Raw genomic sequence first — 45,450 nt, forward strand, 5'->3', positions numbered from 1 at the left:
CCAATTTCTATCCTCAATCGCAAGTAATCCAGAATGAGTTTTGCATCAGAGCAACCGTAGCTGAGCCACTGTAGAAAGCTCAAAGGAAAGCTCAGAAAGTGGGAACTATCATAAGATTAAGATTCGGTTAATAAGCTGCTTAGGAGCTGGTCAGCAACGTGGTTACTAAAGTCAATCTTTAAAGATTAAGAGAAGCTTCTAGGTTTTAAAGACTGCCGGGGCGCGTTAGTAGCATTAGAGACAGTGACCACAGCACTCCTACTGAACAAAAATCTTACTGAATCGGTTCAGCTAAATCAACATAAAAGCCAGCACATAAAAGTCGGCAGAAGAGAGAAAACCGGCGTCAGTGGCTGAACATAGAACCTTATGAACGACATCACCAAACAGAGCACATCCGGCCTAATGACTGAGTCCCAGATAGCCAGGGATAGAGAACTCATCGGCGGCTATGCCTACCAAACAATTCGTAAGCAGTCGAAGCAGGTATTTAAGCTGCGATCGCCTGTCCTATCCGATACCGATCCTGAAAATTTGCACCAGATGCGGATTGCGACTCGGCTGCTGCGATCAGCACTGCTGCTGTTTTCTGACACGGTAGAAATAGAGGGTACTACCCCCATTGCCCTGTCGCGCTCAGTCGCTAAGCTGACTAAGGCACTGGGCAAAGTGCGCGATATTGATGTGATGCAGCAGTGGTTTGGGCAATTGCTAGAGGCGGCTAGCGATCGCAAAGCCAAGAAAAAGGTCAATAAACGAGAAAAAGCTGACGCGATCGCAGCGCCGAGCCACGCCTTTAGCAAGAAGGAAAAAAAGGTGATTCAGTCTTTGCTAAAGGTACTAAAAAAGCGACGAAAAAAGCAGTTTGCCCGCATGGACACCGCCCTTAATAGCGCTACTTACAAGCGGCTAGTAAAGCAGTGCAAAGGCTGGACCAAGCAGCCTAAGTTCAGCCCGGTAGCACAGCGGCCAGCGGCCAGTAGCGCCATTAGAAAGATGATCAAACCGCTCGCCCATCTCTTACAGCACCCCGGTTGGGAGGTGGCGACCAAAGCAACTGACAAGAACGCTAAAAAAGCGGGCAGTTCGCAGCGATACATTCTCAAACCAATCTCGCTGGGTCAGCTAAATCAGCAGCTAGATCAGCATGGCGAGCAGCTTCACGACCTGCGTAAGCAGATCAAAGGCGTTCGCTATCAAGCCGAGTTCTTCCGAGGCTTATACGGCATTCACTATGCAGCTCAGATTAGAGAGCTGCGATCGCTACAAAGCGTTTTAGGTCAGATCCAAGACCAGCTAGTGGTCAGCGAATTTCTAGCCGATGAACTAGGCCCAAAGTGGACTGACAAGCTGCCAACCCTTTACGAAGCATTCCAATCATCGAGATTGGACTTGTGGAAACAGTGGCAGCCGCTGCAAGCAAAGTATCTGGGACTGTGCGATCACCTCAACGTGCCAGCAGAGACTCAGGCAGGAACGGATATGGACGTGACTGTCGCTTGGAAGAGACTTAGCTTGAACTTAGCAGCGCCTTCTCGTGGCAGCGAGCGAGTTTCTACATCTCTACGCCTGTCTAGCTAGCTTCTGCTTCTGGCTGTTTAAGGGTCAGCGCAAACCCTGCCACCATCACTGTCAGCGCGCCTGCGACCCAAAAGGGAAACGAATAGCCAAAAGCAGTGACTAGCAGCCCAGAAATGGCAGGCCCGATAGCGTTAGAGATACTCAAGTACGACGCATTAAGACCGAGCACTTCGCCTTGCTCTGACTGATCGCTGCGCGTCGATAGAATCGAGTCTATTAGCGGCATCGGGAATGCATTTACCAAACCAAAGCAACCCAGTAGCACAGAGAAAGCCACGATATTAGGCAAAGCAGGCATCAGTAAAAATAAAACACCTCGGGCAATCAGCGCACCCACAAGCACGTTGACAATGCTAAAGCGTTTGCGTAAAGGTTCTAGGGCGAACACCTGAGAGGCAAAGGCCAGAATGCCGAAGGCGACAAATGCGATCGCCAAATTCCTAGCATCTTGTCCAAGCACATTGATAAAAAATGGCTGGAACGCAAAGGTAAAGATCGTAAAGGTCGCCCCGTTGAGAAAAGTCATCAGCAAGATGCGACCCACAACCGGGCGAGCTAGCGCCGTGAAAAGGCTAGCGAAGTTGAACTTCTTGGCGACTCTATTTTTTGATACTGACTTTGTAGCTGCTGAGCTATCTAACTGACTGACTTTTTGATGATTAGCCTGAGTTTCGTCTAGGAAAAAGAAACATAGGATGGCGGCGACTAAGGCGATCGCTGCCGATACCAGAAAACTCATGCCTAAAGACGACACCGCCAACTGGCCAACTCGAACAGGCGGTACTAGCTGCGCCACGTAACTCAACGGCGGACCCGCAACAAAGCCTAGACGAAACAATCCGCTGTAGATACCAAATGCCTGAGTTCGCTGCTCGGGGGTGGTGATATCGCTAACGACAGCTTGAGCCACAGAGTTATTGCCGCCTGTGAGTCCGTCGAAAATGCGAGCGGCAAACAGTAGCCAAGGAACACCTGCGATCGCCGCCAGCAAGTTAGAAATCACGGTGCCCAATAAGCTGATCACTAGCAGCGGCCTACGTCCCAACCGATCAGAGAGCTGTCCTAGAATCGGCGTTCCGACAAACTGCGATAGTGAATATGCCGTCGTTAGCAGACTTGCCTCAAAATCGCTCAGCCCGAACTGCATAGCGTAGGGATACAACGTCGGAATGATGACAGTGAAGCTAACAGAATTAATGAACGCGATCGAAGCAACTATCCAAAACTGCAGCGGCAGCTTGGGCTTATCACCTGGTGAATCACCACGTGAAGACTGAAAGGGCATGTGTACTTTCTCGCATTTGTGATAGGCGGTCTGCTAGCGAGCAACCTGTGAATGCGGCTACGCGCCGCCTATCTACCTTACGCCTAGTTCTTATGTCTTGCTAATGGATTTCTGACTTCACAACATAAAGAACGTCAGGAGTAGGTAGGCATGAAGCTTTAGCCGCTCAGCCGCAGAATTTTACACAATCGTCGTCGCAGTGCAGCAGAACATCATCTGAAACCAAAAGGCGACAACCGTGAATTGTACCTGTGTCGGTTCAGGTTTTGGGCTTTGACGAATTGAGGCGGTGAAGGCTATGTACGTACAATGATGACAGGCAATACAGTTATCTGTGTTCGAATATTAGATGTACTATCAGTCTTAGCATCCTATGTCTTCTCCTTCGATTACGACGATTGTGACAATGGTTGAGTCGTTGCCGAGTGCCCTACAAGAGAAAGTCGTTGAGTATGTTCGTGAATTCATTGCCGACTTAGAGGACGAGAAGAGATGGGAATCCTCTTTTGAGCTTACACATGACCATTTGATCGCATCGGCGCAGGCTGCAAAGCAGGCAATCGCCGAAGGAAAATCAACGCCGATGAACTACGAGCAGCTATGAAGTCTGCCACACTTCCATCGTTTTGAGATGCCTATCAAAATCTGAAAGATCCGGTCAGAAAGTCAGCAGGAAAAGCGTATCGCCTCTGGAAAGAAAATCCTTTTCATCCATCGCTGCGTTTTAAGTGCATCGATAGTAAGACGGGGCTTTGGTCTGTGCGTATTACACGAAGCTATCGAGCGTTAGGCAGTGAGGTTTCGGGTGAGGCGATCACAGGCTTGGTTAATGACGTCTTGGATGAAATAGTGACCCATGTCGTCCATCCAGCTCTGTCACCTGCGATCGCCCTCAAAAGCTCCCCAATCAAACCCGCCGTATCCGACTCATCCGTCTAGACCACCCAGTTCAGCGGGTTCAAATGCTCACCCAGTGGATACTGAAACTGCTGCCGATAGGCCAACCGCACCAGCAAAAATAGCTGATGAAGATACGCGATCGAGTAGAAGTAGCTCCCGAGGACTGAGCGGAGCCGAAGTCCGGTGACTCATCCAAACGCAGTCCAGGCGAGTCCAACGGATTAGCCGTGATATCAGAATTCTTTGTATAACCCTTTGCGTAGAGAGCATGAAGCAGAAGATTACAACCGTCAGCGGCTCAGAATCCGTATTGCCTGTCTGCTAGTACATCAGCAGACGAGCCTTGGTGGTACATAGCTAAAACATGTGGGGCTAAAACATATGGGCGATACAGGACTCGAACCTGTGACATCCTCCTTGTAAGGGAGGCGCTCTACCAACTGAGCTAATCGCCCGAAGCTAATGCGGTATGACCACGCATCAGGATTTAGATAATAACAGCTCGTGGATCATAATTGCCAAGAAAATTTCTGACAGCTTTCGCTCCCTATTCCCCACCCCCTACTTCACCTTCACTTGACAGCGATCAATTCATTTGTATTACTAGATGGTGCATCCACCCATCTATTTGGTTGTCCACCATGCCAGCAGGCCGCACTCACGATCGGATTACGCTTTGGTGCTTACCCTTTGTGACTATCAGTGCCTTTGGATTCACCTACAGTCTGCCACTCACGGTTATCGTTTCACTTGCTTTTTTAGTGGGTGGCTTTATGCTTGGTCCTGATTTAGACATCCGTTCTATTCAATACGTTCGATGGGGACCACTGCGCTGGATATGGCTGCCCTATCAGATCGCGATCAAGCATCGCTCACGGCTTTCCCACGGGCCAATCATCGGCACTGCCCTGCGAGTCGTTTACCTAGCAGCGTGGCTGTCACTGTTTACGGTTGTCGGCATGAGCCTACTGAATGTGCTCTGGGACGCTCAGCTCACCTGGCAAACCATAAGAGAACCCTTTCGTCTGCTGTTCAGAAAATATTTGTCTGAATGGTTAGCCGTTGTTGTTGGATTAGAGATTGGGTCGATTAGTCACTCTATTAGTGATGCCTTTGGCAGTACGCTCAGCAGACAAAGACGAAAGAAGAGAAAAGCCGCAAAGAAAGACAAGTAAAAGAAGAACAAGCAGAGAAACGAGACAAAAGGCTGGATCTCTATCTCAAAAAAGGTCTTCTACAACAGGGTTGGGAGAGAAATCTCCTGAATGACAGCGCTAAGAGAACAACTAAAAATGACTAAAGAGTAATAATTCTCTTCGAGTGCCTCAGACAAAAGGTTCTGGGATTTTCGTCATTGTTTAGTGACTTGACACCTACAGCAACAAGAATTAACTTTGTGGATATCGCGGTGAAACTGTTTCTGCAATAACCAACGGTAGCGTCAACAACTTAATGTTGGCCAACGCTGATAGGATTTTGCAAGTTAGAACTGCGTTAATCAGAGTTTTGTGAAAACAGGAGAAATTACAGCAATGAGATTTAAGTATCTGATAGCTTTAGTGGCTGCTTCTATGCTCGGTCTAACCACATTGAGTGGCTGTAATACCGATGTTCCCGAAGCTGTTAATGATGCTGGTGAAGCAACAGACGAAGCCGTTGATGATGCTGTAGATGCAACAGACGAAGCCATCGATGATGCTGGTGAGGCTGTTAATGATGCGGCTGAGACAACGGACGAGGCTGTTGATGACGCGGCTGAGGACGTAGAAGAGACTGTCGAATAGCTAGTGAAAGGCAACCACGATAGCCTTTCACAGTCTATGCGAAGCGGTTCAGTCTATGCGAAGCAGTTTAAGCGGTAAAGATACAAGTTATTAATTTAGCTCTCTGCTCGCGCTCGTACTACGCTCAGCACTTTCTCAGTTTTTAGATCGATAGATAGAACATACTGCTCTTATGAGATTAATCTCTACTGAGCCAGTTCGTTGCAATTCAAAACAATTTACTATTTACCTTATTAGGAGTTCAAAATGAAAGTTCAATACCTAGCGGCTGTTGCTGCTGCTTCTGTTCTCGGTCTTGGTACGCTTGCTAGCTGTACACCTGATACAACGGTTGAAACTGATCCAGTCGAAGATGTGGAAGTTGATCCTTGCGCGGCTGACCCCTGTGCGGCTGACCCTTGCGCGGCTGACCCTTGCGCGGCTGAGTAACTCTCTATCTTTTTGAAGCATGAGCTTTTTGAAGCATGAGGCTGTTTGTTTGACCGGCTGCTTGTTCAACTATTCCGTTGATCAAATCGCTTATTAGTTCAGCGGCCTCTCCGAATCTAGGTTTACAAAAATATCTTTGTATCGACAGAGTCCCTAGCCCTTGGCTGGGGATTTTGTGTATCTGCCAACGGCTTAAGTGGCAGGTAAGCACACATAGACGTTAATCTGCTTTTGAGAGCGTACATCCACAAGCTTGTGATAGTTTGTGACAGCTAATGTCTGTTCGTTCGTACCCTATCTAACTTGCTGCTTTACTACGTATAGAGCTGATGAACATTGCATTTGTAGGACTCGGCACGATGGGCGCGCCGATGGTGTTGAATCTGCTGAAGGCAGGTTATTCGGTGACGGTACATAATCGCACCCGTGCTAAGGAGCAGCCTTTGGTAGAAGCCGGTGCGATCGCGGCCCCTACCCCTCAGGCCGCTGCTGCTAGTGCCGATATTGTCATCACCTGCGTCAGTGACACGCCTGATGTAGAAGCCGTTATCCTCGAAGAATCCGGCATCATCGAAGGCGCACAGGCCGGTGCTTTGGTCATTGATATGTCCACAATCAGCCCTAGCACCACCCGTGAGATTGCGGCGCGGCTTGCCCAGAAAAATATCCGTATGCTAGATGCGCCTGTTTCTGGTGGCTCAGAAGGCGCTCAGAAAGGAACGCTCTCAATTATGATCGGCGGCGAAGCGGCAGACGTCGAAAGGGCCAGACCCGTTCTATCAACGATGGGCAGCACAATTACGCACGTCGGTGCGATTGGCGCAGGTCAAACGACTAAAGCTATCAATCAGATCATCGTGGCTGGCACCTATTGGTCTGTAGCCGAAGGCATGGCGCTGGGCCTAAAAGCTGGTTTGAATATGGAGAAAGTCGTTCAGGCAGTAGGCAGCGGCGCGGCAGGCTCTTGGGGGCTGACGAACCGTTCTAGCAATATGATCGACAATGAGTACCCCCTGGGCTTTCGGGTGCGGCTGCATCAGAAGGATTTGGAAATTGCCCTAGCAGCGGCGCGCGAGTTGGGTCTGCCGCTACCGATGGCGGCCTATGTAGAACAGATAGAGACAGGGCTAATGGCACAAGGCTATGGCGACGAGGATATTTCGGCGATCGCACGAACCGTTAGAGACATGGGTGCCATCGAATAATGCCTATCGACTCGGCTTTTTGCCTACGGTGGTGATGTATAGAACTGCTTCTTCTGCTGGAATGCTCAGCAGTTCATTGACCTGATCGTCAAAGAATCCGGCAATACCGCTGACGCCAATACCTCTACGAGTAGCCGCTAGATTCAGCCTTTGGCCAAGGTGTCCAGCGTCCATATGCAGATAGCGATAGACCCTATCCCCATACTTGGCGATCGCTTGCTCTAGATCTGCCGTATGAAAAATTACCGCCCCGGCATCTCTGCCAAGATCTTGCCCCAGGCAAAGGAAGTGAAGGTCTTTGTGAAACTGATTAAAGCGGATTTGGCGCAGCTCTTCAGCTTGAGGGGCGTAGTAGTAGCAGCCAGATTCTAATCCATCTACATTGGAGATCGCCACGAAGGTTTCGATCAAGCTTAAGTCAAAGTAATCGGGATGGGCGTCAAATTCTTGTGGCTGGTAGTGCTCTGGGTGATAGGTAAAGTCGAGCAGGGCAAAGAGGTCAGCCTTTTGCAAAGGAGCCCGAGCATAGCGGCGAGTAGAGCGCCGGGTGAGTAAAGTTTGCTCTAGATCGCCTAGACGATCGCCCCAGATAATCGGCAGTGTCTTCGTCGAAGCCGCAATGCCAAATGGAAAGTTGTACTTATCGGCAGACGGACTTTTGCCAGATGGTTGGGCATCAGTAGACTCATCGTTGTCTGGTTGTTCCGGCGCTTTGGCATCAGATTTGTCTAAATTTTCTGCATCGGCAAGCGCAGTATCTATGGCAGCGGCGGCGGAAGCAGATCCGACTGGTAGAACGGGCGTATCTAGATCTTTTTGCTGCTGCTGTCCAAAGCCAGAATCAACAGAAATCAGGGTGTTCTGATGTAGATAGCCTAGCAGTTGGCCATCGGGGAGCGCGGCAATATCCGTGTGGATAGGACTGGGAAGGGCACTGCGAGCGGGCGGTAGGTTTTGTTCTATCTCGAAAAGATCGGCTAGGGCTAGCAGGGCGATCGCGCTTTCTTCTTCACTGTTCAAATACAGCAATTGATTTAGCCGCTCGTCGGCGAAGCCACCAATCAAATGCGGTCGATAGTCGCAGAGGGCACCCGCAACTTCCAAATTTCCTAGCAGATGGCCTGCGTCGAGAAACACCCGACGATAGGCCCGGTCACGGTAGCGCCAGGCCGACCGCTGAAAAATAGTCGTGACTACTAGCGCTAGCTGCGTCGTCTCTAGCGAGGGGTGCCAGAAGCAGGCAGCCTGCAAATCCTGCCAGGGATGATCGTCCCAAAATCGCCACAAAGAGTGCGTGCGAACCTGATAATTGTACAGTCCGGCAGGCAGCAGCGAGGTTCCTCTAGAGACCAGATACAGCTCGGCGGGATAGAGCCCTCCGGCAGAAGGCGCAGAGCGCAGATACATCGCCTCGCCGGAAAAGGTCATTACTTTTGCCGTAAGGCCATAGCTATCGATTAGCAGCCGAGAGAGCCTTCGCCACCAGCGCCAGACCTCAGAGGTAGGCTGAGCCCCGGTCACAGACCCTGTCCCCGGCGTCTGCTCTGCGGGGGGATGCTCTTCTAAATAAGGCTTTAGATCAACGCTGTGGCCGATCTTATAATCTTTGTAGGGAATAGGCTGTTGCGACCAGTCTAAGCCCCCACTTTGGCTTTGGGCCGCGAGCGTTTCGGGGTGATATTTTGTCCGTTGATGGTAGTGCTGGGCGATGGAGACATCTGCCATGGAAAAGCGTTTGGATAACGGCTATTTGCGACAATTGTAGCGGGTTTGGGGTGTGCTCCCTTACAGAAATCAGACACCGCACCAGCAGGTCGCGGAATTAGATACAGCGCTCAAAGAATCTGCTACCCTGACGATTCAGGTAAGATGCTAGTGAACACCGCGACTAGCAAGCTCGACAGGTAAATCAGAAGCCAGCCAGCTATTGGCTTAGTCCATCAGAGGTCACCCATGCAGGGGAATCAAAAAATAGGACAGTTGATGATATTGAGTAGTCGTTGGCTAGTCGGTTGGCTATTGCTGGCTGGCATCGCGCCGGGTTTCTGGGCGATCGCATCCCAGCCCCTCTACGCTCAAACCGCCCCGACAGCGCCTGATACGCCCGCCGTTGAACCGCCAATTGAACCGCCAACTGAGCCGCTAACCGGGCAGCCCGTCAGTCCGCTCACCCTTGAGCAGCAGCGCGACGCAGAAGACACCCTCAACCGCGCCTATACGCTACTTTCGATTACCATCGGCGCATTGGTGATTGTGCTAGGAGGCGGTGTGCTGACGCTGTGGCTGCTGCGGCGATCGGTTGTTAACGAAGTGGCCACCGTTGTTCGCACTCAGCTCAACGAGATGACCGAGCTAGAAAATAAGGTACACAATGCCACCCGTAGCCTCAACCGCGTTCTATCGGAGGCAGACGATCTCTCAGGCGAGCTACAGGGTCGCTCCAGCAACTTTCAGCGGGAAATTGCTGAACAAAGAGACATTTTGTATGCCCTAGTCGAAGAGCTAGATACTTTCAAGGCGCAAACTGCTAAAAACTGGGAAAAGCAGCTAGAAGATATCAATAGCAAGCTAGAATCGACAGCAACAGATTTTGACGAGGCGGCGATCGCCCTGCAAAATCAGGCCAAACAGCGATTGGCAGACCTACGAACCGAAGCCGAAGTCGAAGGCCAGCGCATTCTGCAACGCTTTACCACCTCCGAAGCCGAATTTTCTCGCCATGTCGGCGTGATCAAAGAAGAAACCCAGCGCCGCAAAACCGCTTTCTTTGATGAACTCGACCGCAAGGAATCTGTTCTATCTGACCAGATGGGTAGCGTGCAGGCCCAAACCCTAGCAGAGCAAGATCGCATACTAGCGGCGCTAAGCCAGGCCAGCAGCGATTTTGGGCCCAAGCTCTCGGAAGTAGAAGCGGCGGCCAAAGCTAAAATAGAAGAGCAGCGAGATCTTTCTATAGAACAGCTCAAGACCTCTGAAACTAGCGTAGCCGAAAGCTTAGAAGAGATTCAGGCCAGCGCACTTGGGCACAAAGATCTGGCCCTGCAAAATATTCAACGCTCTACCGAAGAGTTGCAGCAGCAGTTTAACAATATCCGCAGTGAAGTAGAAGCGCGTAAATCTGACATGATGCAAAGCTTCCGGCAGTCTGCCGATGGTTTTCTCACTCAGTTCGCTACGCTCAAAGCCGATGTAGAGGGGCGCAAGGGCACTTTGCTTGGCGATATGGACCGGATTGCCAACGATTTTCAAGCTCAGATATCAGAGCTGCAATCAGGCGTCAGTGAAGAGCGCAAGCACACAATCATGCAACTGCAGTCTACTGCCGACGGCTTTCGGGCTCAGCTCGCTAACATGAGCGGCGATCTAGATACTCGTAAATCGCAGCTATATACCGAACTCTCTGAAACTGCTCGTACCTTTGCCAATCAGCTCACTGACCTACAAGCCGATCTGGGCGAAGAGCGCAGTCAAACACTTGAGATCGTCCAGCAGCTGCAGACAGAATTTACTCAGGAAATGGACGCGCTGCAGTCAGGTATCAGCAGTGAGAAAGAACAGTTAATGCGATCGCTCTTAGAAATAGAGAACAGTTTTAATGGCGAACTTTCCGGCGTTCGCAATGCCGTCTTTGGCAGGCGCGATGTTATCCTCAGCAAGCTCAACAGCTTCGATGCTAGACTCGGTGAACAAATCGGTGAACTAGCTGAAGCCGCTGCCGATCGGCAGCAGTCTGCCCAAGGGAGACTAGGTCAGATAGAAGAGAAATTTAGTGAAAATCTAGAAGCCCTACAGAGCGGCATGAATGCCAAGCAGTCACAGGCTGTTGAAGAGATTGTTAAGGTAAAAGAAGATATTCAAGCCAAGCTAAGCAAGCTACAGGCAGAAGCTGAAAGCGAGAAGCAGCAGATTATGAAGGAGCTAGGCAGAGTAGCCCCTGACTATATCGCTGACTCGTTTATGAGCAGTTCGCAAAAGCAGCTCGGCGAGCTGACAGAGCAAATGAACCGGCTGCAAGGCAATCGCCCTGAGCTGTTTCTAACTGCAGACGAGTTTATTGAAGCAGGCGATAAACAGTTAGCAAATGAACAGTATGAAGCAGCCCTAGCTGCCTATGAGCGCGCATTAGACGTGCAGCCATCTAACGCGGATCTATGGTTTAGCCGAAGTAAAGCGCTGCTGGAGTTAGATAGAAAAGAAGACGCTTTGGCAGCGCTCAACGAAGTCACTAAACTGGCACCTAATAACAACGACGCCTGGTACCAGAAAGGACGATTACTGCGAGAATTACGACAGTATCAAGCCGCCCTAGAAGCGTTTGAACAGGTGATAGAGCGAGATCCTATCGACGCCAAAGCCTGGTTGAACAAAGGTATGGTATTGAGCCGGCTACGGAAAAGAGAAGAGGCGATCGCAGCTTTTGATCGCGCCCTAGATATCAACCCCGACTATCACGAAGCCTGGGTCAATCGAGGCGTTGCCTTCGGCATATTACAGGCTCATGACAAAGCCTTTGAATCTTTTGATCAGGCGGTGACGCTGCAGGCGAATGATGCCGTCGCCTGGCTCAACCGAGGACTGGCGCTAACTGAGCTAGAACGATACGAAGAAGCCGTGGCCTCTTTTGAAAAAGCAACGAGGTTCAATCCTAAATTAGCCAAAGCTTGGGACAATCGCGGCTATGTGCTGATGCGGCTAGGGAGAGATCTCGATGCGCTGAAGAGTTTTGATAAGGCGATCGCAACCAATCCAAACTACGCTAAGGCGTATTACAACCGAGCACTCTGCTATGCGCTACAAAGAGAAAACGATCTCGCTTTAGAAAATCTCCAGCAGGCAGTCCGCCTAGAGCCTAGCTACAAGCAAGAAGCCCTCGCCGATGAGATCTTTGAAGAGATTTGGAATGACGATTGGTTCAAAGAGCTAGTCAGTTGACATTCACGCATAGAGTGCTCTTGTTGAAAGATACGTCATAAATGCGCGGATGCATACTCAAAAAGAAGGCTACAACCTCGATACCGAAGGCTGCAGCCTTTGACCTAATCAAGCTGAGTGCTCAGCGACCTACTCGATAGCGACTTACTGTTGCTACAGCCCTTTTACAGGCAGCATACATTCAGCCATTCGCTATCGACAACAAAGCTGGTTTCTACTCAGGGGCTCCAGCAGGAGGAATTGCCTCAACAGGCGGCGCTACTTCGCCAGGCATCTCCTCGACCGGAGGAACTCCCTCAACAGGCGGCGCTACTTCGCCAGGCATCTCTTCAGCAGGTGGCGCGCCCGTCAAAGAAGGAGGCAAAAGCACAGCATCAATAGCGTGAATAACGCCGTTGCTAGTGACCATATCTGGGCTGACAACGTTAGCGCCATTGACTGTGACACCCATATCGTCAGCAACCAGATCTAAGTCACTTTCCTCAATACTAGTGACTGTTCCGGTCTGAATTTGATCAGAAGTAATTGCGCCGGGAACGACGTGGTAAGCCAGTACCTGAGTCAAAGCACCTTTGTTTTCAGGCAAGAGCAGCTCATCTAGAGCGCCGGGTGGTAAAGCATCAAACGCTTCGTCCGTAGGAGCAAAAACAGTGAAAGGACCTTCGCTACTAAGAGCTTCTTCAAGCCCAGCGGCCTGAACAGCAGCGATCAGCGTGCTAAAGGAGCCACTGTCAACAGCAACATCCACAATTGTTCCGTCTGTTGCTTCAGTGCCAGATACCGGGGCATCAGGCATCTCGGTAGGCGCTTCTGAAACTTCGTCTGATGGTGTATCACAGGCTACAGCGACAGGTAGAATCATCAAGGCCGCTGCAAGGATTGCCAATCGGTTGAAAGGCACGGTCAATTTAGAAAAACGCATAGTTCTCCTCAAAATGGGGGCAAAAATGTAGATTGGACCAAATGTTTTAGTTTTTTCAGGTCAGCGCGTAGTCCTTTTCAGGCAAACAACGCAGGGCTCGTTTCTATAAGCGTTGTTTTCGGACCGTAGGTAACTGTTGTGCTCATTGTAGAGTCAAAACTCGGAATTTACCTAGACTCTTAATTACAGAATTGTAATTTTGCTAAAAAAGTTTCGCATAAGAGAAAAAGTACGTAACTTCATTCATTTCAATTCTCTAGCTCAAAATAAACTTAAGATAGAAAAGAGATACCTAGAGATTACGACTATCTAGAAAACTGGAGGATAACATTCACTATTCTCATTATTTTTATTCGAACATTCTCACTTAACTACTTTTCTCTAAATAGCTTTTCCAAGGTAATGGGTTACAACGCTCTCTTCTTTTAATTCTTGATTATTGAGATAGACGCGATAGGCTTTTGCCACTGGCCGCGAGCTTACAACCGTTGACAGCTCACGTTCGATATAGTGCAAGGCCACACCATCATCGGCTGCTATGCCACTAGCTAGGTGGCCTTCTCTAATACGCCGCTGGTAGATAGGTCGCCTTTCACTTTCGCCATCGTAATGAGGACAATGACTGCCTGCTAAAAAGCCCAAAGCGCTGAGCTTGGCATACTGACCTGGGACTACAGAATCCGAAAGACCCTCTTCAAACCAGCATAATGAGCCTGCACTAAGGCCACATAGAATAGTCCCGTTTTCCCAAACCTGCCTCAGAACAGCCTCTAGCTGCCAGGCGCGCCAAATCGCTAGCAGGTTAAACGTGCTACCGCCCCCTACATAGATAATGTCTTGCGCTTTGATGAAAGCGGCTGGCCCTTCTGCTGGCGGACGAAAAAGACTTAAATGAGAGGGCTTGCAGTCTAGCCGAGTAAACGCATCGTAGAATCGAGTAATGTAGCGATCGCTATCGCCGCTAGCTGTGGGCAAAAAGCAAACTTTTGGCGCTAGATGAGGAGATTGTTCTAGGATGTAGCGATCTAACAAAAGATTATCTGGCTCCATAGAAAAGCCACCACCACCTAGCGCAATAATCTGTCTTTGAGGTTTAGCCATATTCTGCTGCTCATTCGACTAGGTAATGAATCCTACGAAACAGCCTCTACCCAGTTTTCCAAATTAAGGTTGGGATAAATGCGAAAGTCACTAAGATTGTTCGTTACCAGCGTTAGGTTTAAACTTTTTGCATGGCTAGCAATCAGTTTATCTAAAGCGTCTCGCTGCTTCTTTGGCGCTGCTGCCCTTACTAGAGCATACGCCCGAGCCGCTCCCTGTTCAAAGGGAACTGGTAAAATACGTTTAACTAACGCATCTAGAGACTGACGATTTCGCTGCCGAGTAACTTCACTGCTACTTCTATAAACGCCATACTCCAACTCAGCCAGCGTGATTGCGGAGATAACCACATCCCCCTGACGACAGTTAGCAAACCGCTCAGCAACGGCAGGTGGCTGTCGCTTCATAATATAGAGACAGATGTTCGTGTCGAGCATATATTTCATAGCGTTACTCGCTTCTGAGTACCTTGCTCTGGGCGTCCCTCAGCCATAAAATCATCAGAAAAAGCTGAGAATAGCTCCATCGCATCGGTAAGGTGAGTGCCTACGGGCGTGATAATTAAGCGATCGCCCTGACGTTCAATTTCGTACTCAGCATCCAACTGCTCAAACTGAAGCTCTTTAGGAATCCGAACAGCCTGTGAATTACCGCTTTGAAAAACTCGGGTACGCATAGATTCATTTTATAGTCGTTGAGTATATACAGTATATACTTTCTATGCATTCTCTCGGCTTGTGGTTCCAGCTCTAGTCATTAATCAATGATTATCTTTCATCTCTCAGCTATATTCCCGGTTATCTGTAGAGAGTCACTCATCTTTTGCTTGACACCCATCAACCTACAGGCTAAATTCACAGAAGTCATAGTAAGAAACTAGACTAAAAAAAGCTAGACATTCAAACAAAATGTACGCCCAGCAGACCACACTCTACGTTTCCAGCTACAGCCTAATTGGGCTGCTGCTGCTGCGCGGGCGCGCATAATACTACTTTTTCTTACTAGAAATATTTTGACAGCTATGGATACAAAGACCTTTCATAGTGCGCTGTGATTGTTTCTGCGTCTCTCCTGTATTCTTTCTAAGCCAAAATCAACCGTTTGCTGTACACGGAATGCTCACTGAGGCGTTTCAGGTGTTCACACAGTTCAAGCGGCTATAGTTCAAGCGGCTATAGTTCAAGCGGCTGTCGATGAGACATATTACTCGCAGTCAAAGAATCCTTTCACCTCTCCATTCACCTCATAGTTATTCATGAAAACCTTTACGCTCTCACGCCTTTGCCTGCGACTATCTCAGGGCTGTCAGATTCAACCCTGGCACCCTGACAGCCCTGATCTTATCAATATGCCAAATAGCAAGATGAACATCCAACAATACAAACCACCCCAAGTCATACAGAAACAACAATGTTGAACAATCCCGCCGCTAAATACGCTGCATTTACACCGATTGATTTGCGCGATCGCACCTGGCCAAACCAAACTATCACCACAGCCCCCATCTGGCTCAGCACCGACCTACGCGACGGTAATCAGGCATTGATAGAGCCGATGGACATTGCCCGTAAGCTCCGCCTTTTCCGCACCTTAGTTGATATCGGCTTCAAGGAAATCGAGATCGGCTTTCCTGCTGCCTCTCAAACCGAACTCGATTTCACTCGCCATCTAATCGACCACAACCTGATTCCACCAGATGTCACTATTCAGGTGCTAACGCCTGCTCGCGAACCGCTGATCTGTCAAACCTTTGAGGCTGTACGCGGTGCTCAAAATGTCATTGTTCATGTCTATAACGCTACCGCCCCGGCATTCCGCCAGGTCGTTTTCAACCTAGATAAACCAAGTACTATCCGATTGGCGACTGAAGCCGCTGAACTAATCAAAAGACTAGCGCTTCAACAAACAACAACAAGCTGGCGCTTTCAATATTCTCCTGAAGTTTTCACTTCTACAGAACTGCCCTTCGCTAAAGAAATTTGCAACGCTGTTCTAGATATATGGCAACCGACGGCAGCAGCCAAGGCCATCATCAACCTACCTGCTAGCGTAGAGGTCTCTACGCCTAATGTCTTTGCCGATCAGGTGGAATGGATGCACCGCCACCTGCACCATCGCGAGGCGGTTGTTCTATGCGTTCACACCCATAATGACCGGGGCTGTAGCGTGGCTGCGGCTGAGCTAGGTCAAATGGCAGGCGCACAGCGAGTGGAGGGTTGTTTGTTTGGCAACGGCGAGCGAACCGGCAATGTAGATCTCGTGACGCTAGCGATGAATCTCTATACTCAAGGCATCTCTCCGGGTTTAGATTTCTCTCGTATCGACGACATTGTTCGAGTCGCAGAAGACTGCACTCAGCTACCGGTTCATCCTCGGCATCCCTACGCAGGTGAGCTTGTTTTCACTGCGTTTTCTGGCTCTCATCAGGATGCTATCAAAAAAGGCTTCGCGGCGAGAGATTCTGAAGATATCTGGTCTGTGCCCTATCTGCCAATGGACCCGGCTGATGTGGGCCGCTCTTATGCCTCTGTCGTCCGGGTCAATAGTCAATCGGGCAAAGGCGGCATTGCTTTTTTGCTAGAGCGAGACTACGGCCTTTCTTTGCCTAGAAAGCTGCAAATAGAGTTTAGCCCAGTCGTGCAGCAGGCAATGGACGCCAGCGGTAAGGAAATGACGGCGCGGGCAATTTGGCAAGTTTTTTGTCAGGAATATCTTCAAGCTGCTGGGCCTCTGCAATATCTCTCGCATCGATCGTCTCAGCCGTCAGACCAGCGGGTGAGCATTGTTGCTAATCTCGCTTATCACGGGACTGAGCAGGTCAGTACGGGGCAAGGAGATGGCCCAATTGATGCGTTTGTAAGCGGGCTGAATCAGGTAGAAGCTCTGAGTGACTTGGGGGAGATTGAGGTCTGGCACTATGAGGAGCGATCGCTGAGTAGCGGCAGTCAAGGCGAGGCGATCGCGCTGATTGAAATCGTCACTAAACAAGGCAGCAGCTATGGTATCGGCATTCACAAAAGCATTGTTATCGCTTCGTTCCAGGCAATTATCAGTGCTCTAAATCGCCTGTCCCATCAGAGCGAGCGGTCAAACTCGCGCTGTGTGAGTGCCATAGCTAATCCTTAGTTAAGTTCGACCCACTCACTTAAAAACCACGCTGTCAAAGGGCTACGCTGCTATTGTTCTCGGTATTTTTCTAACAGAACGCCCAGCGCTTCGTAGCCCTCCATACTCATCACTGGCGTTAGCTGGCGGCGATATTTTTCTAGGGTTTGTTGAAAGGATTCTTCTCCTAGTTGACCTTGGAGAACTGAGGCTAGCCCAGCCGCCTGTCGCCACTCTTCTGAGCCAATGCTGTTGAGCAGGTGCATGGCTAGAACGCTGTAGAAGACAGCTTCGTCTGCATGTTTGAGCGCGTGATGAGCCTCAGCAGTGTAAAGCGTGTAGAGCCCCTGAAGATAGATATTGCCAGAGCCTTTGACAGCTTCTGCGCCCTTGGTCAAGATATCGAGGCCGGCTTGCGGGCGATCGCACATCACATAGCCAATACCCAAGCTGTTGTAAGCCAGCGCCTGACTTTGAAAATCGCCCTGTTTAATCGCCAGCTCTAGACCCTGATTGAGGTAGGCGATCGCACTATCATAGACCGCTGTATCTCCGACATCATTCGCCCGCGCTTGCAGCACCTGGGCATAGCCCAGATTCACCAGCGCATTCGCAGATCCTATTTTGTCGCCCCTTTGTCGCGCTAGAATCAACGCTCGCTGAGCGATCGAGACGCCTTGCTCATAGTCTTTTTCTAGCACTGCGTTTCGCGCTAGGTGACACAGATCGGCTGTCTCGCAGACCAAATCTCCCGCTGAGCGGGCAATTTCTAACGCCTGCTCATAGAAAGACTTGGCCTCAGCAGCGCGGCCTAGCATCTGTCTTGAATAGCCCAGCAGCGTCAGAATTCTCGCTTTTTCCTGGGTGCCTTCCACCTGGGTCAGCGGCTCACTGAAATAGTCAAGCGTATCTTGTAAGTAGTCTCCTGAAAAAGAGGCAAACACACCGCCATAAAGTGGAAAATCGTCACGCTGTGAGAATGTCCTAAGAATCTGTAGCATCAGCTGAAAGCAGCCATCGCCCAGCGCCCGATAAGATGAATTGCCGCCGCTAGCAAAGCCTTGAGATAGCCGTCCCCAAATCGCTGCAAAAATAAGAGACGTGCTGTAGGAAAGCTGCTTTCCAGCTTTGGCACTGTAGGGCTGTTTATCAAACCAGACAATCAAACTGCGCTGCAAAAAATGCAGGGTCACGGCTAAATCTACCCAGCTAGCAACATCTACTGCCGTGCGAGTAATGGCATCAACAGGGTCGTTTTGCGCCAGTGTAGTAAACAAAAGCTTTGGCACCCCGGTCGATGCCTTTTGCCACGTTGCCCAGGGGCCACCTTGAGCGCGTTCACCAAAGCCTATAGGCTGACCCGCAGACGTGTAGAGCCAGCTCACCAGCTCTGGCTCTAGGCGTTCGTAGTTCGCCAGACCAGATAGAATGCCCTGTTGCCAAGGGGCCATTTCATCGTCTGAGAAGCTTGTGGCCAATTGCTTAAGCTGCTTTCGATTTAGGTTGTTTGGCTGGTTGGGATCGATCAAGCTCATGAAGATTTCGGGGCGATCGCCGCCGTCTGCCTGACGCAGATGATCAGCAGCGAGCGGAATTGCGATCGCTGCCTGACGATCTTCTTGGCCTTTTTGCCATTCACCTGCAATCGTCTTCAGCGCTCGTAATATGCGCGGCGCTTTAAGCGAACCTTCTAGCTGCGCTTCGATCTCAGTGATGCGAGTGCCTAGCGATCGCTCAAAGATTTCGCCTGTGCCCGTTTCAACCGACGCTTCTAGCTGCGATCGCACCTGCTCTTTTGATCGCACATTTCCCTTTAGCGTCTGCTCCACAATCCCATCAATCAGCGCTAGATACTGCTCTACCAAAGATCCGCTCACTTCAATCTTCCTACCAAAACCGCTTCACCTCAGCTACCTATAGCTTTCGAAGAGTTGCTTGGGACATCCATGTCGGCTAAAACCGTTACAGGGCAGCAGGCAACTCTTCCCACAAAGTAACTTGACTCAATTGTAGACGTCACTTCTAGCGCTACACAGCACTAAATCCAATTAGCCGCACCGTTAGCCCTCCAAGCAGCTACCCAAAATTAGTCGCGCAATCAGTTCTTTTGTACTACTATATATTTGAATTTACTTTTGCTTCGTCTCTAAGACGATCTTCATTGGACCTAGACCCTTCAAGGCTGGCCTAGCTCTCTGCTCAACTTTCTACAGCTCGGAGATTTCCTAACTATGTCTGTTCCAGGTATCAAAGAATTTCGTACTCAGCAGTTTACCAAGGCGCTGCCGCTGCTAATTGAGTCAGCTCAAGCAGGCCATGCCACAGCTCAGTGTATGCTCGGCAATATGTATCAGCTAGGTATTGGCAATGTAGAAGTCAACGAATCTGCCGCTATCTATTGGTACTATCAAGCGGCCCAGCAGGGATACAGTACGGCTACTGGCAATCTGGCTGGCATGGTCTGGGCAATTTCTCCTGAGGCAGCAACGGCGCTACATCAGCTCTCTCAACAGCAGCAGAGCAGAGTAGCGGTTCAGGCGAGCTAGTCGTACCTGAGCTGGCCTTCTTTCAAGGCTGTCTTACTTCAGTGGCAATACTGCATTGTTATCTATAAATCTTTCTTTGCCATCTTCTCCAGTAGCGTTGAACTGTCGGAAATATTCTTGCACTTTGTCCGGCAGTTTGTCGTAGTTAAACCAGGCATCTCCTGCTGCTACCGTCGCCCAGAAATCTCTGATATGAGGGGCATAGTCTTGTGCTTGCTGTGGTGATAGAGAAAGGGGCGGGTCAGTCATTAAGCGTAGGATGAATGGAAAAGAGCGATCGCCCATCCAGTCTTTGGACGTTTGCTGTAACGTGGGCCAGTTGGTCACAGATTCAATCCGTCTGGTTTCTACCGTTAGATGACGCTGACCCTGTTCATTAGTCGAGACAGCCATCAGCCGATATGGGTGGGGATAGCTGACTAGCGAACCTGTGGTGATCGCGTAGAAGTCGCCAGAGCTAGCAATATCTTGCACATGCAGGTGTCCAGTAAAGGCTAATGGCACCTTCGCTGATTGCAGCCTAGAAACTAGCTCTGGCGCATTTTTGATCATGTAGCGCTGACCTAGTTTTGACTTGGCCTGATTGGGCAAATGCTCCAGCACGTTGTGATGAACCATCACCATCACAAACTTGCCGGCTAGCTTGTCTAACTGAGCATCCAGCCATGAGAACTGTTCTTCGTCAATAAATCCCGTGCCAATCTGTTCTCCAGCATTATCAAAAGCGTTAGAATTTAGCCCAATCAAATGAACATCAGGCAAAATTTCCTGGTGATAGTGAAGCTGCTGAGCGTCTGTATAGCCAAACGGTTGATAGATCTTAGGAAAATCAGCCAGCGCAATTCTATCTTTTGTCTGATCATCACCCGGTAAGCTGCCTTCTCTTCTAATGACATCGTGATTACCCGGTACGACATACACCGGAAAAGGCAACTGTGCTAGTCGATTGGCCAACCACTCGTGATTCTCTCTTTCGCCATGCTGTACCAAGTCGCCGGGCAGCAGTAGAAAATCTGGCCGATCGGACACTAGCTGATCTAGAATCTGCTCGAAAGCTGAAATACTGACTTCGACCAAATGGAACCGATGTGGAGCATCCCAAATAGTATGTGGCAAAGCGATATGCAAATCGCTGACAACGGCGAACTTGAAGTTGAGTCTCATAACGGCTTCTTGGGCAGCATTCTATTAGAATGGTAAAGGTATCTGGAGGGGAAAGTCCATGACACCGGCTAGCGACGATAGTCTGGCGCGTATTGAAAGCAAACTTGATATTCTAACGGACGGATTCGGCTTGCTAAGAGCGGATGTCGATGAGCTTAAAACCGATGTGAGCGGACTGAAGACTGATGTGGGTAACCTTAAAACTAACTTTGATAGGTTAGAGACAAACCTCAACTTGTTCGACAGCAAGTTTAGCAACTATCAGCAGGCGACACAGTGGGTTGTTCAATTAGCTTTCACACTAATCGCCAGTGCTACGGTGACTGTGATTATTTCTACCGTACGGTAAGCGCAATCTTTAAGTAAGTGCTATTGGAACTGGCTTAGGTATACGCTTAGTTTGTTGAGCGTGGTAACCCTTTGGAAAAACGACCATAGCAGTCAATCAGCAGCTATATTTCCACAGCTATATTTTCTCCAAAAACATTGCTATCTCTAGTAAATATTGACGGATAGAGCTGTGGGTGTAGTCAGCGTCGAGATCAGGCGGTTGGCCAGGCTGTTGGAAGTAAGGGCGATCGCCCGTGAGCTTAGATTGTGCGATCGCCACCTGTCTAGCAAATTCGTAAAAAATGACTGGTTCATTTAGCAAACTTTCGACGATCTGAGCTAAGGCAACTAAAGGCGTCTCTAACTGGCGGCTAAGTCGAATATCAGCAATGCTCCAGGCAGATAGCTCATTCGCCAGAGTTCCAGAGGGGTCTAGGCTATGAGCAGCAATAAATTGCTTTATTTCATTGGCGGCTTTAAGCGGTCTGGGAATGGCTGATTCGCCCTTCATAAAGCTGCCTCCTTCTCTACCGATTGCTTCAGCTAGAGAGAACCTTCGCTCGTTACGAATCTCTCTTTGTAGATCGTTAGTTAGCAGGTCGTTAGCTGACAGATCGCCAGCTAGTAAATCATCAGCCTGGAGGCTATCAGATTCAAGACTGGCGACGGATACAGGATGGCTTAAAAGCGGAGTGGCTTTCTCTTCTTCAGATGGCCGCGCCAAAACTTGTTTACGTTTAGAGAACTTACGAAAACAGTACTTATCTAGCCACCCTAGAAGAAAAGAAAGCATCGCTAAGATCTAAGAAGCAAGCTGTAGCTCTTCGGTATGCTGAGTAGTAGCGCGATCGTTCAGTCTATAGAAGCTCTGGAGAACAGAAGCATAAGCATCGCCCGCGAGCGTATTCATGTTGTGGTCTGCGCCACGAGCTGTAAAGATCTGCTTAGGACTAGGTGTGGCTGTATAGAGCTGATAGCTAAACACAGCAGGAACGTCAAAGTCCTGGTCACCGTGAACGTAAAGGACAGGCATGGGTAAGTCTTTAACTTTGCTAAGCGAGTCGAATGGCTCGGTCAAGAGAACTTTGATTGGGAAGAACCGATAAATCGCTTTGGCTTCAACAGCGTCTTTCATAGTCGTGAAGCTGCTTTCAACGACAAGGCGATCAATTTCAGGATGATGACTAGCTACGTCAATGGCGACAGCGCCCCCGATGGAATGACCGGACACAACAATGTTTTCAGGCGATATCCCACGCTTAGCAATTAGATAGTTTAAGGCAGCGTCGGCGTCTGCAAAGATATTGGCTTCGTTAGGAGCTGGACCGCTGCTGAGACCATAGCCGCGATAGTCAAAAGCAAGAACAGAGCAGCCTTGGTCATAGTGGAATCGGATGCGATCTGTGTTGTAGCTGATGTTGCCGTAGTTGCCATGACAAAACAGCATAACGCGGCGGCTGTGGGGGTTAGGAAGCCACCAAGCGTGAAGGTATTCGCCCGGCTCCTTACCTACTTTGCCTGTACTATCTTTACTTCCACCAACAGGAATCCAGATGTCTTCGTAGGCTAGTCCAATATCTGCGGGAGTTTTGATGATCTGCGCTAAGGGACGATATATTAGCTTGGTTTGAACGGTGTAGAGAAAGAAACAAACGCCTACATAAGCAACCACAGCGGCACTACCAACCCACAGAGGCGTTGAAAAATCTTTATGCACGACGGCGGCGAGAACAGGACAAGGGAATAGATTCAGGAAGGCAAACATGAGTAACGAGACGCAACCTAGCAAACGTGTGATGTTTCTAGTCTACCCTTGGGCGGTCAGTCAAAAAGGTGCCTGCAGGCACCTTTTTGACTGACCGATTTGAATCTTCAGATAGAGATTAGTCGCGCCTCGAGCTTATTACTTGCGAAGCCATTTGGAGGCGATCGCCCCAATCGCTGCCCCTACTAGCGGGTTGCTTAAAAACTTCAAGATAGCAGGTTGGTCGGCTAGGACCTCTTGGAAGATATCGGGATGGGCAGTGTACGCAAAGGAAGCCAGTTTACCTACGTCATCTGCGTTCATTTTACGAGCGTGGTGAGTGGAGAGCCCAAGCTGCTTTTCTAAATCGCGATCGCTCAGCCCCCTCTCTTTGAAATGCTTAAAGAAGTCGCGAGCAACATCGTCGCGTTCATTGGGCTTGATCTTTTCAATCGCGCTCTTCAGCTCAGGGTCCATCTGGGCTGCAGGAACTCGCTCAGGGTGAAAAGCGCGTCTAAGCAAACCGTGCCGTTCATCGCGTGAAGACCTATCGGCGAAATCATCGAAGCTCTTATACTTCTCACCGAGGGCGTCGTCGCCGTTAGGCTCTAGGATTTCTTTATTGCCATCTGCAAGATCTTTCATGATCTCGCGCTTGTATCTGTCACTAGTAGACATAGGGAATCTCCAAATTAGCGTGGGGCGGTTTGTCAATTGAATATTGGTCGAGAAACTCGCTGATTAGAAATTAATTCTTGCTTTGGCTTTCTAAAACACGATTCTCGAAAGATGCATCTCTTTAACTGCTTTGAACGTTTCTTTCGTGACGTTTTATTCCTTTATGTTTCTTCCTTAAGGAGTGTTGTATTCTACCTGACCTGACTGTGAATCGTAGTCAGCAACTAAGATAGGCGCTTTATCTGGTGCAAAAACGAGTACCTTTAGATCTTTACTTGGAAAGCTTTTGCGAAATCCTTGGAGTAGAGATCTAGAAAGATCCTTGACTTCGTTCGGCTGTACTTCTTTGGTAATGACAACACCAAGCTGATTGTCATCTCTAACATAGGCATCAGAGACTAACCCTTGAGCCGCACTGACAACCCAATCTCCATATTCTTGACCCTTGGCAGAATTACCCCGCTCTAGCTGAGAGTATCCCACTAGAGAACCCGCTGGCGCTTCGGTCGTCGCTGTAGAGCAGGCTGTGGTAGAGACAGTTAGAAGTAGTACGAGTGCGATCGCTGTAATCCAGCGACGGCTGCGTTGAAAGAAAGTCATGATGTTTCCATGTTCCTTTTACCTAAACAATATGTGTATATTCCATCACTAAAATGTGTGAACTGCTTGCCCCTAAAGAAGGAGGTTTCTGTTCCTTTAACAATGCTTAACGAAAGAAATTAAAATAATAGCCATGAGAAGTGCCAGTTATCGCCTGTAGATATGTTCGTGAAGATATGCAGATCTATGAGCATCACTAAGACAAATAAGGTTCAACAATATCAATAAAACTACTTGAGCCCTTGACTATTTAGATACTTTACTCAGTCGAATGGTAGGAGAAGAAGACTTTTATTTTATTGACCGGTTAGAGCGAGAGACAATCCTAGCTTTGATAGTTTGAGCTGACTCAGATAGCGTCCGATAGGCTTGCAAACAACTATCTGCTTCTGCTTTACCTTCTGCTTTACAAGGATACGCAGCGCGCATTTTTCACTCATCTCTACGCAATTAGCAGGTTTTTATCTATAGTGAGTGCAATCAAACGTTAGTTACGACGGCTGCGAGCCGCTAGGGATTGGCAAATGGATTGGCAAAGGCTAGATCGCTGGTTGAAAGGAACTCGGCTGTGGCGACTGCTGCTACTGGGTTTAGCTATATTCGGCCTGTGCGCGCTTCTACCGGGCTGTAGCACCTTAGATCGCCTACGGCTAGAAAACTTTCGAGTTGAGGCTGCCGATGTGCCTCAGCTAGTCAGTCCGGTAGTCGGTGAGCCCAAAACATTTAACTACTTTCTTTCCGATGAAAGCTCTAGCAGTGATGTGTTGGGCTTTATGTACGAGGGATTAGTTACTGTTGATCGCACCACCAGTGAAATCGTCCCAGCGCTAGCAGAGTCTTGGACAATCTCCGAAGACGGTCTTACAATCACTTACGTTTTGAAGGAAAATTTGCAATGGTCAGACGGTGCGCCGCTAACCGTTGACGATGTGGTCTTTACCTACAACGATATCATCCTCAATCCAGAGATTCCGACTGACACGATTGACATCCTACGCATCGGCGCAGAAGGAAAACTGCCAGAGATTACCAAACTGGACGAGCGCCGGGTACAGTTCAAAATTCCTGAACCGTTTGCGCCTTTCCTACGGGTCACTGGCATCGCCATCCTGCCAAAGCACGCGCTCGAAGAATCTGTCAGAACCAAAGATAGCAACGGTCAGCCGCTATATCTATCGACTTGGGGTACGAATACAGATCCCTCTGAAATTGTCTGCAATGGCCCCTATGTGATCAAAGACTTTCTACCCGGTGAGCGCATCGTCTTCAAGCGCAATCCTCACTACTGGCGTCAAGGAGAAGACGGCGAGCCTCAGCCTTTCATCGAAGAGATGGTCTGGCCTGTAGTGAGCTCCCAAGATGCTGAGTTTGTTCGCTTCCGCTCGGGTGAATCCGACATCATGGCGGTAACTCCAGATAATTTCTCTTTGATCAAGCAAGACGAAGAGCAAGGTGGCTATACGGTCTATAACGGTGGCCCTACCACTACTCGCCTGTTTCTTACCTTCAATCTCAACAAAGGCTCTATCGGTGGCGAGCCGGTTGTAGACCCGATCAAATCTAGATGGTTCAACACCCTGGAGTTTCGCCAGGCAGTTGCCTATGCAATCGATCGCGAGACCATGCTCAACAATATTTTCAAGGGCCTAGGCGAGATGCAAAACTCTCAGATTGCGCCGCAAAGCCCCTACTCGGCAGAGCCAAATCTGCCCTCGTATGATTTCAATATTGTGAAAGCAAAAGAGCTACTGCTTTCAGCGGGCTTTAGCTATGAGGGTGATCGGCTGGTCGATGCCGAGGGCAACCGGGTGCGCTTTACCTTGCAGACTAATGTCGGGAACGAGATTCGAGAGGCAGCGGGCGCGCAGATCAAGCAGAATCTGGCTTTGATTGGCATTACAGTAGATTTTCAGCCGATTGACTTCAATAAACTGATTACCCTGATTGGCGACTCTTTGAAGTGGGATGCGATCGTGCTGGGCTTTGGCGCTGGAGAAGAGCCCAACAGCAGTGCCAACCTATGGTTAGCAGACGGTGGCCTTCATTTCTTTAATCAGCAGCCACAAGATCGGCCACCGCTGCCGGGCCGAGAGGTCTACCCCTGGGAGCAACAGATCAGCGATCTGTACGTTCAGGCGGCTCAAGAGCTAGATGAAGCCGAACGCAAGGCGCTCTATACCGAGACTCAAGAGCTGGTTCAGGAAAACTTGCCCTTTATTCATCTAGTTGGCCAGTATTCGATGAGCGCTGTGCGTGACAAGATCGAGAACGTCAAGTACACAGCACTAGGTGGAACGCTATGGAATATCTATGAGCTCAAGATCACCCAAAACTAGAGAGTGTTTTACGCCAAAACCTTACAGAACGTTAAGCCCGGTTCTTAAAGTTTGCTATGGTTGCCGGCAGAGTGTCGGGGATATCCGGCATAATCACTCTAGATAAGAACTATGCTGACTGGCGTGTATGGATCAGATTGAGCAAGCGTATAGAGCTTTAGAACTGGAGCCAGAGAAGTCTACTTCTATTCGAGAAGTGAACCAGGCATATAAAGATCTAGTGTTTATTTGGCATCCTGACCGGATTCCAAGCGATCGCCAGCGTCTGCGCGAAAAGGCTGAAGCTAAGCTCAAGCAGCTCAATGAAGCACGGGCCATGATGCGATCGCAAGCCAAAAACGGCAGAGTTCCCGCCGCCACCCAAGCCAAAACCAAACAGCCATACGCGCGCACTTCATCCACTCAAACCACCAAGCGTAGAGAAACTCGCTCCTACAGCAGCTACCGCCCCGGTGACGACTCCACTTATCGCCCTCAGAACCGTACTGCTAGCGCGACTGCCAGCCAAAGTGCCAGCCAAAGTGCCAGTCAAAGTGCCAGTCAAAGTGCCAGTCAAAGTGCCAGTCGAGCTGGCGGCTACCGCCCCCCCTATGAAGCCTATCGTCGTGCTGCCGCTGCCAATAGTACTGACTTTGCAGGCCAATATGGAGCAACCTATCGCGCCAGGTATCCTAGCAGCGCTTGGCCTAGACCAGGCACTAATGGCAGCGGAAACGGTAGTCGAACAGATAGCGATAGAACCGCTAGAGAAAAAGCTGCTAGAGAAAAGGTGATTGCTGAGCGCAAAGCGCGAGAGCAGGCTGCTAGAGAAAAGGCAACCGCAGAGAGAAGAGTTCGTGAAAGAGCCGCTAGAGAAAAGGTGATTGCTGAACGTAAAGCGCGCGAACAGGCTGCTCATGAGAAAGCAGCCAAGGATAAAGCTAACAGTGAGGCCGCTGCTAAGAAAAGCTCTATGTCTACCACCACTTCAAGCTCGCCTACGCAGACCAAACGTGCCTCCGACCTTAGCGACATAGATATGAGCGGGGCCAACCTCAAAGAAAAAGACTTCTCAGGTCGGAACCTCAGCGGTGCCAATCTCAGCGGCGCAGATCTCAGCGACACCTTCATGCACAAAGTCAACCTCAACCGCGCTAACCTCCGCAAAGCTCGGCTTTTTCGTGCCAACCTGCTTCAGGCAGATCTTAGCCACGCGGATCTTAGCGGTGCGGATCTGATCGGCGCGGACCTCAGCGGCGCCGATCTCAGCGGCGCGGATCTTAGCGGTGCAAAAGTAGGCTACGGCGATAAGATAATGGTGAAGCTACTAGGCGCTAGGCTGACTGGCACTATCATGCCCAACGGTCGCATTCACGAATAAGCAATTTTTTCAACAGCTCTTTGTCTATTCTCAGCCCTATTCACAGTTGGTTCGCGCAGCAAAGCTGGAAACCGATCACCTTTCAAGCAGAGACCTGGAAAAACTATCTAGCCGGCAACAGCGGCATCATTCAGGTACCTACAGGTTCAGGCAAGACCTATGGCGCAGTCATGGGGCCGATTGCCCAGATGGTTGACAACAGCTCTGCTAGTGGTGCTTCTGCTGGGCTACAGCTACTGTATATCACCCCTTTACGCGCCCTGTCGCGCGATATTGAAATCTCTATCCGTCGTCCCATAGAAGAGATGGGCTGGCCAATCACAGTAGAGTCGCGAACGGGTGATACCAAAGCTTCGATCAAAAGTCGGCAGATCAAAAAAATGCCAAACATTTTGATCACAACGCCAGAGTCACTAGCAGTTCTTTTATCCTACCAACACTCAGCCAAGCGATTTGGCAGCTTACGCTGCGTCATTCTAGACGAATGGCACGAGCTGATGAGTTCCAAGCGAGGAACCCAAACAGAGCTATGTTTGTCTCGGTTGCGACAGCTAAACCCGACCGTCCAAACCTGGGCAATCTCAGCGACATTAGGAAACTTGCAAGAGGCAGCCGAGGCAGCAACAGGCGTCGGCTCGAATCCTGTGATCATTCGCTCGAAGCTCAAAAGAGAGACCGTGATCAAAAGCGTATTACCCACCTCTGTAGATAGCTTTCCTTGGGCAGGTCACTTAGGTCTGCGAATGTTTGAGGAGCTAGTAGAGGCGCTAGATATCAATCGATCTACGCTGATCTTTGTGAACACTAGATCGCAAGCTGAAAGATGGTTCCAAGCGCTGACCTACGCCCTGCCCGACTACGAACATCAAATTGCGCTGCACCACGGCTCTATTGACTTCGACACGCGCCTGGCTATAGAGGCCGGGATCAAATCAGGCGCTATCAAATGGGTTGTCTGCACCTCTTCTCTTGATTTAGGGGTGGACTTTCAGCCAGTAGAGCGAGTTGTTCAAATCGGCAGTGCCAAGAACTTAGCTAGACTGCTTCAGCGAGCCGGGCGCTCTGCCCATTTACCAGGCGGAACTTCAGAAGTATTCTTTCTACCCACTAACGCGCTAGAGCTGCTAGAAATCTCTGCCTTTCGCCGGGGGCTAGACGCCGGGCAGATAGAATCGCGACACCCGCTAAACAAACCATACGATGTGTTGATTCAGCACTTAGTCACCTTGGCCTGTGGGGACGGATTCTCTCCCCAAAAGACTCTAGAGAGCATACAAAAAACAGTCTCCTATCAGCCTCTAAGCGCAGCAGAGTTTGACTGGATAGTGAATTTCATAGAGCATGGAGGCAAGTGCCTGCAAGCCTATCCTCGCTATAAAAAGATTGTTTTAGAAGCGGGCGTATACAAGATTGCAGATGGTCGAATTGCTCGTATGCACAAGATGAGTATTGGCACGATTACAGGCAATCAGCAGGTCAAGATTGCCTACGCAAGAGGCGGCCCGATTGGCCGGGTAGAAGAGAATTTTGTCTCTCGGCTAAAAAAAGGAGATGTGTTCTTTTTTGCTGGGCGTCAGCTCGAATACTTTCAAATGAAAGATATGACGCTATACGTCAAGAATGCGAAGAAAAAGTCTAGCGTAGTGCCGGTCTGGAGCGGTGGATATCTAGCGATTTCAGACCAGCTCAGTCGGTATATTCGAGAAGAGATCACTCAAGCAAAAGCCGGAAATGTCAGCGCTGAAGTAGAGTGCATTATGCCTATTTTAGCTACCCAGGATCGGATTTCTCATTTGCCAGAAATCAATCAGTTTTTGGTCGAATGCTGCCGCACCAGGGAAGGCCAGCACCTCTACGTCTATCCCTTTGAGGGACGAAATGTGCATGAAGGACTAGGTTTTCTGTGGGCCTACCGATTCTCTCAGATGCAAAGAGCAACGTTTACTGTCTCCGTAAACGACTACGGATTTGAGATTTTAGCCCCCAAAGACTATCCGTTTGAGGCTCTGTTTTCGGCAGACTTCTTCTCGACTAGAGACCTATACGAAGAGATCAAAGAGAGCCTGAACATCTCTGAGCTGACCCAACGCCGATTTAGAGGTATTTCGCAGGTGGCAGGGCTGGTGTTCAAAGGATATCCAGGATCGAAGAAAACGGCGAATCAGGTACAGATTAGCTCATCGTTGATATATGAGGTGTTTAGCAAATATGAGCCTGATAATCTGCTGCTGATTCAGGCGGAAAGAGAAGTCATAGAAGAACAAATGGAAGCGCCAAGGTTAGCAGCGGCACTCAAGAGAATGCAGGCTTTAGAATTACGTTGGATGAGCGTGCAGCGACCTTCTCCGTTTGGATTTCCGCTGCTGGTGGAAAGGCTAAGCTCTAGATTGACGAATGAGAGTCTGCGCGATCGCATTACCCGACTCAAAGCCCAATGGGATAGGTAGGCGGTTTTGATGTTGGGCCGTACCCGCTAGAGTAGATAAGCGGTATGAATGAGTGAGCAGATGGCGAACGTAGCGGACGTATTGATAATTGGATCGGGGCCAGCGGGGCTGTTTTTATCAGCCGTGCTAGCACAGCAAAACCTGAGCGTGAAAGGGCTTAGCCCAGTTGATCCAGCAGCGCCCTGGCCCAACACCTATGGGATATGGGCGGATGAACTAGAAACGCTAGGAATGAGCGAATTCCTAGAACATCGCTGGCGAGACGCCATAGCGTATATGGGCGAGAAAAAAATTCCGCTCAAAAGAGACTACGGGCTAATCGATCGAGAAAAGCTGCAAGGGCACTGGCTACAGCAGGGCAGTCAATATGGTGTCAGCTGGCATCGAGGGAAGGCAGTAGCCGTTACCCATAGCGCCAAGCTTTCGGAAGTAACAGATGAGAACGGCAAGACTTACTTAGCTAGGCTGGTAGTTGATACTAGCGGACATAATCCTGCTTTGATTAGGCGCATGCCTGCGCTCAAGCCTGTTGCCTATCAAGCTGCGTATGGCATTGTCGGACGGTTCTCTGCGCCACCAGTTGAGCCAGAACAGATGGTGCTGATGGACTATCGAGACGATTTTCTACCTGCATCCGAAAAACAACTGCCGCCCACTTTTTTGTATGCAATGGACTTGGGCAACGATGTTTATTTTGTTGAGGAAACCTCTTTGGCTCACGTGCCGGGGCTTTCTATGGAAACATTAGAGCAGCGACTGCATCGGCGGCTAGCCCACAGGGGAGTGAGAATAACAGAAACACACCACGTAGAGCGCTGTTTGTTTCCGATGAATATGCCACTGCCAGATCTGACACAGGCAGTAGTAGGCTTTGGTGGATCGGCCAGTATGGTGCATCCGGCAACAGGCTATATGCAAGGAGCGATGCTCAGACGGGGACCCGATCTAGCGCAGGCGATCGCCCAAACGCTCAGCGATCCTAGCGCTACTCCATCTGAGATTGCTCAAGCCGCCTGGCAGCAGCTTTGGCCAGAAGATAGATTGCGTAAACATTATCTCTATGCGTTTGGCTTAGAAAATCTCATGACATTCAATACCGTAGAGATACAGCAGTTTTTCACCACTTTCTTTGGGCTAGAGCGATCGCAGTGGGCAGGCTTTCTCGCTGATACGTCCACCTTGCCAGAAATCGTCCAGGCCATGCTGGTACTGTTTGGCAGAACATCTAATCCGGTGAGATGGGGCCTGTTTAGCTCTGTCTTTAGCCACGGCAATCTATTACGCCGAACCATCACCGCCTAGTGAGATGAAGACTAGTGAAATAAAAACGCCTAGTGAAATGAAGACTCCGCAATGATGAAAACTCTGCGATCAAACGAGATCCAAATTGGCGATCTGCAACTGCGGTTGTTAGACGATAAGGCGCTATATCTGCCTGACAAACAGGCTTTACTCGTATCCGATGTTCATCTGGGTAAAGCAGAAGCATTCCAGTCTATGGGAATCCCCATTGCTAGTCGGATGAACGAAGAGAATCTAGACAGGCTGCGATCGCTTTGCGATCAAACCAACCCTAAGTATCTGTTTGTTTTAGGAGATCTGTTCCATTCCAAGCACTCTCTTGTCACAGATGTGCTAGCAGACTGGGATACTTTCCTTAGACAACTCAAAGCAGACGTCACTTTGATTGTTGGCAATCACGATCGAAACCTGGTCTCAGCGCTGCCACCGCTACCGATGGACTGTCAGCTAGAAGCTGTCAGGCTAGGGCCGTTTTTGCTCAGTCACGAACCAGCCGTCAATCATGCCGCCGAACTGAACATCTGCGGCCACATTCACCCCGTTGTAAAACTGCGATCGCCCACTGACAGCCTGCGGCTTCCCTGCTTCTTCTTAGAACATGACCAAAAGCGCCTGACACTACCATCCTTTGGTGAATTTACCGGCGGATATGAAGTTACCTTAGGTGGAAATACCTGCGCCTATGTTGCCTGTGAAGGAGATGCGATCTCTTTCACTAAGGCCGGGCCTAGAAGTACAGGAAACAGCCCGGTTTGAATGGGTTTTAGTATTACCCAATACATTCAATCTTTATACAAAAAATTAATAAAGTTTTTGTAAAGCTAACTTCTGTATACAGATCCTCGCAGTGCGACTTGTTATCCTTCTAGTCATTGAAAGCTAGAAATCTATTGTCTGGAGTTTAACGAAAATACCTCTCTCTTTTTATGCACGCCGTTAAATTTTATGCACATCGTTAAACATGTTCAAGCAGCGCCATTGCACCGAAAGATTGGGCAGTAAATCCGAAGAGATAAGTGTTTTTCCTTCGGATATGTTTTCTTCAAATACATTGGTTTCTTCAAATACATTGGAGTGAATATATTGGATGTACTGTTTTACATCCAGCGATGAACTTACCAAGAACTCACCGACCTAGAACTCACCGAGTTGTGCTGTCTAGCTCTTATATTCCTGAATAACCTACCTGAATAGTCCACCTGAATAACAGACTAAAGGCGCAGTAATTACCATCCAGAAAACAGTGCGTATCTCACGTTTGCAGGTTATCCTCGTAGCTGTGTAACGTCATACCATGTCACCGAACACATATCACCAAACATTTGGTCATCAAGCATTTTGAGCATTCATCAGAAGTCGTTTACAAAAGCCCCAATATCGGAGTAAGCATACCATGATGGAATCATATTCCGAGAAGAAGCCAGCGCTCTCTATTGTTATCCCCGTACACAACGGAGGAGAAAGCTTTAGAAAATCTCTAATCAGCATTAGCAAATGGCGAGCCGACGCTGAAGTTATTATTGTCGCGGATGGTGAATCTGACGGCAGTTGGAAGCTCGTCGAGGAGTATGGATTTAAGCTGATCCTGCTACCAGAATGTGGTGGGCCAGCTAGAGCTAGAAACATTGGCGCAAGGGCTGCTTCTGCTGACCTTTTATTCTTCACCGACGCCGATGTAGAGATCCATCCGGTAACCGTACCTAGAATTATCTATGCCTTCCAAGAATCTTCTGAGCTGACTGCTCTGATTGGTTCTTACGATGACTCGCCTGGCGCAGAAAACTTTTTGTCGCAGTACAAAAATCTGTTTCATCACTACACCCACCAAACTTCTTCCGAAGCAGCCTCTACCTTCTGGGGTGCATGTGGAGCTATCAGAAAAGATGTCTTTTTATCTTTAGGAGGCTTTACAGAAAGCTATCAAAAGCCGTGTATCGAAGATATTGAGTTAGGATATCGTCTGCGGCAGGCGGGGCATCAAATTACGCTGTGCAAGCATGTCCAAGTCAAGCATCTAAAGCGATGGACGCCTTTCACATTGCTAAGAGCAGAGGTCTTCTACCGAGCCCTACCCTGGATAGCGCTTCTGCTCAAGATTCGTCAGGATCAGCCACAGCAGTATCAACGGTTTGCTAGCGACTTAAACTTACAGTGGTCTAGTCGGCTTAGTGTGGTGCTAATCGCTGGCCTTTGTCTGTCCATCCTCTTTTCTATGCAGTGGCCATTTTTGATAGGGACCGCAGTTCTCTCTGCGCTCCTGCTCTTAACGCTCAACTGGTCTGTCTATCGCTTCTTCTATCGGAAAAGGGGCTTCTGGTTTGCATTAGGCGTCGTGCCTTGGCACTGGCTCTACTACTTCTACAGTGGGCTAGCCTTCATTATTGGCGTAGGCCGACACAATTTAACTCGCCGTCGTTCTGCTAGGCAAATGAGCCCAACATAAAGCCACTCCTAAAGCCCCACGCACCTAAAACCATAACTGAAGCTTTAGAAGCGCGGGAGCATAGGGACAAAGGGGCGTAGGGATGTAGATGCATAGGAACGTAAGCGCGCGGATGAGGAGAACAGAATAGAAGAAAAAATCATCGATTTTACTTCGTTTAGTTCTAGCTCACTGGTTTTTTATCTTGTTAGTTTTGAGGAATATATCAATGGTCGACACAGTAGTAATGGGCGCAGGTCCCGCCGGGTTGACAGCAGCCTATGAGCTAGCAAAGCATGGCAAATCTTCTGTTGTCTTAGAGCAAGCTGACAAAGTTGGTGGTATTTCTCGAACAGAAACCTACAAAGGCTATCGATTTGACATTGGCGGGCACCGTTTTTTCACCAAGGTAGGTGAAGTTCAAGAGATTTGGAAAGAAATCTTAGAGGACGAATTCATTCAGGTGCCTCGCCTTTCTCGGATTTACTACCGGGGAAAGTTCTTCGACTACCCGCTCTCAATTTCTAGTACGCTGACGAATTTAGGCGCAATCGACAGCAGCATGATTATTCTTAGCTACCTAAAGTCTAAAATCAACGGCAAGCTAAACCCTAGACCAGAGGCTGAAAATCTAGAAGACTGGGTAATCGAAAGATTTGGCGATCGCTTATATAGAACCTTCTTCAAGTCCTACACAGAGAAAGTTTGGGGAATACCCTGTAACAAGATTCAAGCAGAGTGGGCGGCTCAGAGAATTAAAGGTCTTTCTTTGAAAAAAGCAGTCATTAATGCAGCGTTTGGTAGTAACGATACTAAAACGTTGATTAAAGAATTTGACTATCCTATCTATGGGCCTGGCATGATGTGGGAACGCTGCCAGGAGATTCTAGAAAGCAAGGGGTCGCCTGTTTATATGGAAACGCGCGTAACCAAAGTTAAGCACGACGGCAAAAACGTCACTAGCGTCACGGTTCAAAAGGATGGCGAGTCCGTTGAGCTGACAGGTGAGAGCTATATTTCTAGCATTCCAATCACTGCTTTGGCCCGAAAAATGGAGCCAGCGCCGCCCGAACCTGTTTTGAAAGCGGCTAATGGACTAAAATACCGCGACTTTTTGATTGTGCCTTTGGTGATTGATCTTGAAGACATTTTTCCTGACAACTGGATATATATTCACAGTCCCCTTTTCAAGGTAGGGCGAATTCAAAACTTCAAGAACTGGAGCATGGCAATGGTTCCAGACACCAGTAAAACCTGCGTTGGTATGGAGTACTTCTGCAGCGAAGGTGACAGTTTGTGGGAGATGTCTGATGAAGCACTGATCAAGCAAGCGGGTGAAGAGATCGTAGGGCTGGGCCTGGTTCCTGATATAAAGTACGTACAAGATGGAACCGTGATTCGACAGAAAAAAGCATACCCTGTCTACGATGGGGAGTATCGCCAGCACTTGAACGTCATTCAAAAGTACTTAGAACAGTTTGAGAACCTGCAGACTGTCGGACGCAACGGCATGCACAGATACAATAATCAGGATCATTCCATGCTGACGGGTCTGCTGGCGGCGAAGAATATCCTGGGTGAAAAGCACGATTTATGGAATGTCAATGTAGAACGCTCTTACCACGAAGAGTTTACAAAAGAGCAGTGGCAAGAAGCTAAAATTCCTCAAGAGGCCGTCGAAGAAGCCTATGCGAGTCCAGCCGCTAGGTAGGCAGGTAGGCAGGCAGGCAGGTAGGGAGCCAAGCCGCTAGCTGTAGCAAACAGGAAACGATAACAAGAGCATACTCTGACAATCTAAGCTAAGGGGCGGGTACCTTAGCTACAGTTCTCCATCAATACGGCAAACTGTGTGGATAGTACTGCTCTTCTGATAGTTTTCTTCTTAGGCGCTGCAGTCGGTAGCTTCTTGAATGTAGTCGTCTACCGTCTGCCGGCAGGACTATCTTTACTATATCCACCGTCTCGCTGTCCAAAGTGTGAGAAGCGTCTGAAGCCTTACGACAATGTGCCAATCTTTGGCTGGCTTTGGCTGCTAGGTCGGTGTCGCAGTTGCAAGCTGCCGATTGCCGCTCGATATCCGCTGGTGGAGTTTGTGACAGGATGCTTATTTGTCTCAGTGTTTGCCCGCTTTGGCATCACCTGGCAGACGCCTTGCTACTGGATATTTATCTGTTGGCTACTGACACTGGCACTGATCGATTTGGATACGATGACCCTACCCAATAGTCTGACCGCGTCTGGACTAGTCATGGGCTGGGCATTTCAAGGCTGGATGAGCTACTTAACGTCGCCGTCTTTGCTTTCAGGGGCAAGCGGTGCGTTGATGGCTTTTTTCGCCAGTATCTTTGGGCTGTGGCTGTTTGATTTCGTGGGTATTGCGGGTAGCCGAGCGTTTGGTAAAGCCGCTATGGGCGGCGGAGATTCTAAGCTAGCGGCAATGATGGCGGCTTGGTTAGGCTGGTCGGGACTGCTGTTAGCGACGTTCTTAGCCGCAACGATGGGCTCAATCATCGGCGGCGGCGCACTAGCACTCGGCGTATTAGGACCCAAACAGCACATTCCGTTTGGACCCTATCTGGCATTAGGCGCTGTACTGGTGCTCTTTTACGGTCAGCAGCTCATAGATGCGTACCTATCAATCTTCTTTCCCCTAGGACTATAGGCATCTGTCATTTGATCGAAGGGCATCAACAACAGAATGCCCCCTACCCTAGTAGGATAGAAGTAAGTATTGGCCTCACTTACCTTTTGTCTTGAGGCGTACCTTAAGCAAAGTGGATGAGTGGAAAAATGTCGCTGTTTGACTGGTTTGCCAACCGAAAAAAAACGGGTTTGATTAGTCCAGACCACAGGGAAAGGGAGATTGCTGATGGGCTTTGGACGAAGTGTGAGCGCTGCGATGTACTCACATACACCAAGGACCTCAAAGCTAACCAACAGGTATGTCCAGAGTGCGGACATCACCATCGGGTGTTTAGCGTTGAACGAATTGAGCAGCTAATAGATGAGGATAGCTGGTTGCCAATAGACACTCAGCTTTCACCTGAAGATCCGCTGCGGTTTCGCGATCGCAAAGCCTATGCAGACCGTATCCGCGATACCCAAGCCAAGACCAAGCTAATTGACGGGGTTCAAACAGGGGTGGGGAAAATCCTAGGAGAATCCGTAGCACTAGGCGTCATGGACTTTCGGTTCATGGGCGGCAGTATGGGCTCAGTCGTGGGTGAAAAGCTCACTCGGCTGATCGAACGCGGCACGGCAGATCGCTTACCAGTGATGATAGTCTGCGCTTCTGGAGGTGCCAGAATGCAAGAAGGCATGCTGAGTTTGATGCAGATGGCGAAGATTTCAGCGGCGTTAGAGCGTCACCGCTCTGCTCGCTTGCTATACATTCCTATCCTTACGCATCCGACAACGGGTGGTGTAACCGCTAGCTTTGCCATGCTAGGCGATATCATTCTAGCTGAACCAGAGGCCACGATTGGCTTTGCTGGACGCCGCGTAGTAGAGCAAACCGTCCGTGAAAAGCTACCAGAGAACTTCCAAACGGCTGAGTATCTGCTACATCATGGTTTCGTCGACAAAATCGTGCCGCGCCCTCAGCTCAAACAAACGCTAGCTCAGCTAATTCGACTACATGCTCCTGTAAAGGGGAAGGTTCCTGTTGTGGCTAAGCAGATGGAAGTAGTGCTAGAAGGTGCCGATTAGATTTGTCACCTGTGACTTGTTATCTGCTTTGAGCGCTCGTCTGGTCTCATTTCAATGGGATTTTGACGCAGTTTTAACGCAGTTTCAGCCCTTGACCATCGCTCTCTCGTCCTATTCGTGGCATGATAGAGAGATAATTTGATTCAAACCATGATTGGATCACTGCTGTGTTGCGTGGCTGAAAAGCGAGCATTAAAAATGAAAAAATTATTCCAAAAATGCGCCTGGTTGATGGCGGCGTTTGTCTTTGTGGCGACTGGCCTGTTTGGCGTCGGACCTTGGGTAGAGGGGGCGATCGCAGCTGAACTGGACGCGAATCTTCGAACTATTCCTCTCAATGAAGCAGGTGATACGGTCACCCTTTCGCTAGAAGAATTTACCCGAGGGCAACAAAAATTCAACAACGCCTGTGCGATCTGTCATCTAGGAGGTATCACCAAAACCAACCCTAACGTTGGCCTAGACAGCGAGTCTTTGGCAGGGGCCTATCCCGATCGAAATAATTTGGAGGGGCTAATAGACTACCTACACAACCCCACAACTTATGACGGTCTCACCGAGATCTCCGAACTACACCCTAGTACTAAGAGTAGTGACATCTACCCCAAGATGCGTAGTCTAACAGAAGACGATCTCAGAGCAATCTCTGGTCACATTCTGCTGATGCCAAAGATTCGCGGCGATCAGTGGGGCGCAGGTAAGACTAAGTCTTTGTAAGTCATGCTTGTTGGGTTAAGTCTGATCGAGTTAGCTCTAGCTGAAAACTAATAGCAAAGACCCTAGATTACGAAAAAGCGTATACGAAAAAGCGTAGAGGAAGCATTCGCCTCTACGCTTTTTTGCTTTTTGTCCACGGTTCCCTGACCTACAACCTGCAAATACAGATACAGCGAATCGACTGGATAAAAAGCAGCCAATACAAAAGGTATCTAGCGCACTTTTCGATCTTCAAAAAACTTCTCAGTCTTCAGATAAAGCCGCCTATTGGGTCGGGGTACATCTACGCTGAATGTATAGCTGTAAGAAGATCTGTGCAGCCGAGGGTTCTAGGGTGTCTAAGGCGGTAACAATATCTGGAATAGAATCGGCTAGCGGGTCGCTAACCTCATTCACCCACTGATTTACGGTGGATCGGGCTACGCCCATAGTGACAGCTAGCCTATTTTGACTGATGCCGTACTGTTGAAGAACACACTTTAGTGCCTTGCCTGCCCTACCCATTTTTTATGTCTCGCGAGTGATGGTTCGAAAATAGCCTTTGGCGATGCGTCAAACTACAACGCCGCTTTATATAAATACGGACTACGACATTACAAACCCTAAGAAAATTGATACCAAAGTGTCAGAAACATCCTCGAAGACAAAAATAGTTATCGCGCCTACATATCAGCCAGTTATAGAATTGACCCATACGGTATTGATTGTCTGTCTATACGTATCAACTGATAGATGGCTACAGAGGAAGTTCTAGCTTGATGGATTGAAACTCATAGAATCCTTTCGTCGTGCGAGTTTCTACGTAAATCTCTTTCTAACTGGTTGAATAGAAGAGTCCCTTTTTACACCGAGGTCTTATGCAGCTAGCGTTATAAAAACTACAAGTTATTGAGTACTAAGAATATTGGCACACTCTTAATGCTTCCCTAACAAAATAAGAAAGTAAGTCTAGCTGTTATGGGATCCGTATTTTTACTTAGAAGTTTTTTACGAAAGTATCACTGGACCAATATCATTAGCTGTAGTACGTCTAGAGCAGCGATTACTCACCCAAGACATAGCACGTTGACCGAAGCGCTCGCATATGGTTCATATAGCCGTAGTGAGATACGTCCGAAAACCGCTACGATTCGGTTGGCTAATCCAAATCGCTCGACTCACCTTCGGCATCTAGCAAGAAGAGTGCATCTGATTCATGCAGTGAGGGATTAGAGACTTCATGCCGCGAAAAATCAGGGGTGAGCACTGGCTCGGCAATTGGATTAATCGTTTGGTCGGCAGGTGCAATGAATGGTTCAGAAGCAGCAGTCGGTAGCGGCTGAACAGAACGCTGACCCCTAGGTATAGGATGAGCAGGGTCAAGATCACTTTGGTCAATAGAGCGAGTAGTAGAGACGTCTGGCATCGGCGGTAGATCAGTCAGTGAGTCAGCCGCTTGCGCTTTGAGAACAGCAGGGAATTGCATAGGCTGCTCAAAAGTTCGCGATGCCTGGCGAATGCTTTGAAGAATAGCACTTCCACGTTCTCCAGTAGCCATCTGCAAACGAGAGTCACGGATGGTCACGGGTAAGAACTCTATCTTCATCTGCCGATTTCGTAAGGAAACTCGTAGGGCAACGCTGTCGTGGTTTTCGAAAGGTGCTTCATTAAAAACAAAATCACCTAACGAATAGGCGATCGCGCGATCGCGATAAATCTCTGCGCCCTGAATCTGGCTAGGATGATAGCCCACCACTAAGTCTGCACCAGCATCAATTGCATCGCGTGCGAGCGACTGCTGCCACTCAGCCGGTAGATCATCTTCAGCAGGCTCTGCTTCCCCCCAGCGATAGTTCACAACAATCCAATCCACCTGAGATCGAAGCGCTGCAATATCTTCTAGAATATGCTGTCGCCCGCCAGCACTAGCTGAAGCCACACCCGCAGCATTTTCTTTGGCCGCTTTTAGGGTTCTAGGCTTGTAGCTGAGATAGGCAATGCGCTGTCCTTTGACTTCCAAGATCTCAGGTCGATGGGCTTCCTTGTGATCTCTGCCCGCCCCCACTCGGTAAATGCCCTCTTGATCTAGCGTCTTTAGCGTCTCCTTGAGACCTTGGACGCCGTAGGTAAATATTCCTTCACTAGCCAAATTAACGATGTCAACCCCGCCAGCTTTGAGCGCCTGCACCGCTTCGGGCCGAGTACGGTGATAAAAGCTCTCTTGCAGCGAGGTACTAGGGGTCGCCAATGGCTCCGACAGGCCGAGCATGGCGACATCAGCCCGCTTGTAAATTCCTAGCTCAGAAAATAGCTGATCGAGACTGTCTTCCGATTCAAAGACAAAATCATCTAGGCCCAGCTTCCCTCCAAACAGCAAAGTAACCGTTGGATCTTGGGGCAAGGCTACCGCCTGATGGGGAATGACCGAAACCGTCTCTAGCGCGGCTTCGACTGTTCTACTGGTAAAGCGCACTGAAGTAGCTTCGGGCGCGGCTGCCTCGGTCGCAGCTGTAGATGAACCGTCCTCGTACCAGGGGGGGAGCGAGACTTCTGGGCTGGCGACAGAATTGGAGAGCCGCTCTGACAAAATCAGGTCCGTCAAGCCACCGAAGAGAAAAGCGGCCATCGCTGTTCCAGAAAGAAGTGCCGCTCGAAAGAACTTGAATTGACTGCGAACAATCTGACGGGCAATTTTGCTACGAGCAGACTCATGGATCAATTTGTCGCTATCGGCGTGGCCAACTAAGCGTTCTGGTCTAGTTTCTGAAGATATTGCGGCTGAAGATATTGCAGATGAAGGCGACTGGCGCTGGCTGACGGTCGGAATGCGAATACGCTCCTCCCAGTCGGTTTTGCTAGAGCCGACCGTGCGGGCAACTAGATGAACACCCTCAATCAAGTTGGAGTCGAGATTGTAGAGGCGATCGCAGATAAACCTGGTCAACCGCTTCGGCTGGGGAGAGCGCTCGAACTCGACGACAATCTTCACTCGCCCCGCCACGCTGCTACGAGAGACCTGAGCATAGATGTTTTGAGGCACCAAATCCTGGTTTAGCAAATAGGCGATCGCCTGAAAATAGCCTTCTGCCGCTAGCTGTCGGACATCTAGCCCAGAAAAGCCCGCTTGGGAAAAGCTAGAGCTAAAGAAATCATCCGGCGCAACTGGATGAGCAACCTTCAGCGTGAAAGAGATAGGACGCGAAGCCACAGGAGTCTCTAACAGAGCTGCACTAGAGCCCGACGGACTTCGAGATGAGGATTGAGATGCGCTTACCATAGATAGGCTCGTCCAAAAGTCTGCTGTCGACAGTGAGAATCTGATGAACTAGCACAGCTTGAACGGGTAGCAACCGGATACCAATAGAGTAGTTCTTTTTAGACATCGACTCACGTACGTAGAGCTTACCCAATTTGGTTGATGTATTGCTAGCACCAGTAGGGATATCTCAGGGTTGAGTAATGAAGTCTTCTCCAGAGTCGGCGGCTTCCGACGTCGATGAGGTGCCGCTGTCGGCGGCTGGTTCGGGAGGTACCACCGCTGGCTGAATCGCTTTTTCCGCTAGCTGATAGGTGCGAGCAGACACCCGGCGAATCAACTCCCTGGCCCGTCCGTCGTTGTTTGGACGCTGGACCAGCGCAGCCACTACATAGCGTTTACCATTCGGGACATCGACTAGAGCCACATCACCAAGCACCGAGCCGATATCACCTGTTTTGTTGTAGGTTAATGCGCCTCTTTCTTCGAGGGTAGCAGGCAGCAGACCTTTGCTGCGAGTACGTTTGAGAATATTGAGTACGCGATCGCGCGATCGCGTACTCAACGATTGACCCTGACTGATTAACAGCATCGTATGTGCCAGGTCGCGGCTACTGGTCAAATTAGTGCCTTCTAGATCGGGTAGCGGCGCGTTTAGCTCAGTTGCTTCTAGGCCATAGCCTACAAATCGACTATTCAACGCCTCTGGGCCGCCTAGCAAGTCGATCATCATATTGGTGGCCGTATTGTCGCTATTGACAATCATTTGAGAGGCCACTTCTAGCGCTGTGTACTGAGTACTCGGGTCGGCCACCTGCATATCCCCAGAACCCGACGCTATCTGCTGAGGCTGCATAGACATCACCTGCGTTAGATCGATGCGGCCAGCATCTACTTCTTCAAAGAACGCCAGCAGAATAGGCAGCTTGATGGTGCTAGCAGCGGCGATCGCCTCACCTCCCCCCACGCTGACATACTCACCCGTATCCACATCCACGTAAAAGACCTTAGGCACCAGACTGGGATACAGATTTGGTAGCGCTTCTAGCTCTGCTTTTAAAGGTGCAATCTCTCTGGTGAGCTCAATCGGAAAGGTCTTAGTAGGTCCCTGGGGCTGGGCTGCAGGCGCAATCTCAACAGCTTCTTGGGCAGGCGCTTTCGGCAGTGCCTTTAACAGAGTACCGCCAATAGCAGCCACACCTAAGCCAACGATAATGAGCTGAATAATGTAGCGGACGGAAGCAGGCGTCTTTAGTGAACGGTGACGGCGACGAACCAACCCCCGAGAGGGCGGAACTCTGCCTGTGGCTGACGTATTCGGTAGCGTTGGCCGTGCCTTAGCTCGAAGCGGCCCTGTCTGGCTAGCGACAAGCCCATTCGCCACCGAGCCGTTCGCCACAGAACCGTTCGCCACAGAACCGTTCGCCATAGAACCATTCGGTATAGACCGGCTATGTCCTGCCCTTTTTGGCTGCCTGAAAGGACGGACTCGTGCAGCATTTTGGCGCTGACTACTTTGGCTTTGACCACCAGGTTGGCTGCTGGGCTGAATAGGTTTGGCTTTGAGCGCACGGGTACGACTAGCAGATTTACTTTTGACACGCTCCGAACCTGTGCTAAACAAACGACGACGTTCTACAGGCGCAGCCGGACGACGAGAGGAACGACTCCGAGAACGACGGCTCCGAGTTGGAACCTGCGAGGATGTCGGTGGAGAAGACGCTTGGGTCTGCTTAGGCAACTGTGAGGGAATCTGTCTAGAAACCTGTTTGGGGATTTGCCTGGTGGGAACGGACCGTGGTTGAGTGTCAGCGTTTTGCCCCCCGAGCTGGGCGTCGCGCGAGTTGTAGGTATCCGTCATAACAGGGTCTAACCTTTACGTTTGCCGTTGTTTTGAGTGTGATAGTGCCCATTCCGTCTGCCGAATCATGCCGCGTAATAGGGCAACTTCATGAGAAGTCGGGGACGCCCGGTGGAGTAGCTGCCGCAGCTTACGCATGCGACTAGCGCTGGTGTGCGGGTGAAGATATCCCACTCGCAGGAGCAGTGACTCTAGATGTTCGTAGTAGCTTTCGATTTCCTCCAGGTTTGCCCTAGGCTTGTCTTCGGACTGTTCTAGGGTATGGGTTTCAACTGTACTTGATAAGACAGATTCCGACTGTTTAGCAGATGAAGGGGGGTTTTGTAAAGCGGGTGTTTTCTCTGATAAGCGGTCGGTAGAGGAGAAAGGAAGAGGGAGAGAAGCGGAAAAAGATTGGCTCAGCCGCGAGAGTTCGTAGCAGCAGATAGTGACGGCTTGAGCCAGATTAAGGGCGCTGTAGGCGTCGCTAGTGGAAATTTTGAGGAACTGCTGAGCGTAGGTAAGCTCCTGGTTGCTCAGTCCTCGATCTTCTGGGCCAAAGATTAGAGCAGTATTGCGGCGGCGCTGTTCTTTGGCTCTTTTGATTCCTTGCTCTCTAGCCTCTGAAATCAGCAGATTGGGTAAGGCAATTTCTGGCGGATCGAGCTGAGCATCAAACCCTCTAGGGCGAGCAGTAGTGGCGATCGCATACTCACAGCCCACTAGCGCTTCAGGAATCGTCCCTACAATCCGCGCCGCTGCTAATACATCGTCTGCATGCACTGCCATCTGCAAAGCCTCAGCCCCTAAGTAGTCGCACTGCGGATCGACCAGATAAAGCTGTGACAGGCCAAAATTTTTCATCACCCGTGCCACCGAGCCGACGTTTAGCGGTCCGGCGGGGGCGACCAAGACAATTCTGACCTTAGCTAGAGCTACCTGAGTATTCTCTTCCTGTTTCAACCCTTCCGACATACCCAAACGCCCGCCACTCCCTTAATCACTCTCAAGACAACAATCGCCCTTGGTACAATATACTAAGCCGTCTTCTCAATTCTCTTCACCCTCCCTCACCCCCTCACCCACCTCTATGGCTCGCCAGCGCAAAAAATCAGATCTTCCCTCCAAACCTTGCCAGGTCTGCGGTCGCTCCTTCACCTGGCGTAAAAAATGGGAGAACTGCTGGGACGAGGTGAAGTACTGCTCTGAACGCTGTCGGCGCAGGCGAAATCAAGCCGGAGACGGCAAAGATTGAAGCAGAGTGTGAATATAAGCGTCAGTGAAGTCTGCGATCGCCCGCCCCGCGCCAACTGAAATCAAGTCCGCCTCACTATGTGTCGTCATCACTCCAACCGTGGCAATTTTTGCGCCAACCGCTGAACGGATTCCCGCTGTTGAATCTTCAAAAACAATGGCTTCTTCACTGCCAATCTCTAGCAAGTCCAGCGCTGTTTGATAAGGTAGCGGATCGGGCTTACCCCTAAGAAGCTCATCTGCAATGACGACCGGCTCGAATCGTTCACTTAGGCCAATCGTGTCTAGCATAAACCAGGCATTTTCCGAGGGAGCGTTAGTAACCACTGCCGCTGCCAGCTTATGTCTTTGAATAGCCGCTAAAAATTCAGTCAGCCCCGGTAGGGGTTCTAGAGACCAGCCCTTTCAAGGTGCTTTCTTTTCGGCTTTAGCTTTGGCGAGTAGTCGAGCGGTAGAGACATGCGGCTTCTTTTTGTCGTACTTAGGCTTGGGTATCTTTTTCTTTGGCCCTCTAGGATGGGAG

General features: G+C 49.6%; 38 protein-coding genes, 1 tRNA gene and 1 pseudogene. 22 read left to right on the forward strand and 18 right to left on the reverse strand.

What is annotated here, in order from left to right; translation table 11 throughout:
• Positions 1 to 369: 369 nt before the first annotated feature.
• A complete protein-coding gene (locus IQ256_RS13695) occupies positions 370 to 1,581 on the forward strand; it encodes a CHAD domain-containing protein (RefSeq protein WP_193856104.1) in 1,212 nt (403 codons plus the stop codon).
• Here IQ256_RS13695 and IQ256_RS13700 read toward each other — a convergent pair.
• Entirely contained in the window at positions 1,574 to 2,866 is a 1,293-nt protein-coding gene (locus tag IQ256_RS13700) for an MFS transporter (RefSeq protein WP_193856105.1), read from the reverse strand. The genes IQ256_RS13695 and IQ256_RS13700 overlap by 8 nt on opposite strands.
• A 373-nt stretch (positions 2,867 to 3,239) precedes the next feature.
• Between IQ256_RS13700 and IQ256_RS13705 the strand changes: the two genes are divergently transcribed.
• Positions 3,240 to 3,470: a hypothetical protein gene (locus tag IQ256_RS13705; protein ID WP_193856106.1), complete on the forward strand. Its 231-nt coding sequence runs from the start codon at positions 3,240 to 3,242 to the stop codon at positions 3,468 to 3,470.
• A gap of 155 nt (positions 3,471 to 3,625) precedes the next feature.
• Positions 3,626 to 3,805, forward strand: coding sequence for a hypothetical protein (locus IQ256_RS29650; protein ID WP_228024862.1), 180 nt, complete (start codon positions 3,626 to 3,628; stop codon positions 3,803 to 3,805).
• A 343-nt stretch (positions 3,806 to 4,148) separates the two neighbouring features.
• Here IQ256_RS29650 and IQ256_RS13715 read toward each other — a convergent pair.
• Positions 4,149 to 4,221: transfer RNA gene (locus IQ256_RS13715), tRNA-Val, on the reverse strand.
• Positions 4,222 to 4,407: 186 nt separating this feature from the next.
• On the opposite strand from IQ256_RS13715, the gene IQ256_RS13720 reads away from it, so the two are divergent.
• The 4 genes from IQ256_RS13720 to IQ256_RS13735 all read left to right on the forward strand — a co-directional run bounded on the left by IQ256_RS13720 (position 4,408) and on the right by IQ256_RS13735 (position 7,184).
• A complete protein-coding gene (locus tag IQ256_RS13720) occupies positions 4,408 to 4,941 on the forward strand; it encodes a metal-binding protein (RefSeq protein WP_193856107.1) in 534 nt (177 codons plus the stop codon).
• Positions 4,942 to 5,298: 357 nt separating this feature from the next.
• On the forward strand, positions 5,299 to 5,550 hold the full coding sequence (locus tag IQ256_RS13725; protein ID WP_193856108.1) for a hypothetical protein: 252 nt from the start codon (positions 5,299 to 5,301) through the stop codon (positions 5,548 to 5,550).
• A gap of 246 nt (positions 5,551 to 5,796) precedes the next feature.
• A complete protein-coding gene (locus IQ256_RS13730) occupies positions 5,797 to 5,979 on the forward strand; it encodes a hypothetical protein (RefSeq protein WP_193856109.1) in 183 nt (60 codons plus the stop codon).
• Positions 5,980 to 6,308: 329 nt separating this feature from the next.
• A complete protein-coding gene (locus IQ256_RS13735; RefSeq protein ID WP_193856110.1) occupies positions 6,309 to 7,184 on the forward strand; it encodes an NAD(P)-dependent oxidoreductase in 876 nt (291 codons plus the stop codon).
• Positions 7,185 to 7,187: 3 nt separating this feature from the next.
• On the opposite strand, the gene IQ256_RS13740 is transcribed toward IQ256_RS13735, so the two are convergent.
• Complete coding sequence (locus IQ256_RS13740) at positions 7,188 to 8,909, reverse strand: SagB/ThcOx family dehydrogenase (RefSeq protein ID WP_193856111.1); 1,722 nt, start codon at positions 8,907 to 8,909, stop codon at positions 7,188 to 7,190.
• A gap of 228 nt (positions 8,910 to 9,137) precedes the next feature.
• On the opposite strand from IQ256_RS13740, the gene IQ256_RS13745 reads away from it, so the two are divergent.
• Positions 9,138 to 12,116 (forward strand): tetratricopeptide repeat protein, encoded by a 2,979-nt coding sequence (locus IQ256_RS13745; RefSeq protein ID WP_193856112.1) that lies wholly within the window; start codon positions 9,138 to 9,140, stop codon positions 12,114 to 12,116.
• A gap of 214 nt (positions 12,117 to 12,330) precedes the next feature.
• Here the strand turns inward: IQ256_RS13745 and IQ256_RS13750 are convergent, their stop codons facing one another.
• From IQ256_RS13750 to IQ256_RS13765, 4 genes are all read right to left on the reverse strand, one after another.
• Positions 12,331 to 13,038: a fasciclin domain-containing protein gene (locus IQ256_RS13750; RefSeq protein ID WP_228024863.1), complete on the reverse strand. Its 708-nt coding sequence runs from the start codon at positions 13,036 to 13,038 to the stop codon at positions 12,331 to 12,333.
• Positions 13,039 to 13,419: 381 nt separating this feature from the next.
• Entirely contained in the window at positions 13,420 to 14,139 is a 720-nt protein-coding gene (locus IQ256_RS13755; RefSeq protein ID WP_193856113.1) for a peptidase E, read from the reverse strand.
• Positions 14,140 to 14,171: 32 nt separating this feature from the next.
• Positions 14,172 to 14,585, reverse strand: a complete 414-nt coding sequence (locus tag IQ256_RS13760) for a type II toxin-antitoxin system VapC family toxin (protein WP_193856114.1) — start codon at positions 14,583 to 14,585, stop codon at positions 14,172 to 14,174.
• Positions 14,582 to 14,815 (reverse strand): antitoxin, encoded by a 234-nt coding sequence (locus IQ256_RS13765; protein WP_193856115.1) that lies wholly within the window; start codon positions 14,813 to 14,815, stop codon positions 14,582 to 14,584. Before IQ256_RS13765 ends, IQ256_RS13760 begins: the two co-directional genes overlap by 4 nt.
• Positions 14,816 to 15,549: 734 nt before the next feature.
• On the opposite strand from IQ256_RS13765, the gene leuA reads away from it, so the two are divergent.
• A complete protein-coding gene (gene leuA, locus IQ256_RS13770; protein WP_193856116.1) occupies positions 15,550 to 17,265 on the forward strand; it encodes a 2-isopropylmalate synthase in 1,716 nt (571 codons plus the stop codon).
• A 50-nt stretch (positions 17,266 to 17,315) separates the two neighbouring features.
• Here leuA and IQ256_RS13775 read toward each other — a convergent pair whose 3' ends face one another.
• Positions 17,316 to 19,121, reverse strand: coding sequence for a tetratricopeptide repeat protein (locus IQ256_RS13775; protein ID WP_193856117.1), 1,806 nt, complete (start codon positions 19,119 to 19,121; stop codon positions 17,316 to 17,318).
• Positions 19,122 to 19,475: 354 nt separating this feature from the next.
• Between IQ256_RS13775 and IQ256_RS13780 the strand changes: the two genes are divergently transcribed.
• Positions 19,476 to 19,790, forward strand: a complete 315-nt coding sequence (locus tag IQ256_RS13780; protein ID WP_193856118.1) for a tetratricopeptide repeat protein — start codon at positions 19,476 to 19,478, stop codon at positions 19,788 to 19,790.
• A gap of 33 nt (positions 19,791 to 19,823) precedes the next feature.
• On the opposite strand, the gene IQ256_RS13785 is transcribed toward IQ256_RS13780, so the two are convergent.
• Complete coding sequence (locus IQ256_RS13785; RefSeq protein WP_193856119.1) at positions 19,824 to 20,954, reverse strand: metallophosphoesterase; 1,131 nt, start codon at positions 20,952 to 20,954, stop codon at positions 19,824 to 19,826.
• Positions 20,955 to 21,012: 58 nt separating this feature from the next.
• Here IQ256_RS13785 and IQ256_RS13790 point away from each other — a divergent pair, with 58 nt between their 5' ends.
• The gene (locus tag IQ256_RS13790) at positions 21,013 to 21,303 is read left to right on the forward strand and encodes a hypothetical protein (RefSeq protein WP_193856120.1); all 291 of its coding nucleotides are present in this window, start codon (positions 21,013 to 21,015) and stop codon (positions 21,301 to 21,303) included.
• Positions 21,304 to 21,420: 117 nt separating this feature from the next.
• Here IQ256_RS13790 and IQ256_RS13795 read toward each other — a convergent pair whose 3' ends face one another.
• From IQ256_RS13795 to IQ256_RS13810, 4 genes are all read right to left on the reverse strand, one after another.
• Positions 21,421 to 22,077, reverse strand: coding sequence for a hypothetical protein (locus tag IQ256_RS13795; RefSeq protein ID WP_228024864.1), 657 nt, complete (start codon positions 22,075 to 22,077; stop codon positions 21,421 to 21,423).
• Positions 22,078 to 22,086: 9 nt separating this feature from the next.
• Positions 22,087 to 23,049: an alpha/beta hydrolase gene (locus IQ256_RS13800; RefSeq protein ID WP_193856121.1), complete on the reverse strand. Its 963-nt coding sequence runs from the start codon at positions 23,047 to 23,049 to the stop codon at positions 22,087 to 22,089.
• Between the two features lie 138 nt (positions 23,050 to 23,187).
• Positions 23,188 to 23,706 (reverse strand): hypothetical protein, encoded by a 519-nt coding sequence (locus IQ256_RS13805; protein ID WP_193856122.1) that lies wholly within the window; start codon positions 23,704 to 23,706, stop codon positions 23,188 to 23,190.
• 174 nt (positions 23,707 to 23,880) lie between these two features.
• On the reverse strand, positions 23,881 to 24,306 hold the full coding sequence (locus IQ256_RS13810) for a hypothetical protein (protein ID WP_193856123.1): 426 nt from the start codon (positions 24,304 to 24,306) through the stop codon (positions 23,881 to 23,883).
• Positions 24,307 to 24,830: 524 nt separating this feature from the next.
• On the opposite strand from IQ256_RS13810, the gene IQ256_RS13815 reads away from it, so the two are divergent.
• The 10 genes from IQ256_RS13815 (at position 24,831) to psbV (ending at position 38,598) form a co-directional block, all read left to right on the forward strand.
• Positions 24,831 to 26,642: an ABC transporter substrate-binding protein gene (locus IQ256_RS13815; RefSeq protein ID WP_193856124.1), complete on the forward strand. Its 1,812-nt coding sequence runs from the start codon at positions 24,831 to 24,833 to the stop codon at positions 26,640 to 26,642.
• A gap of 127 nt (positions 26,643 to 26,769) precedes the next feature.
• A complete protein-coding gene (locus tag IQ256_RS29655; protein ID WP_228024865.1) occupies positions 26,770 to 28,002 on the forward strand; it encodes a pentapeptide repeat-containing protein in 1,233 nt (410 codons plus the stop codon).
• Between the two features lie 20 nt (positions 28,003 to 28,022).
• Complete coding sequence (locus tag IQ256_RS13825) at positions 28,023 to 30,449, forward strand: ligase-associated DNA damage response DEXH box helicase (protein WP_193856125.1); 2,427 nt, start codon at positions 28,023 to 28,025, stop codon at positions 30,447 to 30,449.
• Between the two features lie 48 nt (positions 30,450 to 30,497).
• Positions 30,498 to 31,751, forward strand: a complete 1,254-nt coding sequence (crtL, locus tag IQ256_RS13830) for a lycopene beta cyclase (RefSeq protein ID WP_228024866.1) — start codon at positions 30,498 to 30,500, stop codon at positions 31,749 to 31,751.
• A gap of 51 nt (positions 31,752 to 31,802) precedes the next feature.
• Positions 31,803 to 32,507 (forward strand): ligase-associated DNA damage response endonuclease PdeM, encoded by a 705-nt coding sequence (pdeM, locus tag IQ256_RS13835; protein WP_228024867.1) that lies wholly within the window; start codon positions 31,803 to 31,805, stop codon positions 32,505 to 32,507.
• Positions 32,508 to 33,144: 637 nt separating this feature from the next.
• On the forward strand, positions 33,145 to 34,194 hold the full coding sequence (locus IQ256_RS13840) for a glycosyltransferase family 2 protein (RefSeq protein ID WP_193856126.1): 1,050 nt from the start codon (positions 33,145 to 33,147) through the stop codon (positions 34,192 to 34,194).
• Between the two features lie 208 nt (positions 34,195 to 34,402).
• On the forward strand, positions 34,403 to 35,884 hold the full coding sequence (locus IQ256_RS13845) for an NAD(P)/FAD-dependent oxidoreductase (protein ID WP_193856127.1): 1,482 nt from the start codon (positions 34,403 to 34,405) through the stop codon (positions 35,882 to 35,884).
• Between the two features lie 138 nt (positions 35,885 to 36,022).
• Positions 36,023 to 36,835 carry an A24 family peptidase gene (locus IQ256_RS13850; protein WP_193856128.1) on the forward strand — a complete coding sequence of 271 codons (813 nt, stop codon included), beginning with the start codon at positions 36,023 to 36,025 and terminating at the stop codon, positions 36,833 to 36,835.
• A 128-nt stretch (positions 36,836 to 36,963) separates the two neighbouring features.
• A complete protein-coding gene (gene accD / locus IQ256_RS13855) occupies positions 36,964 to 37,881 on the forward strand; it encodes an acetyl-CoA carboxylase, carboxyltransferase subunit beta (RefSeq protein ID WP_193856139.1) in 918 nt (305 codons plus the stop codon).
• 198 nt (positions 37,882 to 38,079) lie between these two features.
• Entirely contained in the window at positions 38,080 to 38,598 is a 519-nt protein-coding gene (gene psbV / locus IQ256_RS13860; protein ID WP_193856129.1) for a photosystem II cytochrome c-550, read from the forward strand.
• 264 nt (positions 38,599 to 38,862) lie between these two features.
• Here psbV and IQ256_RS13865 read toward each other — a convergent pair whose 3' ends face one another.
• The 4 genes from IQ256_RS13865 to IQ256_RS13880 form a co-directional block, all read right to left on the reverse strand.
• Positions 38,863 to 39,102, reverse strand: a complete 240-nt coding sequence (locus IQ256_RS13865) for a helix-turn-helix transcriptional regulator (RefSeq protein WP_193856130.1) — start codon at positions 39,100 to 39,102, stop codon at positions 38,863 to 38,865.
• A 634-nt stretch (positions 39,103 to 39,736) separates the two neighbouring features.
• Complete coding sequence (locus IQ256_RS13870; protein ID WP_193856131.1) at positions 39,737 to 41,785, reverse strand: CapA family protein; 2,049 nt, start codon at positions 41,783 to 41,785, stop codon at positions 39,737 to 39,739.
• 238 nt (positions 41,786 to 42,023) lie between these two features.
• Complete coding sequence (locus IQ256_RS13875; RefSeq protein WP_193856132.1) at positions 42,024 to 43,694, reverse strand: serine hydrolase; 1,671 nt, start codon at positions 43,692 to 43,694, stop codon at positions 42,024 to 42,026.
• A gap of 15 nt (positions 43,695 to 43,709) precedes the next feature.
• Entirely contained in the window at positions 43,710 to 44,648 is a 939-nt protein-coding gene (locus IQ256_RS13880; RefSeq protein WP_193856133.1) for an RNA methyltransferase, read from the reverse strand.
• 115 nt (positions 44,649 to 44,763) lie between these two features.
• Between IQ256_RS13880 and IQ256_RS13885 the strand changes: the two genes are divergently transcribed.
• Complete coding sequence (locus IQ256_RS13885) at positions 44,764 to 44,928, forward strand: DUF2256 domain-containing protein (protein WP_193856134.1); 165 nt, start codon at positions 44,764 to 44,766, stop codon at positions 44,926 to 44,928.
• On the opposite strand, the pseudogene IQ256_RS13890 reads toward IQ256_RS13885, so the two are convergent.
• Positions 44,904 to 45,308: pseudogene (locus tag IQ256_RS13890) on the reverse strand (HAD family hydrolase); the annotation flags it as partial. The gene IQ256_RS13885 and the pseudogene IQ256_RS13890 sit on opposite strands and share 25 nt — an antisense overlap.
• Between the last annotated feature and the right edge of the window lie 142 nt (positions 45,309 to 45,450).

This window comes from cf. Phormidesmis sp. LEGE 11477 (genome assembly GCF_015207105.1).
In the GTDB taxonomy this organism is placed as follows: Bacteria; Cyanobacteriota; Cyanobacteriia; order Phormidesmidales; family Phormidesmidaceae; genus Phormidesmis.

Excerpts from the sequence above, each read along its gene's own strand:
- IQ256_RS13745 (WP_193856112.1), top strand. The coding sequence starts at position 9,138 with ATGCAGGGGAATCAAAAAATAGGACAGTTGATGATATTGAGTAGTCGT.
- IQ256_RS13885 (WP_193856134.1), top strand. The coding sequence starts at position 44,764 with ATGGCTCGCCAGCGCAAAAAATCAGATCTTCCCTCCAAACCTTGCCAG.
- IQ256_RS13705 (WP_193856106.1), top strand. The coding sequence starts at position 3,240 with ATGTCTTCTCCTTCGATTACGACGATTGTGACAATGGTTGAGTCGTTG.
- IQ256_RS13785 (WP_193856119.1), bottom strand. The coding sequence starts at position 20,954 with ATGAGACTCAACTTCAAGTTCGCCGTTGTCAGCGATTTGCATATCGCT.
- IQ256_RS13760 (WP_193856114.1), bottom strand. The coding sequence starts at position 14,585 with ATGAAATATATGCTCGACACGAACATCTGTCTCTATATTATGAAGCGA.
- crtL (WP_228024866.1), top strand. The coding sequence starts at position 30,498 with ATGAGTGAGCAGATGGCGAACGTAGCGGACGTATTGATAATTGGATCG.
- IQ256_RS13700 (WP_193856105.1), bottom strand. The coding sequence starts at position 2,866 with ATGCCCTTTCAGTCTTCACGTGGTGATTCACCAGGTGATAAGCCCAAG.
- IQ256_RS13695 (WP_193856104.1), top strand. The coding sequence starts at position 370 with ATGAACGACATCACCAAACAGAGCACATCCGGCCTAATGACTGAGTCC.
- leuA (WP_193856116.1), top strand. The coding sequence starts at position 15,550 with ATGTTGAACAATCCCGCCGCTAAATACGCTGCATTTACACCGATTGAT.
- pdeM (WP_228024867.1), top strand. The coding sequence starts at position 31,803 with ATGATGAAAACTCTGCGATCAAACGAGATCCAAATTGGCGATCTGCAA.
- IQ256_RS13875 (WP_193856132.1), bottom strand. The coding sequence starts at position 43,694 with ATGACGGATACCTACAACTCGCGCGACGCCCAGCTCGGGGGGCAAAAC.
- IQ256_RS13725 (WP_193856108.1), top strand. The coding sequence starts at position 5,299 with ATGAGATTTAAGTATCTGATAGCTTTAGTGGCTGCTTCTATGCTCGGT.
- IQ256_RS13795 (WP_228024864.1), bottom strand. The coding sequence starts at position 22,077 with ATGCTTTCTTTTCTTCTAGGGTGGCTAGATAAGTACTGTTTTCGTAAG.
- IQ256_RS13765 (WP_193856115.1), bottom strand. The coding sequence starts at position 14,815 with ATGCGTACCCGAGTTTTTCAAAGCGGTAATTCACAGGCTGTTCGGATT.
- psbV (WP_193856129.1), top strand. The coding sequence starts at position 38,080 with ATGAAAAAATTATTCCAAAAATGCGCCTGGTTGATGGCGGCGTTTGTC.
- IQ256_RS13815 (WP_193856124.1), top strand. The coding sequence starts at position 24,831 with ATGGATTGGCAAAGGCTAGATCGCTGGTTGAAAGGAACTCGGCTGTGG.
- IQ256_RS13790 (WP_193856120.1), top strand. The coding sequence starts at position 21,013 with ATGACACCGGCTAGCGACGATAGTCTGGCGCGTATTGAAAGCAAACTT.
- IQ256_RS13810 (WP_193856123.1), bottom strand. The coding sequence starts at position 24,306 with ATGACTTTCTTTCAACGCAGCCGTCGCTGGATTACAGCGATCGCACTC.
- IQ256_RS13805 (WP_193856122.1), bottom strand. The coding sequence starts at position 23,706 with ATGTCTACTAGTGACAGATACAAGCGCGAGATCATGAAAGATCTTGCA.
- accD (WP_193856139.1), top strand. The coding sequence starts at position 36,964 with ATGTCGCTGTTTGACTGGTTTGCCAACCGAAAAAAAACGGGTTTGATT.
- IQ256_RS13845 (WP_193856127.1), top strand. The coding sequence starts at position 34,403 with ATGGTCGACACAGTAGTAATGGGCGCAGGTCCCGCCGGGTTGACAGCA.
- IQ256_RS13720 (WP_193856107.1), top strand. The coding sequence starts at position 4,408 with ATGCCAGCAGGCCGCACTCACGATCGGATTACGCTTTGGTGCTTACCC.
- IQ256_RS13735 (WP_193856110.1), top strand. The coding sequence starts at position 6,309 with ATGAACATTGCATTTGTAGGACTCGGCACGATGGGCGCGCCGATGGTG.
- IQ256_RS13840 (WP_193856126.1), top strand. The coding sequence starts at position 33,145 with ATGATGGAATCATATTCCGAGAAGAAGCCAGCGCTCTCTATTGTTATC.
- IQ256_RS13880 (WP_193856133.1), bottom strand. The coding sequence starts at position 44,648 with ATGTCGGAAGGGTTGAAACAGGAAGAGAATACTCAGGTAGCTCTAGCT.
- IQ256_RS29655 (WP_228024865.1), top strand. The coding sequence starts at position 26,770 with ATGGATCAGATTGAGCAAGCGTATAGAGCTTTAGAACTGGAGCCAGAG.
- IQ256_RS13865 (WP_193856130.1), bottom strand. The coding sequence starts at position 39,102 with ATGGGTAGGGCAGGCAAGGCACTAAAGTGTGTTCTTCAACAGTACGGC.
- IQ256_RS13755 (WP_193856113.1), bottom strand. The coding sequence starts at position 14,139 with ATGGCTAAACCTCAAAGACAGATTATTGCGCTAGGTGGTGGTGGCTTT.
- IQ256_RS13750 (WP_228024863.1), bottom strand. The coding sequence starts at position 13,038 with ATGCGTTTTTCTAAATTGACCGTGCCTTTCAACCGATTGGCAATCCTT.
- IQ256_RS13800 (WP_193856121.1), bottom strand. The coding sequence starts at position 23,049 with ATGTTTGCCTTCCTGAATCTATTCCCTTGTCCTGTTCTCGCCGCCGTC.
- IQ256_RS13730 (WP_193856109.1), top strand. The coding sequence starts at position 5,797 with ATGAAAGTTCAATACCTAGCGGCTGTTGCTGCTGCTTCTGTTCTCGGT.
- IQ256_RS13740 (WP_193856111.1), bottom strand. The coding sequence starts at position 8,909 with ATGGCAGATGTCTCCATCGCCCAGCACTACCATCAACGGACAAAATAT.
- IQ256_RS13780 (WP_193856118.1), top strand. The coding sequence starts at position 19,476 with ATGTCTGTTCCAGGTATCAAAGAATTTCGTACTCAGCAGTTTACCAAG.